The organism is Mycobacterium sp. (genome assembly GCF_039583785.1).
Taxonomy (GTDB): domain Bacteria; phylum Actinomycetota; class Actinomycetes; order Mycobacteriales; family Mycobacteriaceae; genus Mycobacterium.
The window spans coordinates 1-40,717 of record NZ_JAVKSG010000033.1 but is presented as its reverse complement, the minus strand read 5'-3'; the positions used below and the strand labels follow the sequence as shown (position 1 = coordinate 40,717).

Annotated in this window: 14 protein-coding genes; 11 read left to right on the top strand and 3 right to left on the bottom strand. The window is 67.3% G+C overall.

Going from position 1 to position 40,717, the window contains the following annotated elements; all coding sequences use genetic code 11:
* Nucleotides 1–561 precede the first annotated feature (561 nt).
* Together ABDV69_RS11965 and ABDV69_RS11960 are read left to right on the top strand one after the other, a co-directional pair.
* Nucleotides 562–2,679 carry an acyltransferase family protein gene (locus ABDV69_RS11965; RefSeq protein WP_343574540.1) on the top strand — a complete coding sequence of 706 codons (2,118 nt, stop codon included), beginning with the start codon at nucleotides 562–564 and terminating at the stop codon, nucleotides 2,677–2,679.
* 146 nt (nucleotides 2,680–2,825) lie between these two features.
* Nucleotides 2,826–3,623 carry a TylF/MycF/NovP-related O-methyltransferase gene (locus tag ABDV69_RS11960; RefSeq protein WP_343574537.1) on the top strand — a complete coding sequence of 266 codons (798 nt, stop codon included), beginning with the start codon at nucleotides 2,826–2,828 and terminating at the stop codon, nucleotides 3,621–3,623.
* A gap of 41 nt (nucleotides 3,624–3,664) precedes the next feature.
* On the opposite strand, the gene ABDV69_RS11955 is transcribed toward ABDV69_RS11960, so the two are convergent.
* Both ABDV69_RS11955 and ABDV69_RS11950 read right to left on the bottom strand, forming a co-directional pair.
* A complete protein-coding gene (locus tag ABDV69_RS11955; protein ID WP_343574534.1) occupies nucleotides 3,665–4,450 on the bottom strand; it encodes an alpha/beta hydrolase in 786 nt (261 codons plus the stop codon).
* Nucleotides 4,451–4,475: 25 nt separating this feature from the next.
* Nucleotides 4,476–6,137, bottom strand: a complete 1,662-nt coding sequence (locus tag ABDV69_RS11950) for a GMC family oxidoreductase (protein ID WP_343574531.1) — start codon at nucleotides 6,135–6,137, stop codon at nucleotides 4,476–4,478.
* 242 nt (nucleotides 6,138–6,379) lie between these two features.
* Here ABDV69_RS11950 and ABDV69_RS11945 point away from each other — a divergent pair, with 242 nt between their 5' ends.
* The 7 genes from ABDV69_RS11945 to ABDV69_RS11915 all read left to right on the top strand — a co-directional run bounded on the left by ABDV69_RS11945 (nucleotide 6,380) and on the right by ABDV69_RS11915 (nucleotide 38,065).
* A complete protein-coding gene (locus tag ABDV69_RS11945; protein WP_343574536.1) occupies nucleotides 6,380–7,108 on the top strand; it encodes a class I SAM-dependent methyltransferase in 729 nt (242 codons plus the stop codon).
* Between the two features lie 9 nt (nucleotides 7,109–7,117).
* Nucleotides 7,118–8,386, top strand: coding sequence for a glycosyltransferase (locus tag ABDV69_RS11940; RefSeq protein WP_343574529.1), 1,269 nt, complete (start codon nucleotides 7,118–7,120; stop codon nucleotides 8,384–8,386).
* Nucleotides 8,387–8,652: 266 nt separating this feature from the next.
* On the top strand, nucleotides 8,653–19,653 hold the full coding sequence (locus ABDV69_RS11935; RefSeq protein WP_343574527.1) for a type I polyketide synthase: 11,001 nt from the start codon (nucleotides 8,653–8,655) through the stop codon (nucleotides 19,651–19,653).
* 9 nt (nucleotides 19,654–19,662) lie between these two features.
* Entirely contained in the window at nucleotides 19,663–20,532 is an 870-nt protein-coding gene (locus tag ABDV69_RS11930) for a methyltransferase domain-containing protein (RefSeq protein WP_343574525.1), read from the top strand.
* Between the two features lie 194 nt (nucleotides 20,533–20,726).
* On the top strand, nucleotides 20,727–20,975 hold the full coding sequence (locus tag ABDV69_RS11925) for an MbtH family protein (RefSeq protein WP_343574522.1): 249 nt from the start codon (nucleotides 20,727–20,729) through the stop codon (nucleotides 20,973–20,975).
* Nucleotides 20,965–25,521 carry an amino acid adenylation domain-containing protein gene (locus tag ABDV69_RS11920; RefSeq protein WP_343574519.1) on the top strand — a complete coding sequence of 1,519 codons (4,557 nt, stop codon included), beginning with the start codon at nucleotides 20,965–20,967 and terminating at the stop codon, nucleotides 25,519–25,521. Before ABDV69_RS11925 ends, ABDV69_RS11920 begins: the two co-directional genes overlap by 11 nt.
* The gene (locus ABDV69_RS11915) at nucleotides 25,508–38,065 is read left to right on the top strand and encodes an amino acid adenylation domain-containing protein (RefSeq protein ID WP_343574516.1); all 12,558 of its coding nucleotides are present in this window, start codon (nucleotides 25,508–25,510) and stop codon (nucleotides 38,063–38,065) included. The genes ABDV69_RS11920 and ABDV69_RS11915 overlap by 14 nt, the downstream gene beginning before the upstream one ends.
* A gap of 9 nt (nucleotides 38,066–38,074) precedes the next feature.
* Here ABDV69_RS11915 and ABDV69_RS11910 read toward each other — a convergent pair whose 3' ends face one another.
* Nucleotides 38,075–38,749 carry an isoprenylcysteine carboxylmethyltransferase family protein gene (locus tag ABDV69_RS11910; protein ID WP_343574515.1) on the bottom strand — a complete coding sequence of 225 codons (675 nt, stop codon included), beginning with the start codon at nucleotides 38,747–38,749 and terminating at the stop codon, nucleotides 38,075–38,077.
* A gap of 179 nt (nucleotides 38,750–38,928) precedes the next feature.
* Between ABDV69_RS11910 and ABDV69_RS11905 the strand changes: the two genes are divergently transcribed.
* The gene (locus ABDV69_RS11905; RefSeq protein WP_343574512.1) at nucleotides 38,929–39,993 is read left to right on the top strand and encodes a hypothetical protein; all 1,065 of its coding nucleotides are present in this window, start codon (nucleotides 38,929–38,931) and stop codon (nucleotides 39,991–39,993) included.
* Nucleotides 39,994–40,242: 249 nt separating this feature from the next.
* A partial coding sequence (locus ABDV69_RS11900) for a maleylpyruvate isomerase N-terminal domain-containing protein (RefSeq protein WP_343574511.1) occupies nucleotides 40,243–40,717 on the top strand: 475 nt, incomplete at its 3' end.

The window sequence follows — 40,717 nt, the reverse complement described above, 5'->3', positions numbered from 1 at the left end:
GTAATACGCCGAGCGCGACGAGGACGACCGGCGCGAAGTAACAGGCCGTAGCCACCAGAAGCGCGATGCCCATCAGAATCGCGTGCCATATGCGGTGAAGACTCGTCCGATCCACTGCTGGGCTTGTCACTGTCGGACCAACGACTACGCTCACCGATTCAGCTCCGGGTTCTCGGCTGGATCAGGCCGTACTACATCGGGCACGGCACTGAACCAGCTGGCTCTTAACCGCTGATTCAACGGAGCTTCCACAATCCCGAAAACCTCTGCGTTGGAAAGGAAGTCGAGGCGATGTCCAGGTTCCCACCTCAAACCGGACAACCTTGGGGCCGCCTTTCGTCAGCTCTTTGACAGCCCACAGAGCCAGAGGCTCCCGAGCCGACGACGATGCCGTGATGATGGGCCAACATACCCAACCTGTTGAACAGGTGTGTGATAATTCCCCGATTCGAAGAACGCCGTCCTCCTGCCAGGTAGGTGACCTTGGTCCAGGCCGAAAGTGTTAGCCCTACTGAAGGGGTCCAGGATCGGCCCACGGCAGAAAAAAAATTCCGTCCGGACATCGAGGGCTTGCGCGCGGTCGCGGTGGTGGCCGTGGTCCTCTTCCACGCACAGGTGCCCGGCGTGGGCGGCGGCTTCGTCGGCGTGGACGTGTTCTTCGTCATCTCGGGCTTCCTGATCACCGGGCTGCTCTGGCGCGAGACCAGCACCACCGGCACCGTGAAGCTGAGCCGCTTCTACGGGGCGCGGGCCCGCCGACTGCTGCCGGCATCGGCCACCGTCGGCGTCATCACCATGATCGCCTCGGCTTTGCTGTTACCCCCATTGCAGGTACGCAACGTCCTTTGTGACGGCATCACCAGCGCGCTCTACGTCGGCAACTACTGGTTCATCGCTGAAGGCGTCCACTACTTCGGCGGCCACCTGCCGCCCTCGCCGTTCCAGCATTATTGGTCGTTGGGTGTGGAGGAGCAGTTCTACCTGGTGTGGCCGCCCCTGATCATCGGTACGGCCTGGCTGATCCGACGTGCGCGCCGACGCAGCGGTGCCAGGGCCATCTCGCGGGTGCGCCCGTATCTGGTGATGCTGGCGCTGGTTGCGGCCGTGTCGTTCGCGCTGTCGCTGGCGGTCACCTATGTGATGCCTGCCGCGGCGTTCTTTTCGCTGCCCACCCGGGCTTGGCAGTTGGCCGTCGGCGGCCTGGTGGCGCTCACGGCCGGGCAGTGGCGTCGACTACCAGCACTGCCTGCCGCGACCGCGGGCTTGGCGGGGCTGGCCCTGATCCTGCTGGCCTGCAACCGGTTCGGTACGGGCACGCCGTATCCGGGGATTGCTGCGCTGGTGCCCACCCTGGGCGCGGTGCTGGTGATCGGTGCCGGCTGTGGCGCACCATCGCAGGGATGTGGCCGCGTTCTGGGATTGTCGCCGATGCGTGCGATCGGCCGGATCTCGTATTCGTGGTATCTGTGGCACTGGCCGGTGCTGGTGCTCACACCGGTGTTGCTGGGGCATCCGGTGGGGCTGGCCGTCAGGTTGGGTGCGGCCCTGCTCTCCGGCGGGCTGGCGGTGCTCACCATGCGTCTGGTCGAGAACCCGTTGCGATTCGCCGCTGCCCTGCGCCGCTCTGCCCTGGCCAGCCTCGCGCTGGGCGGTGCCGCCACCGCGGTTGCGGTCTGTGTGGGCGTGGTGCTGCTGGTCGTGGCGCCCACCCCGGTCGGGCGCGGCGCACCGGCGACGGCGCTGACCATCACCTCGGCGCCTCCCCCCGCCGGCTCCGCGATGGGCGCCTACGACGCGGCGGTGCAGCATGCGTTCGCCCAGGTGCAGGCCGCCGTCACGGCCTCCGCCGCACTCAACGCCGTACCGTCGAACCTCAACCCGCCGCTCGCCGACGCGGCCGCCGAACAGAATGCCTACTCGTTCGACGGCTGCCTGCGCACGCCGTTCGAGGCCGGACAGCCGCAGTGCGCGACCGGTGATACCGCCTCGGCGACGACGGTGGCCGTGGTTGGCGACTCGCATGCCGCGATGTGGAACCCGGCGTTCCGGCAGATCGCCGAGCGGCGGCACTGGCGGCTGGAGATGCTGGGCAAGGGCGCCTGCCCACCGATGGACCTGCCCATCGCCAACCACCTCGTTCAGCTCGTCGAGCACCTCGAACACTGCCAGCAGTGGCGCGCTCAGATCATCGCCCGGTTACGGGCCGAGCAGCCGCGGCTGATCGTGGTGAGCATGTGGCGGGGCTACAGTGCCGGCAACGGCAGCGGCTGGCTGTCGGGTTTCACGTCCTACGACCCGGCCTGGATCGACGGCCTGACCCGCCTGGTGCAGCAGCTGCGCGGCACCGGTGCGCAGGTGCTGGTGCTCGGGCCGATCCCCGATCCGCACTCACAGGTGCCGATCTGCCTGTCCGGCCACCTCGACGACGCGAGCGCCTGCTCGCCGCCACGGTCGACAGCGGTGAACGACCCCGGTATCGCCGCCGAAACCGCCGCCACCCACGCCGGCGGTGGACACTACGCCAACATCACCGACCTGTTCTGCACCGCTGAGAGCTGCCCGGTGATCGTCGGCAACACCCTGGTGTATTTCGACTGGGAACACCTGACGCTCGAATACTCCCGGCTGTTGGCACCGGCAATCGGGGCGCTGGCCGACCGCGCGCTCGCCCGAGATTGACGAACAGCGCTTGGGACGAATCGCCGAACTGAATTGGACCGAAAACTGTGGGGGATCTGATCTGGAAAACTGTTCAACACACGCCCGATAGTTGCCTAGACTCAGCGCCGGTAATGCTGGAACGTCAGATTGAGGCAGTTATGACCGTGACCGATTACGACGTCCGATCTCTGTACCTCGACCTGCTCCGACGCAACCTCACCAGATACGGGATGCATGAGCGGATGCCCGCGGAGTGGCCACTTCGGCGGCGCCTGCTTTTCAAAGCGGTCAACACCCTGCACTCCGTCCGCAACGAAACGGGCCAATACGGTCGCGAGTTGGGCCTGGACTGGCCGGCGGAGGCCGAGACGATGATCGGCATGCAGCGACTCACGAGCCTGCAGCATTGCGTCGAGACGGTACTGGCCGAAGACGTCCCCGGTGATCTGATCGAATGTGGCGTGTGGCGCGGCGGGGCCTGCATCATGATGCGCGCCGTCCTGGCAGCCTACGGGGATGAGACCCGCAGGGTGTGGTTGGCCGATTCATTCCAAGGCGTGCCGCGCTCGGATCCCGAGAAATACCAAGCAGATAGGGGGATCCGATCGGAGTTCGCGGCGGGAATTCTAGGAGTGTCGGAAGCCGATGTCAGGGCGAACTTCGAACGCTACGGGCTGCTGGATGATCGGGTCTGTTTTCTTCCCGGCTGGTTCAAAGACACCCTGCCGGGCGCCGCGATTGAACAGGTCGCGGTGTTGAGGCTCGATGGCGACCTGTATGAATCCACCATTCAAGCGCTCGACGCGCTGTACCCACGACTGTCGCCCGGCGGTTTTTGCATCATCGATGACTACCAAGCGGTGAAGGCGTGTGAACAAGCAGTCACCGACTACCGCGCGAAGCACGGAATATCCGCCGAGATAGTGAACATAGACGGGACGGGTGCCCTGTGGCGCAAGTGATGAAGACCTCGGGACACTCCTCGTAGCCGCACTCGCCTTGATCAGTGATGACCCGCGTTCGACAAGACGATCTCGGAAGGCAGAGCCGTCCCGGAGAGCCAGCCGTCGACGGTCCGGGAGAAGAGCTCCGGATGGCGCAGGGGCCAGTCGTGGTCCATTCCGATGGCGACCCCGCCGACTCCGTTGGGCATTCGTTGCGCGAGCGTCGCCGACGAGCGGCGGATGAACCGCATCTCCTTGGAGCCAGTGAGAAACAATGCGGCCGAAGTCGATTCGTCGAGTCTCTCGGGAAGTGTGAACCCCGCGGACGCCTCCACGAGGTGGGCGACCTGCGCGGGCGGCATGGGACGCACATCCTCGCGGTCGTCATAGGCCTTGGCCGACGGAACCCTCACAAAGCGTGCATTCTTGCCCATAGTGACGGACCGTGAGATCCAGGCGACCAACCCCAGGAGGGGCGCTGTCAGCCGAACGATCGGCATCGCGTCGACTACGGCGCCGCACAGCACCGCCCGATCGACGAGGTCTGGCTTTGTCGCCAGCAACTGCACTCCTACCTGGGCTCCGAGCGAATGGCCCACCAGGTGCACTCGGCCAGTGCCCACCCGAGACCCGATGAATTCGGCCACCGCAATGGCGGCTGCGCCCATCTCGAAAGGTCCTTGCTGCAAGCTCTTCCCGTGCTGGGGCAGATCGGGGACCAGACAGCGGTACCGCTGCAATCGTTCGACAACGGGCTGCCAGGATCGACCGCTTACTTCCCCGCCGTGCAGGAAAACGATGGCGGGCGCTCCAGCCGGGCCGGATTCGCGCACAAACAAATCCATATCAGCGATCCTTCAACAGTCGTCGTCAGGTGGCGAAGTGGGCGTGGTTGACGTGCGCGGCCACCCGTAAGGCGTTGGCTGCGACCGTCAGGCTGGGGTTCAACCCGGCGCTGGACGGGAAGAACGAGGTGTCCACCACGTAGAGGTTGTCCAGCTCGTGCGCCCGGTTGTGTGGGTCGAGCACGCTGGTTTTGGGGTCGGTGCCGAAGCGGCATGTGCCGCAGACGTGACCCAGGTTTGTGTTGTCTTTCCCACTGCCCAGCGGGATCGTGCGAAACGGCTTGAACACCTCTTTGAGTTGCCGCAAAAACGTTGTCCTGCGGTCGATTTCACTGGCGTGCAGGCGATATTGGATTCGCAGCCGCGCGCGGCCGTGCACGCCGGGGCGGTCGCTGGGCAGGACCCGGTTGTCCAGATAGGGCAGGTCTTCGGTCATGGCGGCCAACACCAGCCCGCCGGTGAAGAACCGCCGGTAGATTCTGCGCACCGCCGGGCCCATCAGCCGCAGTGCCCTCCCCCGCCCACCGGGCCGGTTGGTCAGCCACTCCAGCGGCGGTATCGCGCCGAATGACTGCACGGTGCCGTATTTCTGGCCCTCCCAGAAGTAGAAGTCGTTGAACCCGATCTCCTTGTTCGCGGCGGTCGTTGTGTGACCGGGCTGCGGCCAGATCTCGACCGGGTCGAGTAGATGGCGCATCAAGTTGCGCCCCACCCAGTCGGAGCCGTTGGCCAATCCCCGCGGCCAATCACCTGAGCGGGAATCGAGCAACAGCACCGGGGTGGCCAGCGCGCCGGCGGCCAGCACCACCACCTTCGCTCGCAGGGTCAGCACCTCGGAGCGATGCTCGCAGATCACTTGGCGGACCTGGGTGCGGTCGGCATCCAAGCCCACGACCCGGCATTCCGTCAGCAACTGGGCGCCATGCTCGGTCAGGGCGGGCAGCACGCCGTTGCGGGCGGCGTCGTTTTTACATGACTGATCGCAGAGATAGGTCTGGCAGGTGGCGCAACCCTCGGTGTATTCGCAGGCCATCGGCAGGTGATAGGGATGCAATCCGCGACCCGCCAGATAGTCGACCAGCGGCTGGTTATCTACCGAAAACGGCGGCGCCGCAGGCAGACCGACCCCGGCCGCCTCCGGGCGCAGCGGATCGGGCTGGCCGCGCACCCCCAACAATGTCTCGGCCTCCGCATACCACGGCGCCATCTGCTGATAGCTGATCGGCCAGGCGTCCGGCACGGTGGAGTCACCGGGGTCGCGGAAGTTCTGCCGGGGAGTGAAATCGGCAGTGAAGAATCGCTCGCAGACCATGCCGTAGAGCGCCGACGACCCACCTGTTCCGCTGCCGATGAACGGCACGAACCGCTTTGAGAAGCGTCCGCTGATGTCTTCGATCTCATCGATGCAGCGCCCGCCCCGCGCCAACGCGTCGTAATAGGCCCCCGCGGAACGGGCCGCCAGCGGCTCGGCCAGTTCCGGCATCGCCGCGCGAATCGTTCCCGGCGTCCCGGGCAGTGTTGAGCGCCCCTTCTCGACGAACAACACCCTGCGGCCGGACCGCGCCAGCCGGTAGCCCAACATCGCGCCGCCCATGCCGGTGCCGATCACGATCACGTCCCACACGACGCGTTCCGCCTCGCGCGCAGTCAGTTCGCTGCCAGCCAGAATCCGACTCCTCAACGTCATGGTCACAAGCCAAAACTTGAACGCCCAGCCGATAGCCCACGAATCGGCCACAACGTGCGACGCCCCAGATATTATGCGTGCGTCGAATTGAGAGGCCAGGGTGTCTAGACCAAGGTCGCCTACCTCGTCAAGAGACACGACCGTCGGATCGGGGATTTACCACACACGCGTTCAACAAACCTCTTGTGAGAGACCGAGTTGGCGGAGAGGATCGTGCGGTGAACTTCAACGACAGACTCGTCATGTTGGCCGACGCGCTGCCGGGCGCGAACCGGATCCGGGCCGTGCAGCGGGCCCTGGACGGCCGGGTCAACCCGGTGTACCTGGAGATCGGCGTTTCCAAAGGTCAGGCGTTCCGGCGCGTCGGAGCCGACCAGAAGATCGCCGTCGACCCGGCGTTCAAACTCTCCGAGCGGACTCGCAGGATGGCCAACGCCAAGGCGCGCGCAACGCACTACTTCGAGACCACCAGCGACGCCTTCTTCGCCGAGCAGGCGAGCTTCCTCGCCGAGCGCCCCATCGACGTCGCACTGATCGACGGACTGCACACCTACCAGCAGGTGGTACGCGACGTCGAAAACACCCTCCGTTATCTGAAGGACGACGGCGTCATCTTCCTGCACGACTGCAACCCCGCGCTCGAGCTGATCGGGCGGCGCGCCGAAACGTGGGAAGACTTCATCGCGCAACAGAAAGGGCCGCTGGTGATCGGCATCTGGAGCGGCGACGTCTGGAAGTCGATCGTCTATCTGCGCAGCCAGCGGCGCGACCTGCGAGTCGCGGTGCTCAAATGCGACATGGGCGTCGGGGTCGTCCGCAAAGGCACGCCGGAATCACGACTGGCCTACTCGGCAGCCGAAGTCGATGCGCTCACCTACGCCGATCTCAAAGCCGACCGCAAGCGCTTGCTGAACCTCAAATCGCCCCGGTATCTCGGCGAATTTCTGACCGCGGGCGCCGCTGCGAAGTAAGGACCCGGGATGAAGTTTGTGCTGGCCAGTTGGGGCAGCCGCGGCGATATCGAGCCCAACCTCGCGGTCGGTCGTGAGTTGGTGCGCCGAGGGCACGACGTGCGCATGGCCGTCCCGCCCGACCTGGTCGGCTTCACCGAGGCCGCCGGGGTCACGGCGGTGGGCTTCGGACCGGCGGCGCAGTCGATCCTGGACTCGCATCGCGAGTTCTGGACGTGCTTCTTCAGTCGCCCCTGGCGGATCCGGGACCTGATCACATCGCGGCTCGCTATCGCGGGTCCGCTCCTGCGTGGTTGGCAGGAGATGAGCACCACGCTGATGTCGCTGGCAGACGGCGCCGACCTGCTGTTCACCGGCATCAATTTCGAGGACGCCGCCGCCAACGTCGCCGAGTACTACGACATTCCGTTGGCCACGTTGCATTACTTTCCGCTGCGGCCCAACGGCCAGACCCTCCGATTTCTGCCCGCGCCGGTGGCCCGCTGGGCGGTGACGGCGTTCTGGTGGTTGTCGTGGCGTGGGATGAAGAAGGTCGAGGGCGCCCAGCGCCGCGAACTCGGCCTGTCCGACGCCACCGGCTCCGCACCGCGACGGATCACCGACCGCGGAGCACTGGAGATCCAGGCCTACGACGCGGCCTGCTTTCCGGGGCTGGCAGCCGAATGGGCGCACCGCGGGTATCAGCGCCCGTTTGTCGGCACGCTGACCCTCGGTTTGTCGACGGACACCGATGCCGAGGTCACGGCATGGATTGCCGGCGGAACACCGCCGATCTACTTCGGGTTCGGCAGCATCCCGGTGGAATCTCCGACCGACACGATCGCGATGATCGCCGCCGCCTGCGCGCGGCTGGGACAACGGGCATTGGTCGGCGCGGCCGGCTCCGACTTCAGCGACGTCCCACATGTCGACCACGTCAAGGTGGTGGGCGCAGTGAATTTCACGACCGTCTTCCCCGCCTGCCGCGCGCTCGTCCACCACGGCGGCTCGAGCACCACGCCGATTGCCATGCGCGCGGGCGTCCCGCAGCTGATCCTCTACTGGGACCTCGTCCACGCGGTCTACGGAGCCGCGGTGAAACGACTGAAAGTGGGCACTGCCCGGCGCTTTTCCAGCGCGACCGAGGAATCGCTGGTCGCGGATCTGCGCACCATCCTGGCCCACGACTACGTCGCCCGGGCCCGCGAGTTCGCCACCCGGATCACCGAGCCCGCCACCAGCGCGGCGGCCGCGGCCGACGTGCTGGAAGAGTTCGCCGGCGTGTCGCGTGTCGGCTGACCGGCACTGACCTTCGTCCCTGGGCGCGGGACGCGGCGGCCAGCCGTACCGAGTCCGGCATCGGAGATGTTTTTGCCGAAACCCTGGATCAAGCGTCCAGGCCTCCAGTATGGTTTGGAACTTGTTCTACTCATGTCCAACTATGCGGCCGTTGGAGTGAGCTACCCGCTCGCCCGTTCCAAGGTCGTGCCTAACGCTCGCCGACTTTCCGGGCCGCGGCGCCCGCACGGCCAAGCGACAACAAAACCCGCCGAGAGGACAGCCCCTTGACCATCGAGACACCCATTCGGGCACGTGAAACACGGGGGGTTAACGAGGGGTTTGCGATCGTCGGCTACGCGCTGCGCGTTCCGGGTGCTGCTGACGCGGAGCAATTCTGGGATGTGCTGCAGCACGGCCGCGACGCGATATCGGAGGTGCCGCAAGACCGCTGGGATGTCGAGGAGTACTACGACCCGGATCCGGACGCGCCCGGCAAGATCGTCAGCCGCCGCGCCGGCTTCATCGATGACGTAACGGGATTCGACGCACCCTTCTTCGGGCTGTCGAAGCGGGAAACGATGTTGATCGACCCGCAGCACCGGCTGTTGCTGGAGACGTCGTGGCAGGCGGTGGAGCATTCCGGCACCGCGCCGTCGGCTCTGGCGAACACCAAGACCGGTGTGTTCATGGGTCTGGGCACCCACGACTATCTGGGGTTGATCTCCGAGCAGCTGAGCCCCGCCGAGATCGAGGCCTACGTGGCGATCGGGACGTCGTCGGCGGCGGGGGCGGGCCGGATCAGCTACGGGCTGGGGCTGCAGGGTCCGGCGGTGTCCGTCGACACGGCGTGCAGCTCGTCGCTGGTGGCCTTACACCAGGCCTGCCAGGCGCTGCACTTCGGAGAATGCGACCTCGCGCTGGCCGGCGGCGTGAACGTCATGCTCAGCGCCAAGACCGCGATGACCTTCTCGCACGCGCACATGCTGGCCCCGGACGGCAAGTGCAAGACCTTCGACGCGGCCGCGGACGGCTACGTGCGCGGCGAGGGCTGCGGTGTCATTGTCGTCAAACGCCTGCAGGACGCGATCCGCGACGGTGACCGGATCCGGGCCGTGATCCGCGGCAGCGCAGTCAACCAGGACGGCGCATCGGGCGGTTTGACGGTGCCGAACGGGGTCGCCCAGCAACGCGTCATCGCCGAAGCGCTGGAGCGCGCGGGCGTCGCGGCCGGCGATGTCGGCTACCTCGAGGCGCACGGAACCGGGACGTCGCTGGGTGACCCGATCGAAGTCCAGGCCGCCGGCGCGGCCTTGGGCAAGGGGCGTGCCGCCAGCCGGCCGCTGCTGATCGGGTCGGTGAAAACGAACATCGGGCACCTGGAGGCCGCCGCCGGCATCGCGGGTCTGATCAAGGTCGTCCTGTCGCTGGAGCACGAGGTGCTGCCGAAGCACCTGAACTTCACCAACCCGTCGCCGCACATTCCGTGGGACCGGCTCGCGGTACGGGTGGTGGACGAGGCCCAGCCCTGGACGCGCGACGGCCGGCCACGTATCGCCGGAGTCAGTTCGTTCGGGTTTTCCGGGACCAACGCGCACGTCATCGTCGAGGAGGCGCCCGTCGCGGTGAGCCAGGCTCCCGCGCCGCCCGAAGACGACAGGCGGTTCAGCCTGCTGCCGCTGTCGGCACGTAGCCCGGCCGCCCTGGTGGACCTGGCCGCGGGATACGGCGACTGGCTCGCCGCCCACCCCGAGACGTCGCTGGCCGATCTCTGCTTTACCGCCGGAGCCGGACGATCACACTTCGAGCACCGGGCCGCGTTGGTGGTCAATTCGACCGAATCCGCGCGTGAGTTGCTCCGTGCGCTGGCCGAGGATCGCCCGGCAACGGGTTTGATGCGCGCAGAGTGCGCCGACAAGCCGAGGACGGCGTGGTTGTTCCCGGGCCAGGGCAGCCAGTACGCCGGCATGGCGCGCGAGTTGTTCGAGACCGAGCCGGTGTTCGCCGACACGATGACCCGGTGCGCGGCGGCGGTACACGACGTGCTCGACAAGCCTTTGCTGGACGTCATTTTCGATCCGGACGGTGACGACACCCTGCGGCAAACCAGCTACGCCCAGCCTGCCCTGTTCGCGGTGGAGATGGGCCTGGCCCGGCTCTGGCAGTCGTGGGGCTTCGAACCGGACGTGGTGATCGGCCACAGCGTCGGCCAATACACCGCGGCCTGCGTCGCGGGTGTGTTCAGCCTCGAAGACGGCGCCCTGCTGCTGGCCGAGCGCGGCCGCTTGTTCGGCAGCTTGCCCGACGGCGGTCGGATGGTCGCGGTGTTCGCCGACGCCGAGCGGGTGGAAAGTGTGACGGACCATTTTCCGAGTCTGTCGGTGGCCGCTTACAACGGCGCCAACACCGTGCTGTCGGGACCAGCGCAGGATCTGGACCAGGCGGTCGCCGGGTTGGAAGCCGATGGTCTGCGCTGCGACTGGTTGGACACCAGCCACGCCTTCCATTCGGCGCTGTTGGATACCGTGCTCGACGACTTCGAGGGGTACGCGAATCGCTTCGAGTTCGCCGCACCGCAACGGACATTGGTCTGCAACCGCACCGGCGCTGCGCTGGGCAGAACTGCGAAGCTGGACGGCGTCTACTGGCGCCAGCACGCGCGACGGCCAGTCGAGTTCGCCAAGAGTGTGCGCACCCTGGCCGACCTGCACTGCACGATGCTGCTCGAGGTCGGCCCGCAACCGGTGCTCACCGCGGCGGCTCTGCGGGCCTGGCCTGATCCGGCCACCGCGCCTCGGGCGATCCCCTCGTTGCGCAAGAACAAGGCCGACCACCGCCAGATCGCCGAAGCCCTTGCCAACGCCTACATCGTCGGCCACCTGCCCGACTTCGGCGCACTCCAGCGGCGGCCGGCGGGCAAACTCGACCTGCCCACCTATCCGTTCCAGCACCGCCAGTACTGGTTCCGCGAGAAGCGGGTCCGGCCTACCCAGAGCTTCGACGAGACCCAGGCCATGCGGACCGAGACGATCCGGCTGCTCGAGGACGGCCAGATCGAGGAGCTCGTCGCGTTACTCGATGGCGGCAGCGGCAATCAGCAGGCCGTCGATCTGCTGACACAGGTTGCCGCGCAGCATAACCAACAGCGTAAGGCGCAGTCGATCACCGACTCCCGCTACGAGATCCGCTGGGAGAAATGCGCCTCTACGGCGGCGTCGGGCGCGCCAGCCGGCGAGGGCACCAGCTGGCTGCTGATCGGCGATGACGCCGAGGCCGTGGCGCCGTTGGCCGACCTGCTGACGGCGCGGGGACATCGGCATCAGGTTCTCGGGTTGCCGGTGACCGACGCAGACGAGGAGCGACTCGAAGCTACGCTACGCGCTGCGGCCTCCGACGAAACGGCGCCACAGATACTGCATCTCGCGGCCCTCGACCGCAGCGGTGCCACCTCGACGCGGTCGCTGGAGCGGATGCAGATCCGGGTCCTGAGCGGCACACGGCGGCTTTTCCGGGCCGCGGCCGCCGCCGAACTGCGGACACCCATCTGGCTGATCACCCGCGGTGGGCAACGCGTCACGGCCGCGGACAACGTGGCGCCGGATCAGAGTGCCCTGTGGGGCTTCGGCCGGGCCGCCGCGCTGGAACATCCACGACTGTGGGGTGGACTGGCAGATCTGTCGGCAACAGGTGCCTTGGATGACACAGTGTGGTCGCGATTGATCGACCAGCTGATGACGGGGCCACCCGCCGAAGACCAGTTCGCGCTGCGGGATCACGCGGTCTACCTCCCCCGGCTGACCCGACGCACCGGACAGCCGGTCGCGACGCCGTTGGTATTGCGCTCTGACGCAACCTATCTGGTGACCGGCGGACTGGGCGCGATCGGACTGGAAATCGCCGGATACCTGGCCGGGCACGGTGCCCGGCAGCTGGTGCTCACCAGTCGCCGCTCCCCCAGCGACGCCGCGCAGCAGCGTATCGATGCGCTGCGGGAACAATCCGGCTGCGACATCCGGGTCACCGCGGCCGACGTCGCCAATCCGCACCACGTCGCCCGCCTGCTGGCAGGCGTGCAGGCCGAACTGCCGCCGCTGGCCGGCATCGTGCACGCCGCGGGCGAGATCGGCAGCACCCCCCTGCAAGACCTGGACGACGACGAGGTCGATCGCGTGTTCGCCGGGAAGGTCTGGGGTGCTTGGCATTTGACGGAGGCGGTCGCCGAGCTGGAGCTGGACTTCTTTGTCAGCACCTCCTCGATCTCCGGGGTGTGGGGCAGCTTCGGCCAAACCGCCTACAGCGCGGCCAACGCCTTCCTCGACGGGCTGGCTTGGCGGCAGCGCCAGCTTGGTGTGCCCGGGACCAGCGTCAACTTCGGTCCGTGGTCGGCCCCCGGCATGGCCGACGAAGACGCCCGCGCGCAGCTCAACAAGCGCGGTGTCGCCACCTTGTCACCCGCCGATGCACTGGCCGGTCTGGCTGATCTGATGGCGACCTCTGCCGTCGGAGGCGTGGTGGCCCGGATCGACTGGGCCACCTTCCTTCCGCTCTACCAGTTGGCGGGCAAGCGGGCATTCCTGGCTCAGTTGCAGCACGAGGTGCCCGAGTCGACGCCGGCTTCAGCGTCCGGGACCACCCAGCTGGTGGACCGGCTCACCGCCGCTCCTGCGCAGCAACGTAAGCAACTGGTGGTGGATTATTTGCGCGACGTCGTCGCGGAGGTGACCCGGCTCGACGCGGAAGAGATCCGCGACGAGTCCGGATTCTTCGCCGTCGGCATGGATTCACTGATGGCCGTGGAGCTGCGGACCCGGGTCGAGCGGGCCATCGGCCAGGAGTTGCCGGCGACCTTGGCGATGGACTATCCACGCCTGGTCGACGTGGCGGACTACTTGCTCGACGACGTACTCAGTATCGGCGCGCCGACGTCCACTAAGCCAGCGGCACAACCGGATTCAATCCCGATGCGCAGCGACGAGCCGATCGCGATCGTGGCGGTGGCCTGCCGTTTTCCGGGCGCCCCTGATCCGGAGGCGTATTGGGAGTTGCTGGCCGGCGGTGTCGATGCGATCCGGGAGATCCCGGACGACCGCTTCGACGTCGACGAGTATTACGACCCGGATCCTGAGGCGCCGGGCAAGATCTACACCCGCTACGGCGGATACCTGGACAAGATCGACGGATTCGATCCGGAGTTCTTCGGAATCTCCCCGCGTGAGGCCGTCTGGATGGATCCGCAACAACGGCTGATGCTCGAGATTGCGTGGGAAGGGCTGGAAAGGGCCGGGTATGCGCCGGCGTCGTTGCGCGGCAGCCGAACCGGGGTGTTCGTGGGGGTGGCCGCCAACGAGTATTCGCAGCTGCTCAACGCCAACTCGGTGGAGACCATCGAGGCCCACTTCATCACCGGCAATGCGCTCAATGTCATCGCGGGCCGGGTGGCGTTCGCGCTGGGGCTGGAAGGGCCGGCGATGGCGGTGGACACCGCGTGCAGTGCGTCGCTGGTGGCCGTCCATCAGGCCTGCCAGGCTTTGCATTCCGGTGACTGCGACATGGCGCTGGCCGGTGGGGTGAATGTCTTGGTGAGCCCGGCGTCCCTCGTTGCCACCTCGCGCGCCAGGATGCTGTCCGCCGACGGCCGATGCAAGACGTTCGACGCCGCCGCGAACGGCTACGCCCGCAGTGAGGGCTGCGGGATTCTGGTGCTCAAGCGGCTCAGCGATGCGCAGCGCGACGGCGATCAGATTTGCGCGGTCATCCGGGGCAGCGCGGTCAATCAGGACGGCGCTTCCAGCGGTTTGACAGTGCCCAACGGTGGCGCGCAGCAACGACTTATCGCCATGACTCTCGCTCGTGCCGGTGTCGAGGGTCGCGACGTCGATTACCTCGAGGCGCACGGCACGGGCACCTCACTGGGAGACCCGATCGAGGTGCAGGCCGCCGCGGCCGTCTACGGTGCCGGCCGTGACTCGAAGCACCCGCTGCTGATCGGATCGGCGAAGACCAACATCGGACACCTCGAATCGGCAGCGGGCATCGCCGGCCTGATCAAGGTGGTGTTGTCGCTGCAGCACGAAGTTCTGCCGCAGAACCTGCACTTCGAGAACCCGTCGCCGAACATTCCGTGGGCTTCCCTGCCGGTCCGGGTGGTGGACAAGCCGATTGCTTGGCAGGCCAACGGCAGGCCCCGTCGCGCCGGAACAAGCTCCTTCGGGTTCTCCGGCACCAACGCACACGTCCTGATCGAGGAAGCGCCGTCGCAACCGGCACCCGATGCCGAGGCGGCACCCGGGCCGGCACCAGCGGAATCCGCCTGCGTGCTACCGCTGTCGGCACGATCACCGCAGGCGCTGACGGCGTTGGCGCAGCTATACGGAGCCTGGCTGGACGCGCACCCGAAGACCGACCTCGCCGATGTGTGCTTCACCGCCGGAGTGGGGCGTTCGCATTTCGAGCACCGGGCCGCGTTCGTGGTGGATTCGGTTCAGGGCGGCCGCGAGCTGCTGGCCGGGCTGGCCGAGGACCGGCTGGGACCGGGCGCGGTGCGCGGCGTGTGCGGTGACCGGCCGAAGACGGCGTGGCTGTTCACCGGTCAGGGCAGTCAGTACCCGGGCATGGCGCGCGAATTGTTCGACACCGAGCCGGTGTTCGCCGACGTCGTGCGGCGATGCGCGGAGGCCGTCGATGGACTGCTGCCGCGTGCACTGCTGGAGGTGCTGTTCGACACCGACGACGAGGCCGACGGTGACGCCAGAAAAGCACTGCGGCACACCTCTTTTGCGCAACCGGCGCTGTTCGCGGTCGAGATGGGCCTGGCCCGGTTGTGGCAGTCGTGGGGCATCGAGCCCGACGTGGTGCTCGGGCACAGCGTGGGCCAGTACGCCGCGGCGTGCGTGGCCGGCGTGTTCAGCCTCGAGGACGGGGCCCGCCTGATGGCCGAACGCGGCCGGCTGTTCGGCAACCTGCCCGAGGGCGGCCGGATGGTGGCGGTGTTCGCCGACGCCGAACGGGTGGAGCGCGTCGCCGACGAATTCCGGCAGATTTCCGTCGCCGCCTACAACGGCCCCAACACCGTGCTGTCGGGTCCGGTCGCGGATCTGGAACAGATTGTGGCCAGGCTGACCGGCGAGGACGTCCGCTGCACCTGGCTGGACACCAGTCACGCCTTCCACTCCGAGCTGCTGGAACCGGCGCTCGACGAATTCGAGTCGTATGCACAGGGATTCGAATTCACGGTGCCGACCCTGCCGCTGGTCTGCAACCGCACCGGCGAGGTTCTCACCGCGGAAACCCCGCTGGACGGCGGCTATTGGCGGCGGCATTCCCGGCAGCCGGTGCAGTTCGCCCAAAGCGTGCACACCGTGGCGCAGCTCGGCTGTTCGGTGCTGATGGAGATCGGTCCGCAACCGATTCTGACCGGCGCCGCGCTGCAGGCCTGGCCGGAATCCTCAGCCGCTCCGCAGCCGATCGTGTCGCTGCGCAAGAACACCAATGCCCAGCGTCAGATGACAGAAGCGCTGGCCGCGGCCTACGTCGCCGGGCATCGGCCCGATTTCACCGCGCTGCACCATCGGCCACGCCGGAAGCTCGAATTGCCCACCTATCCTTTCCAGCGGCGTCGCTTCTGGCCCAAGTCTGCCGACATCCGCGCCGATGGCGCTGCCGGATCCGCAATCCTGGGTAGCGCCAAGGATCTCGCCACCGGCGACGTCGTCTACACCAGCCGGTGGTCCATCAATTCGCAGCCGTGGCTGGCCCATCACGTCATCTACGGCACCGTTGTCGTTCCGGGCGCAACCTACGCGACGATGGCCATTGCCGCGGTCGGGACCCCGGCGCAGGTCCGTGACGTCTTCTTCTACGAGCCGATCATCCTGGGCGAGAAAACTTCCCGGGAGGTGCAACTAACCGTGCACCCGGTCGAAGACGGCGGTGGCTGGACCTTCCAGGTGCACAGCCGCCCATACCGTGACCGCGAAACCGAGTGGTCGTTGAACGCCGATGGCCGGATCGTCGGCGATGCCGCTGATGTCGAGGCCGCGCCGGAGCCGACGGAATCCATCGATGCCGCATGCGAACGGTTGGCCCGCACACGGCCGCAGCAGCTGTTCGACACCTTCGCCGACATGGAACTGACCTGGGGTCCGACCTGGTCCACCTCGCTCAAATCGCTGTGGGCCGGCGACGGTGAGGCGGTCGGCGATATCGCCATCGGCGACGAGCTCGCCGAACAGCTTGGTAACGAGCCGATCCACCCGGTGCTGCTCGACCTGTGCACCGGAATCGCCTTCCCCGCCTTCCCGGCGGTGCTCGCAGCCGCCGAAGAAGGCGACGTCGCAGATCTCTACCTGCCGCTTCGCTACGGACGAGTGGTGCTGCGTGAGCGGCTGCCGAAGCGGTTCTACTGCCGCGCGCGGTGGCAGAGCGGCGGTATCGACAGCGAAACACAGGTCTTCGACCTCGATTTCGTGGATCGCGACGGTCGCCAGCTCGGCGAAATTCGCGAGTTCACGGTGAAACGCGCGCCCCGCGAGGCGTTGTTGCGCGGACTCGGCGGCGACGGCACCCGGAACCTGTACACCCTTGGCTGGCAGGAGATAGCGCCGCCGGCACCGGGCACCGCTACCGGCACCGGCGACGGCACCTGGCTGATCGCCGGATTCGACGAGTTGGCCGCCCACCTTCCCGATTGCGTCTCGTTGGACCACGACACCGATCCGGAATCGTGGAGCCGGCTGTTCACCCGGGCGGCCGAGCGCGGCGCCCCGGTCGCCGGCATCGTCTGGCGCAGCAACCGGCGGCCCGGCGCGCCAGAGGCGGGTGCCGAATTCGCCGCGCGGCTGGAGATCGAGATCGATCGGCTGCTCACCGTCGTACGGACGCTGCAGGCCCAGCCGGACCTGAAACTGACCGGCGGACTGTGGATCGTCACCGAACGAGCCGTGGCGACCGAGGCCGGCGAACCGGTCGACCCGGTGCAATCGGCGCTGTGGGGGTTCGGCCGCACCGTCATCACCGAGCAACCGGCCCTGAGTTGCAGGCTGGTCGACTGCGACGGATTCGACGACGCCGTGCACGCACTGACCGGGCTGCTCGGTGCAGCCGGCGCACCCCTGCAAGAGCCCGAACTCGCACTGCGCCAGGGAAAGTACTTGGTGCCGCGGCTACTGCCGTGGTCACGCGACGGCCATCTCCCGATACCTGGTGCCGGAGATTACCTGCTGGAGCCGACCGAACGCGGCGCCATCGACAACCTTCGTCTGATCGAGACACAGGTGCCGCCGCCCAGCGCGGGGCAGGTGCAGATCAGGGTCGAGGCCGCGGGCCTCAACTTCCGGGATGTGCTCAACGTGCTCGGCCTGTATCCGGGCGATCCCGGACGGATCGGGGGCGGCGACCTCGCCGGCGTCGTCACGGCGTTGGGAGACGGCGTCACCGAATTCGAGGTCGGTGAGCGTGTCTTCGGCTTCATGCCGGGCGGTTTCGCCAGCCGGGTCAATGTGCCGGCCCAGTTCCTGGCGCCGGTGCCGGACGGCGTGAGCGCGGTAGCCGCGGCCACCATCCCCGCAGGGGCGTTGACGACCCGGCTCGCGTTCGACTGGGCGAAGGTGGGGCCCGGTGACCGGGTGCTCATTCACGCCGCCAGTGGCGGCGTCGGTCTGGCGGCGATCCAGATCGCCCAGCAGCGCGGTGCGACCGTCTTCGCCACCGCCAGCACCTACAAGCGGGCGGCGCTGCGCGAGATGGGCGTGGAACACGTCTACGACTCGCGCAGCACAGATTTCGCCGACCAGATCCTGGCCGACACCGGCGGTGCGGGCGTCGACGTGGTGCTCAACAGCCTCACCAACGACGGGTTCATCGAAGCGACCGTGCGGGCCACCGCACCGGGCGGCCGGTTCGCCGAGATCGCCAAGCGGGACATCTGGACGCGCGAACAGATGGCGGCGGCCCGTCCCGATATCGACTACGAGATCATCGCGCTGGACTACTGCATCGAGCACGAACCCGAGCGGACGGGCACCTTGCTGGCGGAGTTGGCCGACAGCATGGCGGGCGGCGAGCTTGCGCCTATCGCCGTCGAGGTCTACCCGCTCACCGAGGCGAAGACCGCGTTCCGTCGCATGCAGCAGGCACGGCACATCGGCAAGATCGTGTTGCAGATGCCCAAACCGCTACAGCCGCGCGGTGATCGGAGCTATCTGATCACCGGCGGCCTCGGCGCACTCGGTCTGCACACCGCAGCGCACCTGGCCCAGCTCGGGGCCGGCGACATCGTGCTGACCAGTCGACGTATGCCGGACGCGGATACGCAGCGCGCCATTGCCGACATGGCGGAGCGGTACCGGTGCCGCATCCACACCTTCACCGCCGACGTCGGCGATCCGGCGCAGGCCGGAGAGCTGCTGGAGCGGATCCGGGCGGAGCTGCCGCCGCTCGCGGGCGTGGCACACCTGGCGGGCGTGCTCGACGACGCGCTGCTCACCCAGCAGAGCCTGGAACGTTTCCGGACGGTATTGGCGCCCAAAGCGTTCGGCGCCTGCCACCTGGATCGGTTGACACGAGCCGACGACCTGGAGTTCTTCCTGGTGTACTCGTCGGCGTCCAGCGTGATCGGTTCACCCGGCCAGGCCAACTACGCGACGGCCAACGCGCTGCTCGACGGACTCGCTGCCGACCGCAGGGCCCACGGTCTGCCCGCGACCAGCATCAACTGGGGCCCCTGGGCGAAGGGTGGCATGGCCACCTCGCATGCCGCGCGCGCCAATCTCAGTGCGCAAGGCCTGATTCCACTGGAGCCCTCGGCCGCGCTGACCGGCCTCGGCGAGATCATCGCCCACGGCACCGGGCAGGCGACCGTCCTGAAAGCCAACTGGGCGCGTGCGGCGAAGGGGCTCGGCGGCACTCGCCCGGCGATCCTGGACCACGTGCTCCCGAGTGCCGTCGCAGCGGCAACCGGCGACAGCGAGTTGCTTCGGCGGCTGCACGAGGTGCCCGAGGCCGAGCGCGGCAGCTTCCTCACCGAGTACCTCCGGCGCGAAGTGCAGAACTTCCTGAGGCTCGCCCAGCCGCCTGCCGCGACCAGCCGCTTCCTGGAACTGGGCACGGATTCACTGATGGCAGTCGAGTTCAGTAACAGGTTGCTCCCCCAATTCGGCGGTGCGTTCACGATCACCGCGACCGCGGTATTCGACTATCCGACCATCGGGTCGCTGGCCGAATACCTGGCCGGTCAGGTGCCTGAGTCGGTCGGGGCGGAACCCGTCGGTGCGGCCGGGTCTGCCGGGTAAGGCGACATAATGGATCAACAGAGCGGAGCTTCGGTGCAGGATGACTCCCGGGTTGCGATGTCGGCGCACCTGGCTGATGACCTACTGTCGACGACCGCCGGCGGGTGGCGCAGCTTTTACGATCTGCTGAGCCGCCGCTTCGAGGCCATCGGCGTGGCCGACTCGTCGTTTTTCCTCAATTACGGTTATGTGCCAACCGATTCCGGCAACGAATCCGCGTTCGCCGTTCGCGACGGCACCTTCAACGCCAACTCGGTCCGGCTGGTGTTCGAGGTGATCGGCTCGATCGACCTGAATGACCGCACCGTCGTCGAAATCGGCTGTGGGCGCGGAGGCAACTCCAGGCTCGTCGCGGAAAAGTTCAACGCCCAGGTCATCGGCATTGACATGTCCGCGGAAGCGATCGGGTTCTGCCGAAAGACGCACCTTTCCGATTCGACGGACTTCCACGTGGGCGACGCATTGGACATCCCGCTGGCCGACGAATCGTGCGACGCCGTCCTCAATGTCGAGTCGTCGCATTCGTACGGGAATCTGCCCACGTTCCTGAGCCAAGTCCGCCGGATCTGCCGCCCGGGAGCATGGTTTTTGCACACCGACTTCCTGAGCCCCGACGACTGGGACTGCGTCCGGGCGCGGCTGCAGAAGCTCGGATTTGTCACCGACGACGACCGTGACATCACGGCGAACGTACTGGCCTCGCGCGATCTGGCGAGCAGTAACTGGGAACAGGTGTACGGCGACGGAAATGCTCGGGTGGCCAACTTTCTCGCGCTTCCGGGGTCCGCGATCTACGAGCAGATGCGGGCCGGCTTGTTGGAGTACCGGATCTTGCGGTCTCAACTGCGTACGGCAGCGACGTCGGGCGCTTCCGGTTAGGCCATCGCGGTGCAGCGCAGACGCACGTGTCCACGACGAGCCGTCGGCGGCGGGGCCCCCGCCCAGGAAGCGCTGCGCCCGCCGCCATCTCCACTTTTAAGGAGAATTCATCCGATCCCTTGGACAAGCCGTCGGGGCTTTTAGTATCGTCTAGAACTTGTTACACCCATGTCGAGTAAACGGTCTGGAGACGCGTGAGCATCAATCCGTTCGACGACGCCGACGGCAGCTTTTTCGTCTTGGTCAACGACGAAGAGCAACACAGCCTGTGGCCGGCTTTCGCGGATGTTCCGGCCGGTTGGCAGGTGGTGTACGGCGAGAGGGACCGCGCGGCGTGTCTGGACTACATCGAAGAGCACTGGCCTGACATTCGGCCGAAGAGTCTGCGCGAGAGGTTGGCGACGGGACAGGGGGTCTCGATGGGTAGCCCGGATGGATCATGATGATCGTGCACTTCCGCTGACGCGGGGACAACTAGACATCTGGCTCGCCCAGGAAACCGGTCGCTCCGGTACGAAATGGCAACTCGGCGTGCTGGTGCGATTCGACGGCACCGTGCAGCGCGATCTGCTGGACCGGGCGATCCGGCGTGTGCTGCACGAAGCCGAACCGGCCCGGGCCGCCATCTTCGAGGGCGACGGCCAGGTTTTCCAGCGGGTGCTCGACCCGGATATCGAGATCGCCTTCTACGACCTCAGCGACTCGAACCATCCGGTCGCCGAAGCGCGCCGGATAGCCGCGTCGATCCAGCGCACCCCCATGCCGGCGACCGGGCCGATGTTCAGTTTTGCGCTCTTTCAAACATGGGCCGATGAGTTCCACTTGTTCGGGTGCTTCCACCACATCGTCATCGACGGGTCCGGAATCACGCTTCTTGCCCATCGGATTGCCACTGTCTACGCGGCAATGGCGTCCGATGCACCCATTCCGCCGACCTTCTTCGGCTCGTTGCAGGACTTGGTTCGCTGCGAGGCGGAGTACGAAGCGTCCACGGATTATCTGGACGATCAGGCCTACTGGACCGAGAACCTGCCAGCGGAAAGCGAACCGACTTACCGGCTGCCGAGTACCACCGGTGAGGGTGATCAGCGGTTGCCCGCTGCGCCGGTTCGACTGGACCCCGCCGTGCTCCGGGGTGTTGCGCAGTTGTCCGAGAAGTGGAACATGCCTCAATCGTCAGTCATCACCGCGGCGTGTGCCCTCTTGGTGCGAGAGTGGTGCGCCGAGGGCAACGAGGTGGTGCTCGACTTCCCGGTCAGCCGGCGGGTACGTCCGGAATCGAAGATGCTGCCCGGGATGGTTTCCGGGGCGGTGCCGCTGGTCTTGCGGGTTTCACCGGGAGCCACGGTCACCGGTTTCTGCGCGCACGTCGACACGCGGATACGGGAAGCGCTGCAGCATCAGCGGTTTCCGGTGCACTCCCTGGAACGCAAGGGCCAGCCTTACGGCTCGGAGCACCGCGCCAACCGGGTGAGTGTCAACTTCATGCCGTCGAAGATGACGATGGACTTCGCCGGCGTCGAGGCATCCGCGTCGTTCACCAATCCGGGACAGGTGGGCGAGTTCGGGTTGATCTTCTCCGGCGCCGGCGACCAGCTTTTCCTCAGCACGGCGGGCGCCGGTGGGCCGTTGTCGGATTACGACACCGCCGATATCGCGCGACGGCTGGGGCGGCTGCTGGTGGCGATGACGGCCGATCCGGGCCGCCGCCTCTCGTCGATGGGGTTGCTCGACGACGACGAGCGGGACCGGCTGGATGGCTGGGGTAACCGGGCCGTGTTGACTGCACCGGCGCCGGTGCCGGCGTCGATCCCGGCGATGTTCGCCGCGCAGGTCGCCCGCGCCCCCGAGGCGATCGCGATCAGCGACGTGCCACGGTCGTGGACCTATCGCGAGGTCGAGCGGGCCGCCGACCGGTTGGCGCATCGGTTGGATCGCGCGGGCGTCGGACCCGGGCAGCGGGTGGCATTGCTGTTGTCCCGCTCGGCTGAGGCAGTCGTGGCGATGCTGGCGGTGCTGAAAACGGGTGCGGCGTATGTGCCGATCGACCCGTCGGTGCCGGCCACCCGGATTGCGTTCGTGCTCAGCGATGCGGCGCCGATCGCCGCGATCACCACCGCCGAGTTGCGACCGCAGTTGGCCGGCCATCACCTGGTGGTCATCGACGTCGACGATCCCGCCGTGGCCGACGAGCCGGTGACCGCGCTGCCAGAGCCGGCTCCCGACGAAATCGCCTACCTCATCTACACCTCGGGCACTACCGGGACGCCGAAGGGCGTGGCTATTGCGCACCGTAACGTGACGCGGCTACTGGAGACCCTCGATGCCGATCTGGAGTTGGCCGGACAGGTGTGGTCGCAGTGCCATTCGCTGGCCTTCGACTTCTCGGTGTGGGAGATCTGGGGTGCGCTGCTCTACGGCGGCCGCGTGGTTGTGGTGCCCGACGCGACAGTCCGCTCGCCGGAAGATCTGCACGCTCTGCTGGTGACCGAACAGGTCACTGTGCTCAGCCAGACCCCGTCGGCGTTTTATGCGTTACAAACCGCCGAGACGCTGCAGCCCGAGCTGGGACGCGAGCTGAAGCTGCAAGCCGTGGTGTTCGGCGGCGAAGCGCTGGAACCCCACCGGCTAGCTCCGTGGCTGCAGGCCCACCCGGGATTCCCGCGCCTGATCAACATGTACGGCATCACCGAGACGACGGTGCACGCGTCGTTCCGGGAGATCTTCCAGAGCGATATCGACAGCACCACCAGCCCCATCGGAGTGCCGTTGGCCCACCTCGGCTTCTTCGTGCTCGACGCGTGGTTGCAGCCCGTGCCGGCCGGGGTGGTCGGGGAGTTGTATGTGGCCGGAGCCGGGGTGGCATACGGCTACGTGGGCCGGGGCGGGTTGTCCGCGTCGCGGTTTGTGGCGTGTCCGTTCGTTGGTGCAGGCGCACCCCCGACCCGGATGTATCGCACCGGGGATTTGGCGTGGTGGGGCACCGATGGGCAGCTGCGCTACGTGGGGCGCGCCGACCAGCAGGTCAAGATCCGTGGACACCGCATCGAGCTCGGCGAAGTCCAGGCGGCGCTGAGCGCGCTGGCCGGGGTCGAGCAGGCGGTGGTGATCGCCCGCGAAGACCGTCCCGGCGACAAGCGGCTGGTCGGGTATGTCACCGGGACCGCTGATCCGGCCGCCGCGCGGGCCGCGCTGGCCGAGCGGCTGCCGGCCTACCTGGTCCCGGCCGCGGTGGTGGCGATCGATGCGCTGCCGTTGACGGTCAACGGCAAACTCGACACCCGCGCCCTGCCCGCCCCGGAATATCAGGACGCGGATCATTACCGCGCCCCGACCCATGCGGTGGAGGAGATCCTGGTCGGCATTTACGCCCAGGTGCTGGGGCTGGAGCGGGTCGGAGTCGACGAATCGTTCTTCGAGCTGGGCGGCGACAGTATCTTGGCGATGCAGGTGGTGGCACGGGCGCGGGCCGCAGGTCTGGTGTGCCGGCCGCGCGATGTCTTCGTCGAACAGACGGTGGCCCGGCTGGCCGGCGTGGCCCGCGGGGTGGCCGGCCCGGTCGACGAAGGCATCGGAACAGTGGTTGCCATCCCGATCATGCGCTGGCTGCACTCCACGGCGGGCCCGATCGATCAGTTCAACCAGACGACGGTGGTGCAGGCTCCGGCCGGGGTCAACGAGGCCGACGTGCTGGTGTTATTGCAGGCCTTGCTGGATCGGCACGCCATGCTGCGGCTGCGTGTCGAAGACGACGGCGCCGGGGGCTGGTCGCTGCAGGTGCCCGACGCCGGTTCGGTGGATGCGCGGGATTGTCTGCAGGTCGTCGACGTGTTGACCGATGAGGCTGTCCTCGAAGCTCGTTCGCGGTTGAACCCGGCGGCCGGAGTGATGTTGAGCGCGCTGTGGGTGGCGTCCACGGGTCGGCTGGTGCCGATGGTGCACCACTTGGCCGTCGACGGGGTGTCGTGGCGAATCCTGTTGGAGGACCTCAACATCGCCTGGTCCCAGCATCACAGCGGGCATCCGATCGAGCTGCCGGCGCCCGGGACGTCGTTCGCCCGGTGGTCGGAGCTACTGCTCGAGCATGCACGCCGTCCGGAAGTCGTGGAGCAGGCGTTCTTGTGGCGGCGGATCGCGGCGCTCCCGGACGCGCTTCCGGCGGCGCGCCCCGACGTCGACACCTACGTCAGCGCGGGCAACGTGTCGGTGTCATTGGATACCGAGACCACCAGCATGCTGTTGGCTGAGGTGCCGACCGCGTTTCACGCCGGGGTCAACGATATTTTGTTGATCGCCTTCGCCTTGGCATGCGCGGAGTTCTTGGGCACCGGCGGCACGCCGATCGGAATCGACGTGGAGGGCCACGGCCGCCACGATGAGCTGAGCCCCGACGTCGACCTGTCGCGCACGGTGGGATGGTTCACCGCCAAATACCCGGTCGCGCTGGCTGTCGGTGGGCTGTCCTGGGCGCAGGTGGTGGCCGGTGAACCGGGGCTGGGGACGCTGGTCAAGGACGCCAAAGAGCAGCTTCGGACGCTGCCGGATCCGTTGAGCTATGGCGTGTTGCGCTATCTCAATCCTGACCTGGACCCGTTCGGGTCCGACCCCGCGATCGGGTTCAACTACCTCGGGCGGGCAGGCACGGCGACGGACGAGTCCGGCGACGGGTGGCGGATCTGCTACGACGGCCTGGCTCGTCTCAGCGTCAGCTCGAGGTTACCGATGCCGCTGGCGCACACCCTGGAGCTCAATGCCGGCACCGTCGACACCGATGCCGGCCCGTATCTGCACGCGACATGGACGTGGGCGACCTCGGTGCTGGACGAAGCGCAGGTCCGCCGGCTGAGCGGGTTGTGGTTCGAGGCCCTGGCCGGGATTTGCGAGCATGTCCGCCACGGCGGGGGCGGGCTAACGCCAAGCGATCTTGCGCTTACTCCGTTGAGCCAGCAGCAGATTGATGAGCTTGAGCGGTTGTATGCGGATCGCTGATGTTCTGCCGCTGACTCCGTTGCAGCAAGGGCTGTTGTTTCACGCCAGTGCGACGCGGGGCAGTGCCGACGACGTGTATGCGGTGCAACTCGATATCGGGCTGTCCGGTCTTGTCGATGTGCACCGATTGCGTGCTGCGTTGCATACGGTGGTGCACCGGCATCCGCACCTGGCGGCCCGATTCTCCGAGCAGTTCGACGAGCCGGTGCAGATCATCCCCGCCGATCCGTGGGTGCCGTGGCGCTATGTCGACATCGATCTGGACGTCGATGGTGTCGAGGGCGGCGTGGCCGAACAGATCGATCGGGTGTGCGCCGCCGAGCGGGCCGCGGTGTGCGACCTGGGCGATCAGCCGGTGTTCCGGGCGGCGTTGATCCGCCTCGCTGAGAATTCCCACCGGTTTGTGCTGACCAATCACCACATCGTGATGGATGGCTGGTCGCTGCCGATCCTGGTGCGCGAGTTGTTCGCCAGCTACGACGGGCAACGCCTGCCGGCGCCCGGGTCCTATCGCCGGTTCGTGTCCTGGCTGGCCGGCCGCGACCACGACGCCGCCCGCGCCGCGTGGCGTGCGGTGCTGGCCGGTTTCGACACCCCCACTCTGGTCGGCCCGCCCGGCCAGTCGGGGCTGGGCCGACGCGCGGTGGCCTCGTTCACGGTGCCCGAGCCGATCACCACCGCGGCCCGCGAGCTGGCCCGCGGCTGCCACACCACGGTCAACGTCGTGTTGCAGGCCGCCTACGCCCAACTGCTGTGCGGGATGACCGGCCGCCGGGACGTCGCCTTCGGCACCACCGTGTCCGGCCGGCCCGCCGAGGTACCCGGCGCCGAGTCGATGGTGGGACTGTTCATCAACACCGTGCCGGCGCGCGCTGCCCTGACCGCGGTCACCACCACCGCCGACCTGCTGGCCCAACTGCACACCATCCACAACCAGACCCTGGACCACCAGCACCTGGCGCTGAGCGAGATCCACCGCCTCACCGGCCACGAGCAGCTGTTCGACACGTTGTTCGTCTATGAGAACTACCCGCTCGACACCACCGCACCGCTGGGCGTCGACGGGCTGACCGTCTCGGAATTCAGCAACCGCGAATACAACCACTACCCGCTTGCGGTGCAAGCCCTGCCCGGGACCGAACTACGCCTACGTGGCGAGTTCGACACCGAAGTGTTCGACGCCGTCGGCATCGGCACACTTTTCGAGCGCTTCACCCGGGTGCTGGTGGCCATGACCGCCGACCCGACCCGGCCGCTGTCGTCGATCGATGTACTCGACGAGGCGGAACACGCACGGCTGGATGGGTGGGCTAATCGGGCGGCGCTCAGCGCGCCGGCTTCGGCGCTGACGTCGATTCCGGCGGTGTTTGCCGCGCAGGTGCAACGCGCCCCCGAGGCGGTGGCCATCGTCTGCGGGGACCTGTCCCTGACATATCACCAACTGGAGGAGGCTGCCAACCGATTGGCGCACCTTTTGGCCGATCATGGAGTGGGCCCGGGACAGCATGTGGCGCTGCTGTTTACCCGTTCGACCGAGGCTATCGTGGCGATCCTGGCGGTGCTCAAAACCGGGGCCGCGTATGTGCCGATCGACCCGGCGGTACCGGCGAGTCGGATTGAGTTCATGCTCGATGACGCTGCACCAATCGCGGCGATCACCACGGCCGAGTTGCGCCCCCGGCTGGACGGACGCGACCTGCTGGTCATTGATGTCGAAGACCCCGTTATCGACACCCAACCCAGCACTGGATTGCCGGCGCCGGCCGCCGATGACATTGCCTACCTCATCTACACGTCGGGCACGACCGGTGTCCCTAAGGGGGTGGCCATCAGCCACCGCAACGTCGCGGCGCTACTGGACTCCCTGGACGTCGAGTTGTCGCCGGGGCAGGTCTGGTCGCAATGGCATTCCCTGGCGTTCGACGTCTCGGTGTGCGAGATCTGGGGGGCGCTGCTCCGCGGTGGGCGGCTGGTGGTGGTCCCCGAGTGGATGGCGCGCTCACCGCAAGATTTCCACGAGTTGCTGATCCACGAACAGGTCAGCGTGTTAAGCCAGACGCCGTCGGCGTTTTACGCGTTACAAACCGCGGATGCGCTGGAGCCGGACCTCGGCCGTCAGCTGAAACTCCAGGCTGTGTTGTTCGCCGGTGAGGCGCTAGAACCCCAGCGTCTTCGCACATGGCGGAACAACCACCCGGGTTTACCGCGCCTGCTCAACTTGTATGGCACCACTGAGACAACGGTGCATGCCTCGTTCCGGGAGATCGTCGAAGATGACGTCGAGAGCACCGCCAGCCCGGTCGGGGCCCCGTTAGGCCACCTCGCCTTTTTTGTACTAAACGGCTGGTTGCAGCCGGTGCCCGCCGGTGTGGTCGGGGAATTGTACGTAGCCGGCGCGGGCGCGGGGTACGGGTATTGGCGGCGGGCCGGCTTGACCGGGTCGCGGTTTGTGGCGTGTCCGTTCGTCGCCGCGGGAGCACCCCCGACCCGGATGTATCGCACCGGAGACCTGGTGCGCTGGGGTGACGACGGGCAACTGCACTACCTCGGGCGCGCCGACGAGCAGGTCAAAATCCGCGGCTACCGCATCGAACTCGGCGACGTCCAGGCCGCCCTGGCCGCCCAGGCCGGCGTCGAGCAGGCCGCGGTGATCGCCCGCGAAGACCACCCTGGCGACAAGCGCCTGGTCGGCTACATCACCGGCACCGCCGACCCCGCCCACACGCGCGCGGCGCTGGCCTCGACGCTGCCCGCCTACATGGTGCCCGCCGCCGTCGTCGCACTGACCGCGCTGCCCCTGACGGTCAACGGCAAGCTCGACACTCGCGCCCTACCCGCGCCCGAATACCCACACCTCGACCACTACCGCGCCCCCACCGACGCCGTCGAACAAACCCTGGCCGACCTCTACGCCAACGTGCTTGGCGTCGACAACGTCGGCATCGACGACTCGTTCTTCGACCTGGGCGGGCACTCGCTGCTGGCCATGCGACTGGCCGCACGCATCAGCGCCGAGCTCGGGATCGACATCCCCGTCCAAACCATCTTCGACCAAGCCACCGTCGCCGCACTGGCCCAGTGGGCACGACCACACATCGCCCAACCGGCCGCTCCGGCATTGACGGCCCGCGAGCGGCCTGCGGTGATTCCGTTGTCCTTTGCCCAGCAGCGGCTGTGGTTCATCGACCAATTGCAAGGACCGTCACCGGTGTACAACATGGCGGTGGCGTTGCGGCTCCGTGGGCCGCTCGACACCGAGGCGTTGGCTGCGGCGCTCTGCGATGTGGTTGACCGCCACGAAAGCCTGCGCACGCTGTTCGTCGCCACCGACGGGACCCCTCGGCAGTGCGTGCTGCCGCCCGAACGGGCCGACTTCGGCTGGCAGGTCGTCGACGCCAGCGGATGGCCGGCCGACCGGCTGGCGGAAGCGGTCGCTCGGGCGACGAAGTACGCTTTCGATCTTTCTGCCGAGATCCCTTTGCAGGCAGAGGTTTTCCGGGTCAGCGACAACGAGCATGTGCTGGTGGGCGTGGTGCACCATATCGCCGCCGACGGCTTGTCGGTCACCCCGCTGGTCCGGGATCTGGGGATGGCCTATGCCGACCGGTGCGCCGGACATGCGCCCGGCTGGCCCGAATTGCCAGTGCAGTACGTGGATTACACCCTGTGGCAGCGCGCGCAGCTCGGCGACGTCGACGACGACGGCAGTCCCATTGCCGCGCAGCTCGCCTACTGGGAGGGCGCTCTGGCCGGCCTGCCCGAGCGGCTACAGCTGCCCACCGATCGGCCCTATCCGCTGGTCGCCGATCAGCGCGGCGCCACCGTGGCGGTGGACTGGCCGGTTGAGTTGCAGCAGCAGATTGTTCGGGTGGCCCGCGAGCACAACGCGACCAGCTTCATGCTGATCCAGGCCGCCCTAGCCATCCTGCTGGCCAAGCTCAGCGCGAGTTCTGATGTGGCAGTCGGGTTTCCGATCGCGGGACGGCGCGATCCAGCGCTGGACGACTTGGTCGGTTTCTTCGTCAACACCTTGGTGCTGCGCGTCGATCTGACCGGTGACCCCACCATCGCCGAGGTGCTGGACCAGGTCCGGGCGCGCAGCCTGGCCGCCTACGAGCACCAAGACGTGCCCTTCGAAGTCATCGTCGAGCGGCTCAACCCCACCCGGTCCCTGACTCATCACCCACTGGTGCAAGTGTTGTTGGACTGGCAATACCTACCGGCCGATACCGGCGAGCCCACCGCCGGGTTGACGCTCGGCGACCTCGCCGTCACCCCGATGCCGGTGGACACCCACACCGCCCGGGTGGACCTGTCGTTTTCGTTGGCCGAACGGTGGAGTAACGCCGGTGAACCCGCCGGGATCGACGGTGCGGTGGAATTTCGCACCGACGTGTTCGACGCCGCCGGCGTCGCGCTGTTGGTCAAGCGGTTGCGGCGGGCGCTGGCGGCAATGACCGTCGATCCGGCCCGTCGGCTGTCGTCGATCGATCTGCTCGATCAAGCCGAGCATGCCGACCTGGATCGGTGGGGCCACCGGGCGGCGTTGACTCACCCCGCACCCACTCGGGTGTCGGTTCCGACGCTGTTCGCCGCACAGGTGGCCCGGAAACCAGCCGCAGAAGCGGTGACCTTCGGGCACCTGTCGATCACCTACCGGCAGCTCGACGAGGCCGCTAATCGGTTGGCGCACGTGCTCGCCGGCCGAGGCGTCGGCCGGGGTGCGTGCGTGGCATTGGTACTGGAGCGCTCGGCTCAGGCCGTGGTCGCGATGCTCGCGGTCCTGAAAACCGGGGCGGCTTACCTGGCGATCGACCCCGCGCTGCCCGACCCGCGGATCGGGTTCATGCTCGACGACGCCGCCCCGGTCGCCGCGATCACCAGCGCCGGGTTGCGCACCCGGTTGCACGGGCGCGACCTGCTGGTCATCGAGGTCGATGGCCCCGCTGTCGACAGCCTGCCCAGCACCGCATTGCCGATGCCCGACCCCGATGACATCGCCTATCTGATCTACACCTCGGGCACCACCGGAACACCCAAAGGCGTTGCCGTCACGCACCACAACCTGAACCACTTGGCGGCGTCCTCGCCTCCGGGCCTGCCCGCCACGCAGGTGTGGACGCAATGTCACTCGTATGCGTTCGACTTCTCGGTGTGGGAGATCTGGGCTGCGTTGTTAGGTGGTGGGCGTCTGGTGGTGGTCCCCGATTCGGTGGTCCGCTCACCGGATGACTTCCAGGCGCTGCTGATCGCCGAACAGGTCAACGTGCTCACCCAAACCCCGTCGGCGGTGGACGCCCTGCGCCCGGAGGGGCTGGAGTCGGTGGCGTTGCTACTCGGTGGTGAGACCTGTCCGTCCGAGGTGGTGGATCGATGGGCGCCAGGTCGGGTGGTGATCAACGCCTACGGCCCCACCGAGGCCACGGTGTATGCCTCGCTGAGCGCACCGCTGTCGGTGGGCGTCGACGCGGTGCCGATCGGTGCGCCGGTGTCGACGACGGCGCTGTTCGTGCTCGACGAATGGTTGCGGCCGGTGCCGGCCGGTGTCGTCGGCGAGTTGTATGTGGCCGGTCGTGGTGTGGGCCTTGGGTATCTGGGCCGGGCCGGCCTGACCGGGTCGCGGTTTGTGGCGTGTCCGTTCGTCGCAGCGGGAGCACCCCCGACCCGGATGTATCGCACCGGAGACCTGGTGCGCTGGCGCCCCGACGGCCAACTGCACTACCTCGGGCGCGCCGACGAGCAGGTCAAGATCCGTGGGTATCGCATCGAGCCCGGTGAAGTGGAGGCCGCTCTGGTCGCCCTCGACGGGGTGCAGCAGGCGGTGGTGATCGCCCGCGAAGACCATCCGGGGCAACCCCGTCTGGTGGGGTATGTGACCGGGACCGCCGAGCCGGCCGCGGTTCGTGCCGCGTTGGCCGAGCGACTCCCGGCCTACATGGTTCCGGCCGCCGTGCTGGCGCTGAAGGCGCTGCCCCTGACGGTCAACGGCAAACTCGACAAACGGGCCTTGCCGGTGCCGGAGTACGACGACACCGACCGTTACCGCGCCCCACGCGGCGCCGCCGAGGAAATCCTGGCGGGCATCTACGCGCAGGTGCTCGGGCTCGAACGGGTCGGCGTGGACGACTCGTTCTTCGACTTGGGTGGAGATTCGCTGGCGGCCATGCGCCTGGTCGCCGCCGTCAACAACGAAACGGGCGGCAGCCTCAAGGTGCGCGCCGTGTTCGAGGCGCCCGCAGTGGCCCAGTTGGCGCACCGGATCGGCACCGACGACGACGCACTCCAGCCGTTGGTGGCCGCCGTTGCACGGCCTGCCGTCATTCCGTTGTCCTTCGCCCAGCAGCGGCTGTGGTTCATCGACCAATTGCACGGCCCGTCACCGGTGTACAACTTGGCGGTGGCGTTGCGGCTGCGCGGGCTGCTCGATGCCGACGTGCTGGCCACCGCGTTGTCCGACGTGGTGGGCCGCCACGAAAGCCTGCGCACCCTGTTCGTAACCACCGACGGGATACCCCAGCAGTGCGTGCTACCGCCCGAGCGGGCCGACTTCGGCTGGCAGATTGTCGACGCCACCGCCTGGCCGGCCAGCCGGCTGGCGGATGCGGTCGGCGAGGCGACGCGGCACAGTTTCGACCTGGCTACCGAGATACCCTTGCGCGTAAAGCTTTTCCATGTCGCTGACGACGAGCACGTGCTGGTGGCGGTGGCGCACCACATCGTCGCGGACGGCTGGTCCGTCGCGCCGCTGATGAATGACCTCGAGACGGCGTATGCCAGCAGGTCGGCGGGCCAAACCCCGGGGTGGACCGAATTGCCGGTGCAATACGTCGATTACACGTTGTGGCAGCGCGCGCAATTCGGTGACATCGACGACAGCCGTAGCCGCATCGCCGCGCAGGTGGATTATTGGCAGCAGGCCCTGGCCGGGATGCCCGAGCGGCTGCAGTTGCCCACCGATCGGCCCTATCCGCTGGTCGCCGATCAGCGCGGCGCTACCGCGGCGGTGGACTGGCCGGTTGAGTTGCAGCAGCAGGTTGTTCGGGTGGCTCGCGAACACAGCGCGACCAGCTTCATGGTGATCCAGGCCGCCCTGGGGGTTCTGCTGGCCAAGCTCAGTGCCAGTTCTGATGTGGCAGTAGGGTTTCCGATCGCCGGGCGACGTGACCCGGCACTGGACGGACTGGTCGGGTTTTTCGTCAACACCTTGGTGCTGCGGCTCGATCTGGCCGGTGACCCCACTGTTGCCGAGCTGCTGGACCACGTGCGGCAACGCAGCCTGGCCGCCTACGAACACCAAGACGTGCCCTTCGAGGTACTGGTCGAGCGGCTCAACCCGACCCGAAGCCTGACCCATCACCCGCTCGTTCAGGTGATGCTGGCGTGGCAGAACCTGCCCGGCGAAGCCGGCGACCCCGCCGCCGGGTTGCGGCTCGGCGACCTGTCAGTCACCCCGCTGCCGGTGGACACCCACACCGCCCGGGTGGACCTGTCGTTCTCCTTGGCCGAACGCTGGACCAGCGCCGGCGAGCCCGCCGGCATCGGCGGAGCGGTCGAATTTCGCACCGACGTCTTCGACGCCGCCAGTATCGACGCGCTGATCGAGCGGTTGCAGCGCGTGGTCGCGGCAATGACCGCCGATCCGGATCGGCGGTTGTCGTCGATCGACCTGCTCGACGAGGTTGAGCAGGCCCGGCTGGCGGACTGGGGTAACCGGGCGTCGCTGACCGCGCCGGCGAGAGCGCCGGTGTCGATTCCGGCGGGATTCGCCGCGCAGGTGGCGGGGACTCCGGACGCGACAGCGCTCACCGTCGGCGGGCACTCGATGACGTATCGAGAGCTTGACGAGGCGTCGAACCGGTTGGCGCAGCTATTGATTGGCCGGGGCGCGGGTGCGGGGCAACGGGTGGCGCTACTGTTGCCGCGGTCGGCCGAGGCGGTCGTCGCGATTATGGCGGTGCTGAAAACCGGCGCGGCGTATCTACCGATCGATCCGGCGGTGCCCGCGGCGCGGATTCGGTTCGTCCTCGACGACGCCGCACCGATCGCGGCGATCACCACCGCAGAGCTGACCGACCGGCTGGACGGACGCGACCTGTCGGTCATCGATATCGCCGATGCCGCCGTCGGCAACCAACCCGCAACCGCAGTACCACTGCCCGACCCCGACGACATCGCCTACCTGATCTACACCTCGGGCACCACCGGAACCCCGAAGGGGGTGGCGATTGCGCACCGGAACGTGACGCGGTTGCTCGACGTGCTGGACGTCGAGTTAGGGCTGTCGGCCGGACAGGTGTGGACGCAATCCCACTCCCTGGCCTTCGACTTCTCGGTGTGGGAGATCTTCGGTGCGCTGCTGCATGGCGGCCGGCTGGTGCTGGTGCCCGATTCGGTGGCGCGCTCGCCGGAGGATTTCCACGCCCTGCTGGTAACCGAACGGGTCAACGTCTTGAGCCAGACGCCGTCCGCGTTTTACGCGCTGCAGACCGCCGACGGGTTGTCGCCCGAGCTGGGCCGTCAGCTCAGCCTCGAAGCCGTGGTGTTCGGCGGTGAAGCGCTGGAACCGCAGCGTCTCGGTGCGTGGCTGGACAGCCATCCGGGCCTGCCCCGCCTGGTCAATATGTACGGCATCACCGAGACGACGGTCCATGCCTCCTTCCGGGAGATCGTCGCCGACGACGTCGATGCCACCGTGAGCCCGATCGGTATGCCGTTGGCGCATCTCGGGTTTTTCGTGCTGGACGGCGGGCTGCGGCCGGTGCCGCAGGGTGTGGTCGGCGAGTTGTATGTGGCCGGCGCCGGAACGGCGTACGGGTATGCGGGCCGGGCCGGGTTGACCGGGTCGCGGTTTGTGGCGTGCCCGTTCGTCGGTGCGGGAGCACCCCCGACACGTATGTATCGCACCGGAGATCTGGTGTGCTGGAACGCTGATGGACAGTTGCGGTATCTGGGTCGGGCCGATGAGCAGGTCAAGATTCGCGGGTATCGCATCGAGCTCGGTGAGGTGCAGGCCGCGCTGAGTGAGCAGGCGGGGGTAGCGCAGGCGGTGGTGATCGCCCGCGAGGACCGTCCCGGCGATAAGCGGCTGGTCGGTTACATCACCGGCGCAGCCGACCCGGCTGTGGTCCGCGCTGCGTTGTCCGAGCGGCTGCCCGCGTACATGATCCCGACCGCGGTGGTAGCTGTGGATGCGCTGCCGCTCACCGTCAACGGCAAGTTGGACACTCGCGCTCTGCCCGCCCCCGATTACCACGACGTCGACCGTTACCGCGCCCCCGCCGACGCCGTCGAGGAGATCCTGGCCGACATCTACGCGCAAGTGCTCGGCCTCGAGCAGGTCGGCGTGGACGAGTCGTTCTTCGAGTTGGGCGGCGACAGCATCTTGTCCATGCAGGTGGTGGCCAGGGCCCGGGCCGCCGGCGTGGTGTGCCGGCCGCGGGACGTGTTCGTGGAGCAGACCGTGGCCCGGCTGGCGCGGGTGGCCGGGGTGAGCACCGGCGCGGCCGAGGTGATCGACAATGGTGTGGGGCCGGTGGCTGCCACACCGATCATGCACTGGCTGCACGACATCGACGGCCCGACGGATGAGTTCAACCAGACGGTGCTGCTGCAAGCCCCCGCCGGGGTGACCGAAGCCGACGTGGTGGTGCTGTTGCAGGCTTTGCTGGATCGGCACGCGATGCTGCGACTGCGGGTCGCCGACGACGGCGCCGGCGGTTGGTCGTTACATGCGCCCGAGGCCGGTTCGGTGGATGCGCAGGCGTGCCTGCGAACCGTCGATGCGATATCCGACGACACGGTCGTGACGGCGCGGTCGCTGCTCGATCCGGCCGGCGGGGCGATGCTCAGCGCGGTGTGGGCGGCGTCCACCGCCCAGCTGCTGGTGATCGTTCATCATCTCGCGGTCGACGGGGTGTCGTGGCGAATCCTGCTGGAGGACATCAACATTGCCTGGTCTGCGCATCGCTCCGGCCAGCCGGTGGAATTGCCGGCGACGGGCACCTCTTTTGCCCGGTGGGCATCGCTGTTGGCTGAACATGCCCACAGCGCAGACGCGGATCTGCTGGCCGAGGCCTGGCGTCGGGCCGCGGCGGCGCCGGCTGCGCTGCCGGCCGTGCGCCCCGAGCTGGACACCTTTGCCCGCGCGGGCCAGCTGTCGGCGCTGCTCGATACCGAGACCAGCCAGATGCTGCTCGGTGCAGTGCCGACCGCGTTTCATGCCGGCATACACGACATACTGCTGATCGCGTTTGCCTTGGCATGCGCGGAGTTTCAGGGCACCGGTGGCGCGCTGGTCGGCATCGATGTCGAGGGCCACGGGCGCCACGAGGAGCTGTCCGCCGACGTCGACCTGTCGCGCACGGTGGGCTGGTTCACCACCAAGTATCCGGTGGCTTTGAACCTCGGGGGGCCCGCCGGCGGGCTGTCCTGGGTGCAGGTGGTGGCCGGTGATGTCGGGCTGGGGTCAGTGATCAAAGCCGCCAAAGAACAGCTGCGCGACACCCCGGATCCGTTGACCTACGGCCTGCTGCGTTATCTGAACGCCGACGTCGACCTGGCCGGAGCGGATCCGGCAATCGGTTTCAATTACCTTGGGCGTCTTGGCGGTTCGGCTGCCACGGCATCCGATGATGGGTGGCGGATCAGCCCGGAGAGCGGCCCGGTGGCCGGGGTTGCCACCGCTATCCCGATGCCGTTGCTACACACCGTGGAGCTCAACGCCGCCATGGTCGACACCGACACCGGCCCGCAGCTGCAGGCCGGCTGGACGTGGGCACCCTCGGCACTCGATCACGCGCGGGTCAGTCGGCTGAGTCGGCTGTGGTTCGACGCCCTGGCCGGTATCTGCGCGTATGTCAGGCGGGGTGGGGGTGGGTTGACGCCGTCGGATATCGCGCCGGCCCGGCTACGCCAGCAACAGATCGACGAACTGTGCCGGCAATACCAGGTCGCCGATATCCTGCCGTTGACGCCCCTGCAACAGGGTCTGTTCTTTCACGCCAGCGCCGCGCAGGGCCGCGACGACGTCTACGCGGTGCAGCTGGATATCACGCTGACCGGTCCGCTGGATTCGCGTCGGCTGCGCGATGCGGTGCAGGCGGTCGTGATCCGGCATCCCCAGCTGGCTGCCCGCTTCTGTCCGCACTTCGACGAGCCGGTGCAGATCATCCCGGCCGATCCCGTCGCTGGGTGGCGGTTCGTCGACCTGTGCGGAGCGGACCTCGACCGCGACGAGCAGATCGACCGGGTGTGCGCGGCCGAACGAGCCGCGGTCTGCGATCTGGCCGACCAGCCGTCGTTCCGCGCGGCGTTGGTCCGCACCGGAGAGGATCGGCACCGATTCGTGCTGACCAATCACCACATCGTGCTCGACGGCTGGTCACTGCCGAACCTGTTGCAGGAGTTGTTCGCCGGCTACTACGGGCAGCGGCTGCCCGCGGCCGTGCCATACCGCAGGTTCATCGCCTGGCTGGCCGGTCGGGATCGTCATGCCGCCCGCGCCGCCTGGCTGGAGGTGCTGGCCGGATTTGCAACCCCCACGGTGATCGGCCCGCCGGACCGGTTGGGGTTGGGACCGCGAGACGTCGCATCGTCGCGGGTACCCGAACGCACCACCCGGGCCGTTTCCGAGCTGGCCCGCTCGTCGCAGACCACCGTCAACACCGTCCTGCAGGGCGCCTTCGCGACGGTGCTGAGGTGGCTGACCGGCCACCACGACGTCGCCTTCGGCACCGTCGTCTCGGGCCGCCCTGCAGAGGTGACCGGCGCGGAGTCGATGATCGGCCTGCTGATCAACACCGTGCCGGTACGGGCGATTATCAATGACGCAACCACCACCACCGACCTGCTCGACCAGTTGCGCCACGATCACAACCACACCCTCGAACACCAGCATCTGGCGCTGCGCGACATCCATCGCGCGACCGGTCACGAAAGATTGTTCGACACCGTTTTCGTCTACGAGAACTATCCGACGGATGCGGCTGCGCTGTCGGGCACTGACGGGCTGGTCATCGACGGGCTTACCAACCGCGACTATTACCACTACCCGCTTGCGATCCAGGCCGTGCCGGGCCACGAACTGGAACTTGTCGTCCAATATCGCGCGGATGTGTTCGACGCGCCCGCCATCGACGCGCTGATCGAACGCATGCAGCGGGTGCTGGTGACCATGTCCGGCGATCCGACACAGCCGTTGTCGTCGATCGACTTAGACCAGCGGGAGCTGTTCGTCCAGCCGCTGACCACGTCGGTAGCGCCAATCGGACAGCACGGCAACGGTTCTGGTTATCGCGCCCCGGCGACGCTGATCGAGCAGATTCTGGTCGGCATCTGGGCCGAGGTGTTAGGAGTCGACCGCGTCGGGGTCGATGAGTCGTTCTTCGACCTCGGCGGCGATTCGCTGTCGGCGATGCGGACGATCGCGGCGATCAACACCGCCCTCGACGTCCACCTCGCGGTGCCCACGTTAATCAACGCAAAGTCCTTGAGAAGCTTGAGTGAGGAGTTGAGCAGACATGCCAGCCGGGCCGGCGACCAGTGACAACCGCTGTCACCAGATTCGCGGCGCTAACCGGTAGCGGACCTTATGCGTGTAGTCGCGGTACCCGTCCAATCCCTCCGTGAGCAGCTTCTCCTCGTCGCCGATGCGTACCGCGAGAACGATCAGGCCGGGTACGACGAAGACGAGTCCGCAGTAGGAACCGAGCGCGAGGGGGATGCCGATCAGCATGATGACGTTGCCGGTGTACATGGGATGCCGCACCAGGCCATATAAACCGGTGCAGACCACCTGCTGGCCTGCCTGCACCCGCACGGTGGCCGCCGCGTAGCTGTTCTGAATGATCACCAGCCCCACCACACCCAGGCCGGCGGCGACCAAAACATCGCCGACCAGACAGACCGCGGTGGGCACCGACGACCAGCCACAGCGATGGTCGAGAACACTGACCACGACCATTACCGCCATCGTCAGGTACAAGCCGGCGATGACGACCCGCTGCGCCAGCCGGGTTTCGGCTGTCGGCCCCGCACTCATCCGGGCCTGTAGCGCAGCGGGATTCGAGCGCAGCAGGAAGACGATCGGGGTCCACGCCGAAACCCCGACCACCACCAGAAAAACCCACGCTTGCCAATAGTCGAGCGTGCCCGCCGGCACAAAGAGCATCGAGCCGAACAAGAGGAGCTCGACAAGTCCGAAGACCAACAGCTTGGGAATGGTCTTCACCGATCCTCCTTGACGTCCGTCCGTACCGCACGCTAGCAGGCACAAAGCCGCATAGTTCAACTTGTGTCAAACACGTGTGCCGGGGTCCTTTCCGGAGTAAATTCCGCGGCATTCGACCTCTCCGCTGGAGCGACGATTGTGAGCACCCGCGGGGTGCGCCCCCCAGGAAAGGCTGGCCGATGAGGCACGCGATTCGCATCGATCGACTGGGGATGGCGGCAGCCGGAATGGGTCTGGGTGCCGCGCTGACCGCCACTGCGGGGGTCGCCTCGGCAAACCCGTCGAGCGATCCGTATTCGTTGATCGATCAATCGCTGAGTGGCCTTTCAGTCCCCGCTGCGACGGCGTCGCCATTGGATATGCAGATATCCATCAGCGGGGTGGACCTGTTCCCGACAACAGACAACACCGCCACCGCCACCGCGGCCCTAGGTAGCTTGGCGGTCGCCATCGGTAACGGCAGCAATGCCAACGCCAGCGGTGGATTCCTTGACGCCGCATTCGCCGACGGCGCCGATAGCAATGCCGGTGCCGGGTTGGCCGGCAACTTCGACGTCGCAATCGCCAACGGCGACAGCAGCAATGCCGGCGCCGGGGTAGGTGGCAATTTTGTCGTCGCCATCGCCAACGGCGAGGGCAGCGACGCCGGCGCGGGGGTAGGCAGCAACTTCGACATCGCCACCGCCGACGGCGACGCCAGCAAGGCGGTCGTCGGAATCGGCGGCGGGCTTGACATCGCCACCGCCGAGGGGGCCAACAGCACCGCCAACGCCGGCCTGGGACAACTCAACGATGCGACCGCCCTCGGGGCCGGTAGCAACGCGACCGCTGGCGGCAACTTCGACACGGCATTCACCAACGGCGCCGGCAGCGACGCCTCGGCCGGGGGCGGTAGCGCCGACCTCGCGCTGGCCAACGGGGCCGGCGTCGACGCCATTGCCAATGGCAACTCCGACTCGGCAACCGTCTCGGGCACCAACGCCGAGGCCGAAGCTGTCGGCATCGGCGACATCGCCGCCGTCCTCAACACCGGCAGTGCATTCGACCAGGCCATCGCCGGCGGCAGCAGTGTTTCGTTCAGCGACAATAATCTCGCCACAGTCATCGGTACCGGCAGCACCGCCTTCGCCGGCGCTCACTCCACCACGGTCGGCGATTGGGACCTCGCCGCCGTCTTCGGCGACCTGCAGCACGCAGTTGCCACCGGCGGCAACTTCCTGCTCGACATCCTGCCGTCGCTGTAGGGGCCGTCGCTATAGATTGATCGGCCTGGCATGCCAGGCCTGTGTCCGCGACCCTGGTGTCGCGATGAGCAGAGCGTGCTCTCTCATCTGGCGCTGGGCAGGCTTTCACCATCAGCACTGCCGGCACAGCTGCCCACTCCTCGACAGCGGTACGGTTGGGACGCTTGGCAGAGAAGTACCTCATTACCGACGCGATACGCCAGACGTGTTGGCCACATGGCCGCCAGGCCGTGACAAGGAGATGGACTGGTGACTTATGACGCATTCCAGGATGTCGTCTCAAAGGATGGTCGCGCACTCATCATCGCTGCCGAGTCGAATTGGGTTCGGCCGGTACCTGATTGCCCGGATTGGGACGCCGCAGGTTTGGTGCGTCACACCGGCGGGATCCTGGCGTGGATTGCCACCATCGTCGAGACCGGCGAACCGGCCAGCTTCGGTTCGTTAGCGCCCTCACCGGAAGACAACGCCGACCTGTCGGGGTGGTTTCTCGAAAATCTGGATCGCGCGGTCGGCGCCGTGCGAGGAGCAGACCCGGAGAAGGACGTGTGGACGTTCTCCAGCCTCGGCGATCATCGAGTGTCGTGGTGGCGGCGACGGTTGGCCGTCGAGATGGTCGTACATCGCGCGGACCTCGAGAACGCCGTCGCCGTTCAGGGAGGCGCGGCACCGTCTCCACTCGACGGCGCGGTGGCTGTCGCCGGCATCGAGGAGTTCGTCACGG

What these genes read in the sequence shown, in the direction of transcription:
- ABDV69_RS11955 (WP_343574534.1), bottom strand. Translation starts at nt 4,450, where the DNA reads ATGGATTTGTTTGTGCGCGAATCCGGCCCGGCTGGAGCGCCCGCCATC.
- ABDV69_RS11950 (WP_343574531.1), bottom strand. Translation starts at nt 6,137, where the DNA reads ATGACGTTGAGGAGTCGGATTCTGGCTGGCAGCGAACTGACTGCGCGC.
- ABDV69_RS11945 (WP_343574536.1), top strand. Translation starts at nt 6,380, where the DNA reads ATGTTGGCCGACGCGCTGCCGGGCGCGAACCGGATCCGGGCCGTGCAG.
- ABDV69_RS11940 (WP_343574529.1), top strand. Translation starts at nt 7,118, where the DNA reads ATGAAGTTTGTGCTGGCCAGTTGGGGCAGCCGCGGCGATATCGAGCCC.
- ABDV69_RS11930 (WP_343574525.1), top strand. Translation starts at nt 19,663, where the DNA reads ATGGATCAACAGAGCGGAGCTTCGGTGCAGGATGACTCCCGGGTTGCG.
- ABDV69_RS11920 (WP_343574519.1), top strand. Translation starts at nt 20,965, where the DNA reads ATGGATCATGATGATCGTGCACTTCCGCTGACGCGGGGACAACTAGAC.
- ABDV69_RS11915 (WP_343574516.1), top strand. Translation starts at nt 25,508, where the DNA reads ATGCGGATCGCTGATGTTCTGCCGCTGACTCCGTTGCAGCAAGGGCTG.
- ABDV69_RS11905 (WP_343574512.1), top strand. Translation starts at nt 38,929, where the DNA reads ATGAGGCACGCGATTCGCATCGATCGACTGGGGATGGCGGCAGCCGGA.